The 57,671-nt window shown below is 63.3% G+C and carries 46 protein-coding genes, 1 tRNA gene and 2 pseudogenes (2 of these 49 running past the window's edge); 22 read left to right on the top strand and 27 right to left on the bottom strand.

The genetic code is table 11. The features are described from left to right. The 3 genes from NHH88_19060 to NHH88_19070 all read right to left on the bottom strand — a co-directional run. Positions 1-53 (bottom strand) — tRNA-Leu (locus NHH88_19060); it reaches 34 nt to the left of the window's first position. Positions 54-285: 232 nt separating this feature from the next. Next, a complete protein-coding gene (locus NHH88_19065; GenBank protein USX11801.1) occupies positions 286-3,387 on the bottom strand; it encodes an efflux RND transporter permease subunit in 3,102 nt (1,033 codons plus the stop codon). Continuing rightward, positions 3,384-4,541 carry an efflux RND transporter periplasmic adaptor subunit gene (locus NHH88_19070; GenBank protein ID USX11802.1) on the bottom strand — a complete coding sequence of 386 codons (1,158 nt, stop codon included), beginning with the start codon at positions 4,539-4,541 and terminating at the stop codon, positions 3,384-3,386. The genes NHH88_19065 and NHH88_19070 overlap by 4 nt, the downstream gene beginning before the upstream one ends. 156 nt (positions 4,542-4,697) lie before the next feature. Between NHH88_19070 and hpnC the strand changes: the two genes are divergently transcribed. The 5 genes from hpnC (at position 4,698) to NHH88_19095 (ending at position 7,643) form a co-directional block, all read left to right on the top strand. Beyond that, complete coding sequence (gene hpnC / locus NHH88_19075; GenBank protein ID USX11803.1) at positions 4,698-5,540, top strand: squalene synthase HpnC; 843 nt, start codon at positions 4,698-4,700, stop codon at positions 5,538-5,540. Between the two features lie 84 nt (positions 5,541-5,624). Next, on the top strand, positions 5,625-6,116 hold the full coding sequence (locus NHH88_19080) for a DUF1579 domain-containing protein (GenBank protein ID USX11804.1): 492 nt from the start codon (positions 5,625-5,627) through the stop codon (positions 6,114-6,116). A 12-nt stretch (positions 6,117-6,128) separates the two neighbouring features. Beyond that, positions 6,129-6,479 carry a DUF2200 domain-containing protein gene (locus NHH88_19085; GenBank protein ID USX11805.1) on the top strand — a complete coding sequence of 117 codons (351 nt, stop codon included), beginning with the start codon at positions 6,129-6,131 and terminating at the stop codon, positions 6,477-6,479. 98 nt (positions 6,480-6,577) lie between these two features. Further along, positions 6,578-6,910 carry a low molecular weight protein tyrosine phosphatase family protein gene (locus NHH88_19090; GenBank protein ID USX11806.1) on the top strand — a complete coding sequence of 111 codons (333 nt, stop codon included), beginning with the start codon at positions 6,578-6,580 and terminating at the stop codon, positions 6,908-6,910. Positions 6,911-7,172: 262 nt separating this feature from the next. Continuing rightward, entirely contained in the window at positions 7,173-7,643 is a 471-nt protein-coding gene (locus NHH88_19095; GenBank protein USX11807.1) for a hypothetical protein, read from the top strand. A 16-nt stretch (positions 7,644-7,659) separates the two neighbouring features. Here NHH88_19095 and NHH88_19100 read toward each other — a convergent pair whose 3' ends face one another. Next, a complete protein-coding gene (locus NHH88_19100; protein ID USX11808.1) occupies positions 7,660-7,983 on the bottom strand; it encodes a hypothetical protein in 324 nt (107 codons plus the stop codon). 207 nt (positions 7,984-8,190) lie between these two features. Between NHH88_19100 and NHH88_19105 the strand changes: the two genes are divergently transcribed. Next, the gene (locus tag NHH88_19105; GenBank protein USX11809.1) at positions 8,191-10,167 is read left to right on the top strand and encodes a glycoside hydrolase family 97 protein; all 1,977 of its coding nucleotides are present in this window, start codon (positions 8,191-8,193) and stop codon (positions 10,165-10,167) included. Between the two features lie 11 nt (positions 10,168-10,178). Here NHH88_19105 and NHH88_19110 read toward each other — a convergent pair whose 3' ends face one another. Beyond that, positions 10,179-11,279: an ATP-binding protein gene (locus NHH88_19110; GenBank protein ID USX11810.1), complete on the bottom strand. Its 1,101-nt coding sequence runs from the start codon at positions 11,277-11,279 to the stop codon at positions 10,179-10,181. A 3-nt stretch (positions 11,280-11,282) separates the two neighbouring features. Beyond that, entirely contained in the window at positions 11,283-12,413 is a 1,131-nt protein-coding gene (locus NHH88_19115) for an FIST C-terminal domain-containing protein (protein ID USX11811.1), read from the bottom strand. A gap of 257 nt (positions 12,414-12,670) precedes the next feature. Between NHH88_19115 and NHH88_19120 the strand changes: the two genes are divergently transcribed. Next, on the top strand, positions 12,671-12,898 hold the full coding sequence (locus NHH88_19120) for a hypothetical protein (protein USX11812.1): 228 nt from the start codon (positions 12,671-12,673) through the stop codon (positions 12,896-12,898). Here NHH88_19120 and NHH88_19125 read toward each other — a convergent pair. Beyond that, on the bottom strand, positions 12,873-13,283 hold the full coding sequence (locus NHH88_19125) for a VOC family protein (GenBank protein ID USX11813.1): 411 nt from the start codon (positions 13,281-13,283) through the stop codon (positions 12,873-12,875). The two genes, NHH88_19120 and NHH88_19125, sit on opposite strands and share 26 nt — an antisense overlap. Before the next feature lie 108 nt (positions 13,284-13,391). On the opposite strand from NHH88_19125, the gene hpnD reads away from it, so the two are divergent. The 4 genes from hpnD (at position 13,392) to NHH88_19145 (ending at position 17,400) form a co-directional block, all read left to right on the top strand. Next, positions 13,392-14,225, top strand: a complete 834-nt coding sequence (gene hpnD, locus NHH88_19130; protein USX11814.1) for a presqualene diphosphate synthase HpnD — start codon at positions 13,392-13,394, stop codon at positions 14,223-14,225. Between the two features lie 64 nt (positions 14,226-14,289). Continuing rightward, entirely contained in the window at positions 14,290-15,642 is a 1,353-nt protein-coding gene (hpnE, locus tag NHH88_19135) for a hydroxysqualene dehydroxylase HpnE (GenBank protein ID USX17379.1), read from the top strand. A 131-nt stretch (positions 15,643-15,773) separates the two neighbouring features. Continuing rightward, positions 15,774-16,583, top strand: coding sequence for a DUF1700 domain-containing protein (locus NHH88_19140; GenBank protein USX11815.1), 810 nt, complete (start codon positions 15,774-15,776; stop codon positions 16,581-16,583). Between the two features lie 10 nt (positions 16,584-16,593). Further along, positions 16,594-17,400 (top strand): DUF2807 domain-containing protein, encoded by an 807-nt coding sequence (locus NHH88_19145; protein ID USX11816.1) that lies wholly within the window; start codon positions 16,594-16,596, stop codon positions 17,398-17,400. An 89-nt stretch (positions 17,401-17,489) separates the two neighbouring features. On the opposite strand, the gene NHH88_19150 is transcribed toward NHH88_19145, so the two are convergent. Continuing rightward, on the bottom strand, positions 17,490-18,749 hold the full coding sequence (locus NHH88_19150; protein ID USX11817.1) for a TIGR03862 family flavoprotein: 1,260 nt from the start codon (positions 18,747-18,749) through the stop codon (positions 17,490-17,492). 50 nt (positions 18,750-18,799) lie between these two features. On the opposite strand from NHH88_19150, the gene NHH88_19155 reads away from it, so the two are divergent. Next, a complete protein-coding gene (locus NHH88_19155) occupies positions 18,800-19,018 on the top strand; it encodes a hypothetical protein (protein USX11818.1) in 219 nt (72 codons plus the stop codon). Positions 19,019-19,088: 70 nt separating this feature from the next. Here the strand turns inward: NHH88_19155 and moaD are convergent, their stop codons facing one another. From moaD to thrC, 3 genes are read right to left on the bottom strand one after another with little or no spacing between them, the layout of a single operon-like run. Next, positions 19,089-19,343: a molybdopterin converting factor subunit 1 gene (gene moaD / locus NHH88_19160; GenBank protein USX11819.1), complete on the bottom strand. Its 255-nt coding sequence runs from the start codon at positions 19,341-19,343 to the stop codon at positions 19,089-19,091. Beyond that, complete coding sequence (locus NHH88_19165) at positions 19,343-20,581, bottom strand: molybdopterin molybdotransferase MoeA (protein ID USX11820.1); 1,239 nt, start codon at positions 20,579-20,581, stop codon at positions 19,343-19,345. Before NHH88_19165 ends, moaD begins: the two co-directional genes overlap by 1 nt. A 2-nt stretch (positions 20,582-20,583) precedes the next feature. After that, the gene (thrC, locus tag NHH88_19170) at positions 20,584-22,062 is read right to left on the bottom strand and encodes a threonine synthase (protein USX11821.1); all 1,479 of its coding nucleotides are present in this window, start codon (positions 22,060-22,062) and stop codon (positions 20,584-20,586) included. A 242-nt stretch (positions 22,063-22,304) separates the two neighbouring features. Here thrC and NHH88_19175 point away from each other — a divergent pair, with 242 nt between their 5' ends. Next, positions 22,305-25,445 carry an EAL domain-containing protein gene (locus NHH88_19175; protein USX11822.1) on the top strand — a complete coding sequence of 1,047 codons (3,141 nt, stop codon included), beginning with the start codon at positions 22,305-22,307 and terminating at the stop codon, positions 25,443-25,445. A gap of 9 nt (positions 25,446-25,454) precedes the next feature. On the opposite strand, the gene NHH88_19180 is transcribed toward NHH88_19175, so the two are convergent. Genes NHH88_19180 through kbl form a run of 3 tightly spaced genes read right to left on the bottom strand, consistent with a single transcriptional unit; the run spans position 25,455 to position 29,087 of the window. Further along, a complete protein-coding gene (locus NHH88_19180; protein USX11823.1) occupies positions 25,455-26,852 on the bottom strand; it encodes an L-serine ammonia-lyase in 1,398 nt (465 codons plus the stop codon). Between the two features lie 43 nt (positions 26,853-26,895). Then, complete coding sequence (locus NHH88_19185; GenBank protein USX11824.1) at positions 26,896-27,864, bottom strand: NAD-dependent epimerase/dehydratase family protein; 969 nt, start codon at positions 27,862-27,864, stop codon at positions 26,896-26,898. A 17-nt stretch (positions 27,865-27,881) separates the two neighbouring features. Further along, positions 27,882-29,087 (bottom strand): glycine C-acetyltransferase, encoded by a 1,206-nt coding sequence (gene kbl / locus NHH88_19190; GenBank protein ID USX11825.1) that lies wholly within the window; start codon positions 29,085-29,087, stop codon positions 27,882-27,884. 191 nt (positions 29,088-29,278) lie between these two features. On the opposite strand from kbl, the gene NHH88_19195 reads away from it, so the two are divergent. Continuing rightward, positions 29,279-29,854, top strand: a complete 576-nt coding sequence (locus NHH88_19195) for an XRE family transcriptional regulator (protein ID USX11826.1) — start codon at positions 29,279-29,281, stop codon at positions 29,852-29,854. A gap of 97 nt (positions 29,855-29,951) precedes the next feature. Here the strand turns inward: NHH88_19195 and NHH88_19200 are convergent, their stop codons facing one another. From NHH88_19200 to NHH88_19225, 6 genes are all read right to left on the bottom strand, one after another. Further along, a complete protein-coding gene (locus NHH88_19200) occupies positions 29,952-31,154 on the bottom strand; it encodes an ammonium transporter (protein USX11827.1) in 1,203 nt (400 codons plus the stop codon). Positions 31,155-31,348: 194 nt separating this feature from the next. Next, positions 31,349-33,835: a zinc-dependent metalloprotease gene (locus NHH88_19205; GenBank protein ID USX11828.1), complete on the bottom strand. Its 2,487-nt coding sequence runs from the start codon at positions 33,833-33,835 to the stop codon at positions 31,349-31,351. Then, the gene (locus NHH88_19210; GenBank protein ID USX11829.1) at positions 33,832-36,051 is read right to left on the bottom strand and encodes a prolyl oligopeptidase family serine peptidase; all 2,220 of its coding nucleotides are present in this window, start codon (positions 36,049-36,051) and stop codon (positions 33,832-33,834) included. Before NHH88_19210 ends, NHH88_19205 begins: the two co-directional genes overlap by 4 nt. A gap of 46 nt (positions 36,052-36,097) precedes the next feature. Further along, positions 36,098-36,544 (bottom strand): DUF5694 domain-containing protein, encoded by a 447-nt coding sequence (locus NHH88_19215; protein USX11830.1) that lies wholly within the window; start codon positions 36,542-36,544, stop codon positions 36,098-36,100. 36 nt (positions 36,545-36,580) lie between these two features. Continuing rightward, positions 36,581-38,986 (bottom strand): EAL domain-containing protein, encoded by a 2,406-nt coding sequence (locus NHH88_19220; protein ID USX11831.1) that lies wholly within the window; start codon positions 38,984-38,986, stop codon positions 36,581-36,583. 15 nt (positions 38,987-39,001) lie between these two features. Beyond that, a complete protein-coding gene (locus tag NHH88_19225; protein ID USX11832.1) occupies positions 39,002-39,649 on the bottom strand; it encodes a methylamine utilization protein in 648 nt (215 codons plus the stop codon). Between the two features lie 244 nt (positions 39,650-39,893). Between NHH88_19225 and NHH88_19230 the strand changes: the two genes are divergently transcribed. Beyond that, positions 39,894-41,651, top strand: coding sequence for a GGDEF domain-containing protein (locus NHH88_19230; protein USX17380.1), 1,758 nt, complete (start codon positions 39,894-39,896; stop codon positions 41,649-41,651). Between the two features lie 194 nt (positions 41,652-41,845). Here NHH88_19230 and NHH88_19235 read toward each other — a convergent pair. The 4 genes and pseudogenes from NHH88_19235 to NHH88_19250 form a co-directional block, all read right to left on the bottom strand. Further along, positions 41,846-42,250: pseudogene (locus NHH88_19235) on the bottom strand (sel1 repeat family protein). Between the two features lie 30 nt (positions 42,251-42,280). After that, positions 42,281-42,961: pseudogene (locus NHH88_19240) on the bottom strand (sel1 repeat family protein). Between the two features lie 215 nt (positions 42,962-43,176). After that, complete coding sequence (locus tag NHH88_19245) at positions 43,177-43,797, bottom strand: 3'-5' exonuclease (GenBank protein USX11833.1); 621 nt, start codon at positions 43,795-43,797, stop codon at positions 43,177-43,179. 44 nt (positions 43,798-43,841) lie between these two features. Beyond that, positions 43,842-45,092, bottom strand: coding sequence for an Hsp70 family protein (locus tag NHH88_19250; GenBank protein ID USX11834.1), 1,251 nt, complete (start codon positions 45,090-45,092; stop codon positions 43,842-43,844). Positions 45,093-45,303: 211 nt separating this feature from the next. On the opposite strand from NHH88_19250, the gene NHH88_19255 reads away from it, so the two are divergent. From NHH88_19255 to NHH88_19270, 4 genes are all read left to right on the top strand, one after another. Then, positions 45,304-46,440, top strand: a complete 1,137-nt coding sequence (locus tag NHH88_19255; protein USX11835.1) for a LacI family DNA-binding transcriptional regulator — start codon at positions 45,304-45,306, stop codon at positions 46,438-46,440. A 3-nt stretch (positions 46,441-46,443) separates the two neighbouring features. Beyond that, positions 46,444-48,615, top strand: a complete 2,172-nt coding sequence (locus NHH88_19260) for an ATP-dependent helicase (protein USX11836.1) — start codon at positions 46,444-46,446, stop codon at positions 48,613-48,615. A 113-nt stretch (positions 48,616-48,728) separates the two neighbouring features. Further along, positions 48,729-49,259 (top strand): peptidoglycan-associated lipoprotein Pal, encoded by a 531-nt coding sequence (pal, locus tag NHH88_19265; GenBank protein USX11837.1) that lies wholly within the window; start codon positions 48,729-48,731, stop codon positions 49,257-49,259. A gap of 149 nt (positions 49,260-49,408) precedes the next feature. Next, entirely contained in the window at positions 49,409-50,848 is a 1,440-nt protein-coding gene (locus NHH88_19270) for a catalase (GenBank protein ID USX11838.1), read from the top strand. A 112-nt stretch (positions 50,849-50,960) separates the two neighbouring features. On the opposite strand, the gene NHH88_19275 is transcribed toward NHH88_19270, so the two are convergent. Beyond that, positions 50,961-52,409, bottom strand: a complete 1,449-nt coding sequence (locus tag NHH88_19275) for a SulP family inorganic anion transporter (protein ID USX11839.1) — start codon at positions 52,407-52,409, stop codon at positions 50,961-50,963. A 205-nt stretch (positions 52,410-52,614) separates the two neighbouring features. Here NHH88_19275 and NHH88_19280 point away from each other — a divergent pair, with 205 nt between their 5' ends. Continuing rightward, positions 52,615-52,842 carry a hypothetical protein gene (locus NHH88_19280; protein USX11840.1) on the top strand — a complete coding sequence of 76 codons (228 nt, stop codon included), beginning with the start codon at positions 52,615-52,617 and terminating at the stop codon, positions 52,840-52,842. 10 nt (positions 52,843-52,852) lie between these two features. Here NHH88_19280 and NHH88_19285 read toward each other — a convergent pair whose 3' ends face one another. Continuing rightward, entirely contained in the window at positions 52,853-53,626 is a 774-nt protein-coding gene (locus NHH88_19285) for a Crp/Fnr family transcriptional regulator (GenBank protein USX11841.1), read from the bottom strand. 417 nt (positions 53,627-54,043) lie between these two features. On the opposite strand from NHH88_19285, the gene NHH88_19290 reads away from it, so the two are divergent. Continuing rightward, the gene (locus NHH88_19290; GenBank protein USX11842.1) at positions 54,044-54,898 is read left to right on the top strand and encodes a transposase; all 855 of its coding nucleotides are present in this window, start codon (positions 54,044-54,046) and stop codon (positions 54,896-54,898) included. Positions 54,899-54,942: 44 nt separating this feature from the next. Here the strand turns inward: NHH88_19290 and NHH88_19295 are convergent, their stop codons facing one another. Then, the gene (locus NHH88_19295; GenBank protein USX17381.1) at positions 54,943-56,988 is read right to left on the bottom strand and encodes a TonB-dependent siderophore receptor; all 2,046 of its coding nucleotides are present in this window, start codon (positions 56,986-56,988) and stop codon (positions 54,943-54,945) included. 203 nt (positions 56,989-57,191) lie between these two features. On the opposite strand from NHH88_19295, the gene hmpA reads away from it, so the two are divergent. Then, positions 57,192-57,671 carry the 5' portion of an NO-inducible flavohemoprotein gene (gene hmpA / locus NHH88_19300; protein USX11843.1) on the top strand. Its footprint extends 702 nt past the window's final position, so 480 of the gene's 1,182 nt are visible here — the first part of the coding sequence; it begins with the start codon at positions 57,192-57,194; its stop codon lies beyond the right edge, outside the window.

Genomic DNA, 57,671 nt, shown 5'->3' on the forward strand with positions numbered 1-57,671 from the left:
TTGCTGGCGTCAGGACCTAAACCTGGTGCGTCTACCAATTTCGCCATCCTCGCGGCATGTTTGCACAAAAGCAAAGGGCGACTCGTAAGTGAAAACGGTCGCCCTGGCCCCACTATTCTCCGTGGGAGCTTTCAACTTCAACGCGGTATTCTAACGGGTTTTTTAGCGAAATGTGGTGATTTTTAAACTAAGCAAGGTATTCGGCTGTTTTTCGTCCATTTTTGCCTATTTAACCCGCAAAGCGGCCGGTTTTGGGGTCGTACCCCTAAGGGTACGACCCCGCCGTCAATGGGTTTTAACAGCGTCGCCGGTCGGCTTCTTAACGCGGAACCACGCCGCATAAAGCGCCGGCAGGAACAATAAGGTCAGCGCGGTCGCCACGATCAGGCCGCCCATGATCGCCACCGCCATCGGCCCCCAGAATACGGAACGCGACAACGGTATCATCGCCAGCGCGGCCGCCGCCGCCGTCAGGATGATCGGACGGCAACGACGCACCGCCGATTCGACGATCGCCGTCCACGGATCGTGGCCGGCCTTGATGTCCTGCTCGATCTGATCGACCAGGATCACCGAGTTGCGAATGATCATGCCGAACAGCGCGATGATGCCCAGGTTGGCGACAAAGCCCAGCGGACGGCCCAGCAACAGCAGCGCCATCGCCGCCCCGGCCACGCCCAGCGGACCGGTCAGGAACACCAGCAACGCCCGCGAGAAACTGTGCAGCTGCAGCATCAGCAAGGTGAAGATGATGAAGATCGCCAGCGGCAGGTTGGCCGCGATCGACGCCTCGGCCGAGCCGCTGTCGGCCGCCGCGCCCTTGACGGTGATTTTGTAGCCGGCCGGCAGCGCGTCGCGCAGCGCCTTCAACTTCGGATCGATCTGTCCGGACACGGTCGGTCCCTGGATGTGGTCGCCGACGTCAGCCTGGACGGTGATCGCCCATTCGCGCCCTTCCCGCCACACCACACCCGGCTCCCACACGAAGTGCGCGCGCGCCAGCTGGCTGATCGTCACGAACTTGCCGCTCGCGGTCGGGATATTCGTATCGTTCAGGATCGAGATCGTGTTGCGCTCGTCGATGGGCTGGCGGATCTGGATGTCTACCAGCTTGATGTCCTCGCGGAACTGGCCGACGGTGGTACCGGACAGAATCGTGTTGGCCGCGCGCATGACCGTCTGGGAAGTCACGCCAACGGCACGCATCTTGTCCTGATCCAGGTCCAAACGCAGCACCTTGATCGATTCGTTCCAGTTGTCGTTGACGCCCAGCGTGTTCGGGTTGTCACGCATGATGTCCTTGACCTGGTCGGCGATGGCGCGCACTTTCGCCACTTCCGTGCCCGTCACGCGGAACTGCACCGGATACGGCACCGGCGGACCATTCGGCAACAGCTTGACCCTGCCGCGCACCTCGGGGAAATCGACCTTGAAGACATCGACGATCTTCTGGCGCAATTCGGCGCGGGCCTTCAAATCCTTGGGCAACACGACGATCTGCGAGACGTTGGTTTGCGGGAAAATCTGGTCCAGCGGCAGATAGAAGCGCGGGCTGCCGGTGCCGACATAGCTGGTCACGCTGACCACGCCGGGCTGTTTGCGGATGAACGCCTCGAACTTCTTGACCTGCGCCTCGTTGGCCGCGAAGGTCGTCCCCTCCGGCGTCCACATCTCGACCATCAGTTCGGGACGGCTGGAATCCGGGAAGAACTGCTTCTCGATGAAATTAAAGCCGTACACGCCCAGCGCGAACACCGCCAGCGACAGCACAATCGTCGTTTTGCGGAACTCGACGCACCAGTTGACCACCGCGCGGAAGCGGCGGAAGCCGGGCGTGTCGAACAGGTCGTGCTCGCTCGCGCCATCGGCGTGCGGCTTGACCTTCAGCAAGATATAGCCGAGGTAAGGCGTGAACGTCACGGCCACCACCCACGAAATGATCAGCGCCAGCGCGTTGACCGAGAACAGCGAGAACGTGTACTCGCCGGCGGCCGACTTGGCCAGGCCGATCGGCAGGAAGCCGGCCACGGTGATCAGGGTGCCGGTCAGCATCGGGATCGCGGTCGAGGTGTAGGCGAAGGTGGCCGCGTCGAAGCGCGACATGCCCTCCTCCATCTTGCGCACCATCATTTCGACCGCGATGATGGCGTCGTCCACCAGCAGGCCCAGCGCGATGATCAGCGCGCCCAGCGAGATCTTGTGCAGGTCGATGTCGAGCATGCGCATGAACAGGAAGGTCACGGCCAGCACCAGCGGAATGCTCAGCGCCACCACCAGGCCCGGACGGATGTCCAGGCGGAATGGCTTGGTGTGCAGGCCGAGCGCGACGAAACTGACGGCCAGCACGATCAGCACCGCTTCGATCAGTGTATGGACGAACTCGCCCACGGACGCCTTGACCGCCTCGGGCTGGTCGGAAACGCGCTCGAGCTCGATACCGACGGGCAGCTTGGCCTTCATCTCGGCCACGGTTTTCTCCATGTGCTTGCCGAGTTCGATGATATTGCCGCCCTTCTCCATCGACACGCCCAGGCCGATCACTTCCTTGCCGTTAAAGCGCATCTTGTCGCCCGGCGGGTCCTGGTACTGGCGCTTGATGGTGGCGAAGTCGCCCAGGCGGAACGTGGTGCCGTTGGCGCGCAGTTCCAGCTCTTCCAGGTCCTTGACGGTTTTCAGCGCGCCGGTGACGCGCACCTGCAGGTTGTCGGTCGGCGTGACCAGCACGCCGGTCGACTCGACGCTGTTCTGCGTGGCGATCTGGTTGGCGATGGTCTCGATCGGGATGCCCAGCTGGGAAAACTTCTTGTGCGAGAACTCGATGTTGATCTTCTCGTCCTGCACGCCGAACAGCTCGACCTTGGACACCATTTTCACGCCCAGCAACTGCTGGCGCACGAAATCGGCGTAGTCCTTCATCTCGGCATAGGTGAAACCGTCGCCCGACAGCGCGAAGATCGACCCGTAGGTATCGCCGAACTCGTCGTTGAAGAACGGCCCCTGCACACCCGGCGGCAAGGTGCCGCGCATGTCGCCGATCTTCTTGCGCACCTGGTACCAGGACTGCGCGACCTCTTTCGGCGGCGTCGATTCGAGCAGCTTGAGGATGATCAGGGTCTCGCCCGGCTTCGAATAGCTGCTGATCTCATCGATGCCTGGTGTTTCCTGCAACTTCTTTTCCAGCTTGTCGGTGACCTGCTCGGCCACCTGCAGCGCGGTCGCGCCCGGCCAGTTGGCGCGCACCACCATCGCCCGGAAGGTGAACGGCGGGTCCTCGTCCTGGCCCAGGTTGCTATAACTGAGGGCGCCGCCGATGAGCAGCACCGCGATCAGATAGCGGGTCAGCGGGATATGTTCGAGCGCCCAGCGTGAGAGGTTGAAGCCATTCATTTGGCGACCCCGGCCGCAGGCGCCGCAGGAGTGGCCGGCGCTGCCTGCGCCGGTGCCGCCAGTGGCACGTCGTTACCGAGGATCTTAACTTTCTGGCCCGGCTTGAGCAGATGCACGCCCGCCGTGACGATGGTCTGGCCGGGCTTGACGCCGCTCCCGAGGATCAAGTCGTTGCCGGCCGCGCCGGTGACCGTGACCGGCACCAGCTTGGCGACACCGCCCTCCACCACCCAGACCGAGGTCACCGATTTCTCGTTGAACAAGGCCGTCAGCGGCACCTTGATCTGTGGCGTCTCCGTCTTCGACGCGAACCGCACCACCGCCGTCATGCCCAGCTTGGCTTCGGCCAGACTGTCGGGAATCGTCACCTTGGCGGTGTAGGTGCGGGTGGCGGGATCGGCCACCGGCGAAATCTCGCGGATCTTGCCGATCACCGTTTTGCTCGGATCGGCCCACAGCCGCACATGCACGTCCGAAATCTTGCGCAGGATATCGACCTTATCCTCCGGCAAGCCGATGACGATCTCCTTCTCGCCGGACTTGGCCACGCGCACCACCTCGGTGCCGGGTTGGACCACCTGGCCCGCCTCGGCCGACACCGCCGTCACGACGCCGTCGACATCGGACACCAGCGCCGCATAGCCGGCCTGGTTCGATTGTCCGCGATAGGCCGCCTGGGACGCCTCGACATTGGACTGCGCGGACTTGAAGGTGGACTCCTTCTCGTCGAGCACCGCCTGGCTGACGAAATTCTTGGCGCGCAGCTCCTGGTAGCGTTTCAGCTCGGCCTTGGCCAGGTCGCGGCTGGTTTCAGCGGAACGCAGCGCGGCCAGCGACTGGGCCTGCGATAATTTCAAATCCTGCGGATCGAGCTGCATCAGCACCTGGCCCTTCTTGACCAAGGTGCCGACATCGACCTTGCGGCTGACGATCTTGCCGGCGACGCGGAAGCCCAGGCGCGACTCGACGCGGGCGCGCACCTCGCCGGAGAACTCGGCGTTGACATCGACGTCGCTGCTGCTCAGGACGATGGCGCGCACGGGACGGATATCTTCGGTTTTCTCGACGGGCTTGGAGCAGGCGGCCAGGGTGGCGGCCATCAGCAACGCAATTAATAATGGGGAAATCTGACGCGGAATTTTGGGGGCGACCACAGTACTTTCCTTTTCCTTGCTCTGGAGGGTAGTTGGCACTACTATTACGGGTTGGAAATAAATGACTTTCCGTTAATTAATTATAAGCCGAGCAAATCCGTTTGCAAATGACTTTTGCGTCATTAATCTAAAAATATTGCTTTAGGCTGGGTGTGTATGTCAGTTGATCACTACGAGAATTTCCCCGTTGCTTCCATTTTGTTACCAAGTCGTCTACGTCCAGCGGTCGAAGCCATCTATGCCTTCGCCCGCAGCGCCGACGATATCGCCGACGAGGGCGACGCCACGCCGGAGGAACGGCTGGCCGCCCTGAGCGCCTACGAAGCCGCGCTCGACCGCATCGCCGCCGGCGACAGCGGCCACGCGCCGATGTTCGAGCGGCTGGCGCAAGTGGTGCGCGAGTACGGGCTGCCGCTCAAGCCGATGTACGAGTTGCTGTCGGCCTTCAAGCAGGATGTGGTGGTCAGCCGCTACCAGACTTATGAGGCGGTGCTGGACTATTGCTCGCGGTCGGCCAATCCGGTCGGCCACCTGATGCTGCATTTATATGGCGCCGCCGACGAGCAGAACCTGCGCGACTCGGACGCGATCTGCAGCGCCCTACAGCTGATCAATTTTTTGCAGGACGTGGCGATCGACCTGCACAAGGAGCGCATTTATATTCCGCTGGAGGACCTGAACCGCTACGCCATCCTGCCGGGAGCGTTGGACCAGGCCAGCGCCCGCCCCCGCTGGCGCTCGATGATGAAGTTCGAGGTCGATCGCGCGCGCGCCCTGATGCTGAGCGGCGCGCCGCTGGCACTGCGGTTGAAGGGACGGATCGGCTTCGAGCTGCGGATGATGGTGCAAGGCGGCCTGCGTATCCTCGACGCCATCGAAGAGGCGGAATACGATGTCTTCCTGCATCGTCCGAAGCTGACGAAACGGGATTGGCTGAGCGTGTTCTGGGCGTCGGTGCGCATGAAACGGCAACTGAAACGGGTGCTGAGCGCGGCATAAACGCTGCGGGCCGCCCGTGCTTGCCAGAAGGATAACAGTGCTTCTATACTGCGTTTTGACCTCAAGTTGAGAAAGCCAGCACAGATGCCTCTACCACCAGACCCCGCCGCGCCGGCCGATTTCGATTTCATCATCGGCGATTGGCGCGTCGAACACCATCGCCTCAATGCGCGCATGTGCGGTTGCGCCGAATGGACGGATTTCGAAGGGCTATCCTCGACGAGCAAGATACTTGGCGGCTTCGGGAATCTGGAAGACAACATCCTGCACTTCCCCGAAGGCTCGGTACGCGCGGTGGCGATGCGTTCGTATTGCCGCGAAACCGGGGAGTGGTCGATCTGGTGGCTGGACGGCCGCAATCCCACGCAACTCGATACGCCCGTGGTGGGCAAGTTCGACGACCACATCGGCTTATTCTTCGCCGACGATATGCTGGACGGGAAAGCGATCAAGGTCCGCTTTACCTGGACCGCGACGCCGGGCGAAAATCCGCGCTGGGAACAAGCATTTTCGAACGACGCCGGGCGCACCTGGGAAACCAATTGGAAGATGGAGTTCTTCAGGATAGGCTCGTAGAGGAGAACAGCCATGTCCACACATCGAATTTTCACAATGCCGTTCTCGAAGGTTTACCCGATGTACGTCCAAAAGGCGGAGCGGAAAAACCGGACCAAGGACGAAGTCGACCAGATTATTTGCTGGCTGACGGGTTATGAAAAGCCGGAACTGGATCGGCAGCTAGAACAGGAAAGCGATTTCCAGACATTCTTTGCCAACGCCCCGGCACTGCACCCGAACGTCTCGCTCATCAAAGGAGTGGTCTGCGGCGTCCGGGTGGAGGACGTCGAGGACCCGCTGATGCAAAAGATCCGCTATCTGGACAAGCTGGTCGACGAGCTGGCCAAAGGAAAGCCGATGACAAAAATACTGCGGGAATAAACAAAACTCGCTGCGGGGTCAAGTCTGTCATTCGGACATGAGCTCGACTATCGCTGGACATGCTCCTGATTCGCGGCACGTAGAACAAGAACGGAAAAATGAAAAAAGCGCTATTTATATGCAGCCAGAATCGATTGCGCAGCCCTACCGCTGAACAGATATTCGCTGGCTGGCCGGATGTAGAAACAGACTCAGCTGGCTTAGGTGGCGATGCCACTGTACCGCTCTCGCCGGAGCAGATTGCTTGGTCAAACATCATTTTTGTCATGGAGAAGGCGCATCGAAACCGTCTCTCCGCCAAATTTGGCAAATATCTGAATGGCAAGCGCGTCATCTGCCTGGACATTCCCGACGACTACGAATACATGCAGCCTGAGCTCATCAAGTTGTTGGAGGCAAAAGCCGGAAAATTCTTGCGTGCTTCTTCGTAGCAGGGGCGGCCAGTAGTAGGCTCCCCCCGGCAAGCCTACCTCTCAATTTCGAGAACAATATGAAAAAATTTTTGATTACCTTATTCAGCAGCACCTTGGGTTCCATCTTCGGCAGCTATTTGTACACCTTGATTCAGGGACCGGCCACCGGCTACCGATGGGGTCCGACAATACTATTCGGCCTGGCCTTCGGGACGATCTCATATTTTTTCAGCAGAAGAAATCAAACGAGTCGTCAACAAATATCGCCCGACGCGACGAAATGACGAGGCTGGCGGCAATCTACGATGCCATTCTGTGGCTGAGGTCGGAAAAAACGGGCAAGAAATTCCCTGTCGTTCAATTCTCTGCCGACACGGACATGGCAACGAATGGTTGGGTATCGCTGACAAGCGGCGTCAATCACGATCTGGTTGTGACGACCCTGACCGACGATGAATTCAACAAGACGTTGGAGGATTCAAGCGGGTACCTTCTGCTGGAAGAGCGCGTGAACAAAATCCTGAACAGGACCGACCTGCTCGCCTCTTGGGTTGCGGTGATCGTGGAGCCTAGCTATGACGTCGATATCACCACGTTGTCCTTTCAGGAATTTCGCAAGATAGCCAAGCAGCCACAGTTGCTCTACCGGGATATTTACAGCCCTGACGGATTGGCGGCCATTGAGACCGAAGTCTCCCGTCGAGATTTTGAACGAAAAGGCGGGAAGCTTCTGGTTTTAACGGGCCGCTGATCGTCGGAGGCCGCCGTTAAGGTGCTTGCAAAGCGATAATCCTGCTCTTGGTCTCGTCGCTGAAGCCCGCAAATTCCTCCTCGGTAAACACGCCATTTTGTCGTAAAAATAAAATCTTGAAAATGGCGTTTGAGCGTTTTAAATCGTTAAACATGTCACCCAATTCGCGGTCGCGACCATGCACTAATTTGTACAATGCAAGATAGCGCGGGTGCGCAGGATCCTCGTGCTTGGAGGCTATCTTTTCGAATTCTGACAGTATCCGCCTGCAATAACGATCCAGCAGAACCGGCTTCAGATCCCGCACATGTCTCCAATCAGATTCTTTGATGTCTGGCATGACTTCATCTAGTAAGGTTAAAGCAGAATTTTATCGAATTCCGTCGACCACGCGTCGCAGCAATGATCGCCAGAACAGCAAGCCACGTCCGATATTTGCGGATTTCCATGCATCGCTTGGTGAAATTCGCAATTGCCGTAGTGGCAAGTTTCTCGCAAAATGAGGGGCAATTAGACCATCCACCATAAAAATCGGAGACCCACCAACATGACAGATCACGTCCGCGCGGCCACACTCATCGCGATGACCACCGTTGTTGCCGCCATGGCGAGCGCCACCGCCGAAACCATCACCGTCAAATCGCCCGGCGGCAGCAATGTGGTGACCATCGACAGCGATAAACTGACCTATTCGGTCAGCCGCAACGGCAAGGTCATCATCGAGCCGTCGCCGCTCGGACTCAATCTGGACATCGGCACGATCGGCCCCGGCGCCAAGCTGACCGGCCGCACCGGCGGCAACGTCAACGACACCTACGACATCGTCGTCGGCAAGGCGCGCAGCGCGCCCGACCGCTATACCCACGCCGACCTGGCGTTCACCGCCGCCGGCAAGCCGTTCAACTTCCACCTGCTGGTGCGGGCCTACGACGACGGCGTCGCCTTCCGCTACACCCTGCCGGAACAGGCCGGCCTGAGCACTGTTAAGGTCAAGAGCGAGAACACGCAGTTCAACTTCGCCAAAGACTACGATTGCTGGGGCGCCAACATGGGCCGCTTCGACACCAGTTTCGAGGCCGAGTACGACCAGACCAAGGCGTCGAAGCTGCGCAACTTCCACCACTACATCTCGCCACTGGTGTGCAAGACCGGCGCCGGCCAGACCACCTTCGCCATCGCCGAGTCCGACGTCAAGGACTATCCCGGCTTCTTCCTGTCCGGACGCGGCGACGCCGGACTGGGCGTGGCCGTCACCTTGCCGCCGCGCTTCGACAACGACCGCAACTTCCGCTCCCGCAAAACCATCTCCGCCAGCGTGCAGTTGAAGGGACAAGGGTTCCAGACGCCGTGGCGCGTGGTGATGCTGGCCGACGCGCCGGGCGACCTGGCCGCCTCGTCGCTGATTCCAACCCTGGCCGCGCCGTCGCAAATCAAGGACACCAGCTGGATCAAGCCGACCAAGACGTCGTGGGACTGGTGGAACGATTGGGCCGTCGACGTGCCCAACGCCGGCGTCAACACCGCCACCTACAAGGCCTTCATCGACTTTTCCAAGAAGATGAAGCTGGAGGATATCCTGATCGACGAGGGCTGGTCCGTCGGCAGCGATATCGAGCCGAACAAGGACGCCGACGTCACGCGCGGCAAGCCGGAAATGGACATGCCCGCCCTGCTCCAATACGCCAAGTCGCAAGGCGTGGGCGTGTGGCTGTGGTTGCAGTGGCAACAGCTCGACAACCAGATGGACGCGGCCTTCAAGCAGTACGAGGCCTGGGGCATCAAGGGCGTCAAGGTGGACTTCATGAACCGCAACGACCAGGAAATGGTCGATTGGTACCACAAGGTGCTGGAGAAGGCGGCCAAGCACCACCTGATGGTCAACCTGCACGGCGCCTATCCTCCGACCGGTCTGAACCGCACCTGGCCGAACTACATCACGCAAGAAGGCGTGCTGGGCGCCGAGAACAACAAGTGGAGCGCGCGCATCACGGCCGGCCACAACGTCACCTTGCCGTTCACCCGCATGATCCTGGGGCCGATGGATTACACGCCGGGCGGCTTCCGCAACACCACGCCGGCCAAGTTCCAGCACCGCAACCACGAGCCGATGGTGATGACCACGCGCGGCCAGGCCGTCGCCATGTACGTGGTCTATGACAGCCCGTTCCAGATGGTGTCGGACGCGCCGGCCGCCTACGTCAACGCCGACGGCGCCGAGTTCGTGCAGACGGTGCCAACGTCGTGGGACGAGACCCGCATCCTGTCGGGCGATATCGGCCAGTACATCGTCTCGGCGCGGCGCAAGGGCGACACCTGGTACATCGGCGCGATGACCAACGAGGCGGGCCGCACGTTGAAGGTGCCGCTGTCGTTCCTCGGCAAAGGCGCGTTCAACGCGCACGTACTGCAGGACGGCGCCGATCCGACCCGCCTGAAGGCGAGCGACAGCAAGGTCTCGGCGACGGCAACGCTGACGTTGAAGCTGGCGCCATCCGGCGGCGCGGTGGCGGTGATCAAACCGTAATTGCGGGGGCGTTAATGGTCCGCGGCGACGGCTTCGCCGCCGGCGTCGCGGTGCACGATCGGCAGCACCACACGGAACGTGCTGCCCCGCCCCACTTCGCTGTCGACCTCGATGCGCCCGCTGTGCTTTTGCACGATGCCGTAGGTCACCGATAGTCCCAGCCCCGTGCCCTTGCCGATCGGCTTGGTGGTGAAGAACGGGTCGAAGATGCGCTTCAGGTTGTCCGGATCGATGCCGCTGCCGGTGTCGGTGACCGAGAACCAGACGTGCTCGCCGTCAATGCCGGTGCGCAAGGTGATCTTGCCGTGCCCCGGCCGGATCGCGTGCGCGGCGTTGACCACCAGGTTCATGACCACCTGGTTGATTTGCGACGACAGGCATTCGATCTCCGGAATGTCGCCGTACTCCTTGACGACCTCGGCGTTGTACTTGATTTCGTTGGCGACGATGTTCAGCGTCGAGTCGATACCGTGGTGCAGATTGAACAGCTGCCACTCCTTCTGCGCGTCGGCGTGCGAAAAATCCTTCAAGTCCTGGACGATGCGCCGCACCCGTTCCAGCCCTTCGGTCGATTCGGCCATCAGCTCCGGAATATCGCTGCGCAAATAGCCCAGGTCCATTTCCGCGCGCATCGTCTTCAGCCGCGACACCACCTCGGCCGACGCGATGGCGGACTCGGCCTCCTCATACGCGCTGAGCATGTCGCACAGGCTGCCGACGTAGCGCTGCAAGGTGGAAAAATTAGAGTTGATGTAGCCGATGGGGTTGTTGATCTCGTGCGCGACGCCGGCCGCCAGCTGGCCGATCGACGCCATCTTGTCCGATTGCAGCAGCTGGTGGCGGGTCGTCTCCAGCTTATTGTTCAGCTCGCGCAGTTCGACGTTGCTGATGCTGAGTTGATCCATCATCTGCTGCTTGTCCGACAGCTGCTCGGCCAGTTGGCGGTTGCGCTTGCCCAACTCCTGCGACATCACCTCCAGCGAATTTTCGATCAGCAAGCGATCATGCTCGAAGCTGGCATAGGCGTCGTCGACCGCCTTGCTCAAGCCTTCCAGGTCGATCTGGCCGTCGCGGCAATACTTCTTGAGCTGGCGCGCCAGCAATGGATGCATGGCCTATTCCTCGCTGAAGGTGGTGACGGTCATGGTTTGATTGTGCAGCTCGCAACGGGTCAGCGCGCTGTGGGGCGCGATTTCGCCGTAGGAATAGAAGCCGGTCAAGGTCGTGCGCGGCCCCAGCACCTCTGCGACGCCCTCGGTCTCCTCCTCGATGCGCTGCTGCAGCACCAGTTTGCGGCCGATGCAGCTGATCAGGATGGCCAGCTCCGGCGCGTGGCCGTCGAGCTGGGTCAGCGTGTCCTCGGCGGCGCCGATGGCGCCGTCGACCAGCCGGTTGAAATTGGCCTTCATCAACTGCGCGCGGGCGCCGACCGGCATGTCGCCAGCGAAGGTCATGCTTTGCGCCCCCTCGTCGATGCCCAGGATGGTGCGCACGACGTAGGTGTCCGCGTCCGGCAGATGCAGCGCCAGCGGGAACAGCAAGCCCGACGATGGCAAGTCCTCGGCCTGCTTGCCGAGGTAGATTTTATACAGGCTCAGCGCCGACTCGCCGTCCAGTTCGAAGAGCGTGTTGCCCTCGGCGCGGGTGATCAGCCGTTCCGGCCCGAAGGCATCCCAACCGCCCAGCGAGCCGTAGCCGACGCGCAAGCGCTCGCCGTAGAAACCGATGGCGGCGATGCGGTGCGAGGCGGCCGGCGCGTCCGCGATGACGACCGTGGCGCCGAAGTCCGGCCCGTCGCCGGCCAGGCCACCGGTGACGTTGACGCCGGCCGGGAGCGAAGTGCGCAGACCCTGCACCAGTTCGCTGCCGTTGACGGCCAGCCCGTCCGACAGCACCAGCACATGGCGCAGTTGCTCGCCCAGCAGTTGCGCCGACAGCGTGGCGCCGGCCTGGCGGCTGTCGGCGGCCAGCTCCAGGGTGGCGGAGACCAGCGCGACGCGGGTCGCGGCGAAACTGACGGCGGTGACCACCAGGCTGTCGTCGTGCACTTCGGTGCCGCATATCTCGCCGGCGGTGCTGCAGCCGGCGATCACGGCGTCCGGACAGGCCTGGCGCAGCGCCGGGAACAAGGATGTCGATTGCAACAGCGCGCGGGCGCCGAACACCAGCAGCAGGTCGGCATCGGCCGGCAACGCGAGGCCGCCCACCGCCGCGAGGTCGGAAGTGTGGAATTGAGCCATGCGCATGGGTATTCTCCTCGTAGGGACGTGCAAGAGCGACGGTGTGGACCTGAGAAAGATTGTAGTGAAATCGCTTCCCGCTGTCGCTTAATTTCCCCTGAGGCAAGCTCGTTTAAGGCTCCTATGCAACATTTTCGCGCAGTCGGTGCCTGAGCAACCGGTCTAGCTCAGCAGTAATCTGCAAGCCTCGCACGATTTAATCGTTTCCACTGCACAATATCGGCTTCTCGTGGTATGTTCGGGAAAAATTACGAGGTGTCATCATGTTGTCACATAACCCCTATTTCGGCCTGGCCATGGGCCAATCGCAGCGCCCGGATACCGAAACGTCCAAAATCGTGGAGTTGGGTGTGCGCCTGCAGCAAAGCCACGGCAAGGCGTTCGCGTCGGAATTCCTGGTGCGCCGCGCGATCCCGGTTAACGTCATCGTCCGCGTGCTGTCCGATCCGCCGGGCCGCCGCCGCGCTAACCGGATGCCGGCGGGCCTTTAAGCTCGACCACGTTACCCTCGGGGTCGGTCAGATAGATCGACGGCCCCTCGCCCTCGGCGCCGTAGCGCGACTCCACCGGCCCCGCCGCCACCCCGTGCACGGCCAGATGCGCACGTATCGCCTCCGCGTCGAACGGTTCCACCCGCAGACAAAAGTGATCCAGATTGCGGCCCTCGGCGCCCGGCGCGGCGCCACCCATGCTGCCCAGCTTGCCGTCCACCGGCACCAGATCGATCATCGACGCGCCCGCGCGCAGCTGCACCAGGCCGATGGCGTCCTGCCGCTTCTCCACCGGGCAACCGAGCACGGTGCCGTAGAAATGCAGCATCGGCTCCAGTTCGATCACTCGCAAAACGATATGGTCTATTTCCCGGATCCGTATCATCGCGCCGCTCCCGCCCAATAAGAAAATGGTGACTATAACCCAGCCCCCATCCGCGCGCTTAACACTATAGAATAGCGGCTTCGATAGCCCTTCCTTGCTTTTTTATTCATGTCCCCCGACGACTACTGCCAGCAAAAGACCGCCCAGAGCGGCTCCAGTTTTTACTATAGTTTTCTGTTCCTGCCGCCGGAGCGTCGCCGAGCCATCACCGCCCTGTATGCCTTTTGCCGCGAGGTCGACGACACCGTCGACGAATGCACCGACGAATCGGTGGCACGCATCAAGCTGGCGTGGTGGCGCAAGGAAATCGCCAACATGTACGAAGGCAAGCAAAGCCATCCCGTCACGCAGGCGCTGCAACCCCACCTGGCCATCTACAACCTCGAGCAGCAGCACCTGCAAGCCATCATCGACGGCATGGAGATGGACCTGTACCAGACACGCTACCTCGACTATCCGGCCCTGACCACGTATTGCTGGCACGTGGCCTCGGTGGTTGGCATCCTGTCGGCCAGCATTTTTGGCGCGACCCGGCCCGAGACCTTGAAGTACGCGGAAAAACTGGGCCACGCCTTCCAGCTGACCAACATCATCCGCGACGTCGGCGAGGACGCGCGCAAGGGCCGCATCTATCTGCCGATCAACGAGCTGCAGCAGTTCAACGTGACCGCCGCCGACCTGCTCAACGCCCGCCACAGCGAGAACTTCGAAAAGCTGATGGCCTTCCAGGTGGCCCGCGCCCAGCAGGCGTACGACGACGCCTTCGCGCTGCTGCCCAAGGAAGACCGGCGCGCCCAGCGGCCCGGCCTGATGATGGCCGCCATCTACCGCACCCTGCTGACGGAAGTGCAGGACGACGGCTACCACGTGCTCTCCCAGCGCATTTCGCTCACGCCCATCCGCAAGCTGTGGCTCGCCTGGAAGACCTATATTCGTGGTTAACGACGACGCCGTGACCGGGTCGCCGGAAGAAAAACGCTCGGCCGCGAAGGCCGAACCGTCCAATGTGCGCTCGATTGCCGTCATCGGCAGCGGCTGGGCCGGTTGCGCCGCCGCCGTCGAGCTGGCGCGGGCCGGCTTCAAGGTCACGCTGTTCGAGGCGGCACGCACGCTCGGCGGCCGCGCGCGCCGTGTCGAGACCGACAAAAAGCTGCTCGACAACGGCCAGCATATCCTGCTCGGCGCCTACAGCGAAACCTTGCGCCTGATGAAACTGGTCGGCGTCGACCGCGACCAGACCCTGCTGACCTTGCCGCTGCAAATGCGCTATCCGCCCGGCAGCGGCGGCATGGACTTCGTCGCGCCGCGCCTGCCGGCCCCGCTGCACCTGGCGATCGCGCTGCTGCGCAGCAAAGGCCTCGATCGCGCGGACAAGATGAGCCTGGCCCGTTTCTCGAGCGCGGCGCGCTGGATGGGCTGGAAGCTCAACACCGATTGCAGCGTCAACGAACTGCTGGCGCGCTTCGAGCAGACGCCGCGCCTGATCCAGCTGATGTGGCGCCCGCTGTGCCTGGCCGCGTTGAACACGCCGCCGGAGCGCGCCTCGGCCCAGATCTTCCTCAACGTGCTGCGCGACAGCCTGGGCGCAAAAAAACGCAGCGCGTCGGACATGCTGCTGCCGCGCGCCGACCTGTCGGCGCTGTTCCCGGATGCGGCCTCGGCGTTCCTGCGGGCGCACGGCGGCGCGGTGCGCACCGGCGCCAAGGTGCAGGCGCTGCGCTCGATCGAAGGCCGCCTGTGGCAGGTCGACGTCAGCGGCGCGGCCGTCGGCGGCACCTGGAGCACCTATTTCAACGGCGTGGTGCTGGCCACCGGCGCCGCCCAGGCCGCCGCGCTGCTGCACGCCGTGCCCGATTGCGACACCACGGACGTGTGCGCCCAGTTGACGGCCTTCGAATCCGAGGCCATCACCACCATCTATTTGCAATACGACGCCGGGACCCGGCTGGCCTTGCCGTTCTTCGCGCTGCTGGAAGACCCGGACAATTACCAATGGGGCCAGTTCGTGTTCGACCGCGGCCAGCTCGATGCCGGCCAGGCGGGGCTGCTGGCGGTGGTTATTAGTGCCTCGGCCGGGGTGGCTGCGCAGGAACAGGATTTGCTGGCTGAAGCGGTCGCCGTCCAGCTGGCGGCGGCCTTCCAGCGGCCGGAACTGGGCCGGCCAAGCTGGTTCAAGGTGATCACCGAAAAGCGCGCCACCTACGCCAGTTCGCCTGATTTGGTGCGTCCGCGCAATGCCAGCGGGCTGCCGGGGCTGGCGCTGGCGGGCGATTACACGGCCGGCGACTACCCCGCCACCCTGGAATCGGCGGTGCGCAGCGGCGTGGCGGCGGCCGCCCATTTGAAGGGCGTCACGTAACGCCCCGCCCGTCCGGTATCCGGTTTCCGTCGCCTGCCCCGCGATTTGTGCAGCCTGTCACATGGCGTTGGCATGCGGATGCCGATCTGCGTACAGTTGCACCATCGACAAAGACGTAATTGGAACACATCATGAGTAAGCAGCAATACCTCGATGCGCTCAAGCAGGCGATGCAGGGCTTGCCACCGGAAACGGTGGCCAAGACCCTGGCCTACTACGAGCAGCGCTTTATCGACGGCCTGGTGGCCGGCAAAAGCGAAGCCGAGGTCTACAAGGAGCTCGACGAACCGCGCAAGATCGCGATGACCCTGCGCGCCTCGGCCCACTTAAGTTCTTTTGAGCAAAAGAAAACGCCGACCAACCTGGTCCGCGTGATGGTGTCGTTTGTCGGCCTGGCGATTTTCAACCTGTTCATGGTCATTCCGGCAATGGTGTACGCGTCGATGCTGCTGGCCATCTATGTGTCGGCCTTCGCCTTCTACATCGGCGGCGTAGCGGTGACGGCCAGCGGCCTGTCGGGCCAGAACGAGCTCTCGCTCGAAGGTCCGCTACACCACATCATGGCGCTGACCGATTCCCGTTTCGACACCAAGGAAGAGGAAGCCGAGGCCAAGCGCTGGCGCATCGCCATCAACGACATGGGCATCCAGGTCAGCAAAACGCCCGGCAGCACGGACGAGGCGGATGCCGACGCCGGCGGCGTACAGGGAACCAGCCGCGCCAGCCGCCTGTTCGACCGCGCCGAGGCGGTGGCCACGGGCGACGTCCACATCACCACCGATTTCGACAGCGGCGCCCGCACCACCCAGACCTTCATCGGCTTCGGCTTGATTTTGGCCGGCATCGGCCTGTGCCTGATCAGCATCGTGCTGACGCGCTACACCGTGATCGGCTTGAGACGCTACGCGGCGATGAACATGTCGCTGCTGCGCGGACGCTAAGGAGCTACGAATGCGTGCATTACTCAAAATCGGAATCGGCCTGCTGCTGCTGTCGTTCTTGCTGATCGGCGTGACGTACAGCATGCTCAAGGCTTACGGCACCACCAGCCCGACCAGCGTGGCCGGGCGCACCCTGAGCGGCGAGACCCGCAAGGTCGACGCGATGGCGGTGACCGTGGTGCTGGAAGGACCGATCGACCTGATCCTGACCCAGGGGCCGACGGCGTCGATGAAGGTGCGCGGCGAACAGCGTTCGCTGGCCAATATCGAAACCATCCAGGATGGGCGCGATCTGCACATCGGCACCAAGGGCATGCTGCTCAATCCGAAACACCGTTTGCAGGTCGAGCTGGTGCTGCCGATGCTGGAGGAGCTGACGGTACGCAGCAGCGGCGACACCAAGGTGTCCGGCTTCAGCGGCGACAAGCTGGAACTGCGGCTGCACGGCTCGGGCAATGTGAATTTCTCCGGGCGCTATCGTAATCTGATCGCCGGCGCGCATGGCAGCGGCAACCTGCATCTGAACGCGGGCAGCAGCGAGCATGTGGAACTGGAGCTGGTCGGTTCGGGCGAAATCAAATCCTCGGGCAGCTGCAAGACGCTGGACGCGCAGTTGACCGGCTCGGGCGACCTTGATGCGCGCCATCTGGCGGCGGATAAGGTGACGGTGGACTTGAAGGGATCGGGCACCAGCCATGTCTTCGCCAAGCAATCGGCGGATCTCACGTTGCGCGGCAGCGGCGACATCCGGGTGCTGGGCAATCCTGATCAGCGCAATGTGAACCGCAGCGGTTCGGGTGACGTAAGCTGGGAGTGACACTGGAGACACGTAGGGCGGATTAGGCGGAACGCCGTAATCGGCCATGCATGCGTAATCGCGGCGCATACATGGCCGATTACGCTTCGCTAATCCGCCCTACGTGTCTCCTCGTTATTTCTACCGATCCAGGCCAAGGTGTCGCGTCCCGCCGCGAGGCCGCTCGCCAGACACGCCGTCAACAGATACCCACCCGTCGGCGCCTCCCAGTCGATCATCTCGCCGGCCACGAACACTCCCGGCGCGGCCTTCAGCATCGTGGCTTCCAGCGCATCCCAGCGCACGCCGCCGGCGCTGCTGATCGCCTCGTCGATAGGACGCGGCCGCAACAACCGCACCGGCAGCATCTTGATGGCCTGCGCCAGCCGATCCGGATTGCCATACTCCTCTTTACCCAGACACTCCCGCAGCAGCCCCGCCTTCACACCCTTGATCCCCAACCGGCTTTGCAAATGACTGGCCAGCGACCTCGCGCCGCGCGGCCGCGTGACTTCATCCGCCACCCGCTCCGCCGACAAATCCGGCAGCAGATCCAGATAAATCGTCGCGCTGCCATCTGCCGCGATCTGGTCGCGCAACGCCGCAGACAACGCATAAATCAAACTACCCTCAACGCCACCCGCAGTGACCACGAACTGCCCCTGCTTGCGGAATTGCTTGCCATCCGCGCCGGTCGAGATGATGGCGACGGTGGTCAGCGGCTCCCCCGCGTACCTGCCGCTGAAATGCTCGCTCCAGTCGACGTCGAAGCCGCAATTGGCCGGCGCCAGCGGCGCCACAGCGACCCCGCGCGCCGCCAGCAGCGGCACCCAGGCGCCGTCCGAACCCAGTCGCGCCCAGCTGCCGCCACCCAACGCCAGCACCACCGCGTCGGCGCTCACCGTCAACTCGCCGTCGGGCGTTTGCAGCAGCAAGGCGCCGTCGCGCCAGCCCAGCCAGCGATGCCGCATATGAAAGCGCACGCCGTCCTCCCGCAGCCGGTGCAGCCACGCGCGCAACAACGGCGCCGCCTTCATATCGGTCGGAAAAACGCGGCCGGAGGTGCCTACAAAAGTCTCCACGCCCAGGCCATGCACCCAATCGCGCACATCCTGCGGGCCGAAGGAGTCCAGCATCGGCCGCAACGCAGCGGCGGCGCCGGCATAGCGCGGCACGAAGTCCGCATACGGCTCCGCGTGCGTGATGTTCATTCCTCCCCGCCCGGCCAGCAGGAACTTGCGGCCGACCGACGCCATCGCGTCATACACGTCCACCTGGGCCCCGCCCTGCGCCAGCGTTTGCGCGGCCATCAGGCCGGCGGGCCCGCCGCCGATGACGGCGACGCGAAAAGGTGTCAAACTAGACTGCATGCGTTCGGTCCGATACGATCGAGATGTAGAACAATATTAATGGAGACATGATGGGCACTGCTTTTTGGATTAAACGCTATTTGCTGGCCGCCGTGCCGTTGTTTGCGATACTGGCCGCCGTCGAGTGGTTTAAGGGCTCGACCTCGCGCAACGACTATCTGAGCGCCGCCGCCTGGGCGTTGCTGGCGGCCGCGGTGTTCACGTGGAGCGCGTGGCGCCGCTATCGCGAAGCCGAACGCGCCGCGGCCGCGCAAACCCGCAAACCCTAAGCGGATGGGGTCGGACCCCAAGGGGTCCGACCCCGGTTGGCGGTGCGGGTTTCGCTGGCCGCCAGTTGATTCAGCCGCCGGTCACCGGCGGGAAGAACGCCACTTCGGCGCCGTCGACGACGGCGCTGTCCGCGCCGCACATGATCTGGTTGCAGGCCATGCGCAAGGCCGGACTGCCCAACGCCTGTTGCCACGTGTCGCCACGCGCGGCCAGATGGGCGCGCAGCTCGCCGACCGTTGTCACGGATGCCGGCAGGTCCAACGTTTCCGACGAGGCGCCAACGGCCTCGCGCACGCTGGCGAAAAATTTTACGGTAACAGCCATCAGTACATTAACTCGCTAAACGGAATAAACCGCACCATATCTCCGGCGGAGATGGTGGTGCCGGGCGGGTTGTCGATCACGCCATCGCCCCAGACGGTCGATGTCAGCACGCCGGAGCTTTGGTTGCTGAACAACTCAAGACCGCCGGCGGCGTTGATGCGCGCGCGCAGGAACTCGTTGCGCTTGTCGGCCTTGGGCAGGTCGAAATCGGCGCGCATCGTGAAGGCGCGCGGCGCGATCTCGCCGGACGCTCCCTGCAGGCGCAGGATGAACGGGCGAACAAACATCAGGAAGGTGATGAAGCTGGCCACCGGATTGCCCGGCAGGCCGAGGAAGAAGGCGTCCTTGACCTCGCCGAACGCCAGCGGCTTGCCCGGCTTGACGGCGATCAGCCACATATTGAGCTTGCCCTCCGCCTCGACCGCCGGCTTGATATGGTCTTCCTCGCCAACGGACACGCCGCCGGAGGTGATGATCAAATCATGCGCCCGGGCGCTTTCGCGCAGCACCGAACGCGTGGCCTCGAGCGAATCGGGCACGATGCCGAAATCGGTGATCTCGCAGCCCAGGTTCTCCAGCAGCGCGCGCAAGGTGAAGCGGTTGGAATTGTAGATCGCGCCGGGCGCCAGCGGCTCGCCCGGCATGGTCAGCTCGTCGCCGGTGAAAAACACGGCCACGCGCAGCTTGCGCTTGACCGCCAATTGCGCCAGGCCGACCGACGCCGCCAGACCCAACTCCTGGCTGCGCAGGCGCGCGCCGGCCGGCAGGATCACGCTGCCGTTGGTGATGTCCTCGCCGGCCCGGCGTATCCACTCGCCGGGCTTGGGCGCGTGCTTGATGGTGACCAGGTTGCCCACCAACTCGCACTGCTCCTGCATGACGACGGCGTCCGCGCCCTCGGGTATGTGGGCGCCGGTGAAGATGCGCGCGGCGGTCCCCGGCAGCAAAGGCTGGCCGACATGGCCGGCCGGTATCCGCTGCGACACCGTCAACACCGCGCTGCCGCTGGCGCAATCGGCGGCGCGCACCGCGTAACCGTCCATCTGCGTGTTGTCCATGCCCGGCACGTTCATGCCCGACACCTGCGCGTGGGCCAGGATGCGGCCGTTGGCGTTCAGCGTCGGCACCGTTTCGGTGTCGGCCACGGGCCGCGCGGCCGCCAGCATCAAGGCCCGCGCCTCGGCGACGGCCAGCATCGGCCTCGGTGGCGGTTTGGATGGAGACTGCGGCGCGCTCATGATCACAGGCCGGTGTTGGCGGCGATGTAAGCCTTCATCTTCTCGACGTCGGGCTTCATGACCACGAATTTCTGCGGCAGGTCCTCGATGTTCTCGAAGCCTTCAGGACGTTCCGCGTCCTCGCCCAGCGCGTCGAGGATGGTTTCGTTGAACTTGGCCGCCAGCGCGGTCTCCAGCACGATCATCGTCACGCCGGGTTCCAGGTTTTCGCGCGCGACCTTGATGCCGTCGGCGGTGTGGGTGTCGATGACGATGCCGTAGTCGTCGGCGACGTCGCGGATGGTGTTCAGGCGGTCGTCATGGGTCGACTTGCCGGACTTGAAACCGTACTTGGACACCAGCTTGAATTCATCGCCGTCGCTGCCAGGCTTGCCCGACAGGTCGAAGCCGCCCTGCGTTTCCACCTTGTGGAACAGCGCGCGGGTGCGCTCGCCGTCGCGGCCGACCAGGTCGTAGATGAAGCGCTCGAAGTTGGACGCCTTGGAGATGTCCATCGACGGGCTGCTGGTGTGGTAGGTCTCGGCTGACTTGCGCACGCGGTACACGCCGGTGCGGAAGAATTCGTCGAGCACGTCGTTTTCGTTGGTGGCGGCGATCAGTTTGTCGATCGGCAGGCCCATCATGCGGGCGATGTGGCCGGCGCAGATGTTACCGAAGTTACCCGACGGGACGGTGAACGAGACCTTCTGATCGTTCGACGTGGTGGCCGACAGGTAGCCACGGAAGTAGTACACCACCTGCGCCACGACGCGCGCCCAGTTGATCGAATTGACGGTGCCGATTTTTTGTTTGGTCTTGAACGGCAGGTCGTTGGACACTGCCTTGACCATGTCCTGGGCGTCGTCGAACACGCCTTCGATGGCGATGTTGAAGATGTTCGGGTCCTGGAGGCTGAACATCTGCGCGGTCTGGAAGGCGCTCATCTTCTGGTGCGGCGACAGCATGAAGACACGGATGCCCTTCTTGCCGCGCATCGCGTATTCGGCGGCGCTGCCGGTGTCGCCGGAGGTGGCGCCGAAGATGTTCAGTTCCGCATTCTGCTTGGCCAGGGTGTACTCGAACAGATTGCCCAGCAACTGCATCGCCATATCCTTGAAGGCCAGGGTCGGGCCGTTCGACAGCGCCTGCAGCACCAGTTTGGTGCCGTTGTCGCCTTCTTCCAGCACGCGCAACGGCGTGATCTGGCTGGCCTTTTCGCCGGCGCGGGCGTTGCGATAGACTTCCTTGGTGTAGGTCTTGGCGGTCAGCGCGCGCAGGTCCGCTTCCGGGATGTCGGTGGCGAACTTCTTCAGGATCTCGAACGCCAAGTCGGCGTAGGACAGCTGGCGCCACGCGTCCAGCTCCGCGCCGCTGACCTGCGGGTAGGCCGACGGCAGGAACAGGCCGCCGTCGACGGCCAGGCCGCCGAGCAGAATGTCCGAAAATTGTTGGGGAGACGACGAAGCGGCCGATGCGGCGGCGCGGGTAGACACGTATTGCATAGATTAGAAAGTCCGGTTGGGCTGACAAGGTTGGCTGGCAGCTATTGGCAGAACGTTACAAAGCGAGCGGATATTATAGTGCGCCTCGCCGTTTCCGGTGCGATTGCCGTTGTTTTATGGTTATGGGCGAGCCCGGACTGGCATGTTCGGTTGCCCCGCACTGGTTTGTCTGTCGTTCCGGCAATATACTGAACAGGCCACCCTAACTGCAGTTTCCATTTTCGCAGCCGCCGCAATCGATGATGATGAAGTCCCCCGCCATTCGCAAAACCGCCCCTTTCGCCAGCATGCTGTGGGCCTGCTTCAGCGCCCTGTTCATCGTCACCATCGCCTTCCTGCTCTACGTGTGGACCGAAAAACGCATCGACCAGGCCAACGAGCTGCGTTATGTGTCGCGCAGCCTGGTGCAGGAACTGCGCCAATCGTCCGACGACCTGACGCGCATGGCGCGCACCTACGTGGCCACCGGCGATCCCCAGTACCGGAAAAATTATCAGGAAATCATCGATATCCGCGACGGGCGGCAGGCGCGCCCGCAGAACTACGACAACGTCTACTGGGACCTGGTGGTCGAACCGCAGCAGCGGCCCCGGGGCGACGGCAAACACGTGGCGCTGATGGAGCTGATCCAAAACACCCCGTTCACGCCGGCCGAACTGTCGCTGCTCACCCGCGCCAAGGACGAATCGGACCGCCTGACGGCGATCGAAAACAAGGCGCTGGCGATGCGCGACTTCGGCGGCGACGATCCGCTGGCCGTCGCCGCCGCCCTGGCCCTGCTCTATGACGACACCTATCACCGCGCCAAGGCGGCCATCATGGAGCCGATCGCGCAGGTGAACGACAGCGTCGAGCGGCGCAGCCTGGAGGCGGTCCGCTCGACGTCGAGCGAGGCCAATCTGGCCAGGGCCGGCTTCCTGCTGGTGGCGCTGATGTTGCTGGCGCTGCTGTGGCGCGCGAAGCGCAACCTGGATTCGGCGCTCGGCTGCTCCGTCGAGCAGCTGCAGACCGCCATCGGGCGGCTGGGACGGGGCGACGTCAGCGAACCGCTGGCGGTGCCGGACGGCGCCAGGGAGAGCGTCTGGACCTGGCTGGCCGGCATGCAGCAAAACCTGGCCAGGCTGGATGGCGAACGGGAACTGGCGCTGGCGCGCTCGCAGCGCGTCGGCCGCCTGTACGCGGCGCTGAGCCAGTGCAACCAAGCCATCGTGCGCAGCACCAGCGAGCAGGAACTGTTCGACGATATCTGCGGCGCGGTGGTCACCTATGGCGGCATGTCCATGGCCTGGGTGGGCATGATCGGAACCGCCGACGGCCAGGCGGATACGGTGTCGCCGGCCGCCAGCGCCGGCGACGGCACCGAATACCTGAACAATCTGACCATCTCGCTGGACGAACAACTGCCGGAGGGACGCGGGCCGATCGGCGTCTGCTACCGCAGCGGGGAGCCGTACTGGTGCCAGGACTTCCTGCAGGCGCCCGAAACGGCGCCCTGGCATGCGCGCGCTGCGCGCTATGGCTGGGCGGCGTCGGCATCGCTGCCGTTGCGGCGCAAAGGCAAGATCGTCGGCTTCTTTTCCGCCTATTCCACCACCACCGGCGTGTTCGACGCCGAGGTGCGCGACCTGTTCGTCGAGATGGCGCTCGACATCGAGTTCGCGCTGAAAAATTTCGACCACGACCGCAAACGCGAGCTGACCGAGGCCTCGCTGCGCAAAAGCGAGCAGCATCTGCGCACCATCATCGAGACCGAACCGGAATGTATCAAGGTGGTGGACGCCCAGGGCCGTTTGCTGGAGATGAACGCGGCCGGCCTGAAAATCCTCGAGGCGGAATCGCTGGAGGAGTTGCAGTCGCACGTGCTGACGGACCTGATCATGCCGGAGTACCGCGATGCCTTCATCGCGCTGCACCAGCGCGTCATCAACGGCGAGAACGGCCATCTGGAATTCCGGGTCCAGGGCCTGAAGGGTGGCCAGCGCTGGCTGGAGACCCACGCCGCGCCGATGAACGGCGCCAACGGCGAGCAGCGCATGCTGCTCGGGATCACGCGCGACATCACCGATCGCAAGCTGGCCGACGAACGGATTCAATATCTGGCCCATTTCGATCCCCTGACCGGCCTGCCGAACCGCGCGCAACTGCAAGAACACACGCTGCACTCGCTGGCGCTGGCGCGCCGCAACCGCGAGTCGATGGCGCTGATGATGCTCGATCTGGACCACTTCAAGGACATCAACGATTCGCTTGGCCACAGCGTCGGCGACGGCCTGCTGTGCGAACTGGCCAAGCGCTTGCGCCAGGGCCTGCGCGAGGAGGACATCGTGGCGCGCCTGGGCGGCGACGAATTCATCTTCGTCCTGCAAAAAGCGGAGACGCAAGACGCCGCCGAAGTGGCCCGCAAGCTAATGGAACTGATCGCCCAGCCCTTCCGGGTAGGCACGCACGACCTGAAAGTGACGGCGTCGATCGGCATCGCCCTGTACCCGGCCGACGGCGCAGACATGGAAACACTGCTGCAACGCGCCGACGCCGCCATGTACCAAGTGAAGCAGGCCGGAAGGCAGGACTTCCGCTTCTTCACGGCGGCCATGCAGCAGCGCGCGGCGCGCCATCTGCAATTGGTCAATGCGCTGCGCTACGCGCTGGAACGGGACCAGATGCAAGTGGTGTATCAGCCGCAGGTGTCGCTGCCGGACCAGCGCATCATAGGCGCTGAGGCGCTGCTGCGCTGGTCGACGCCGGAACTTGGCGTGGTGTCGCCGGCCGAATTCATTCCCGCCGCCGAAGAAAGCGGGCTGATACTGCCAATCGGCGCGTGGGTGCTGCGCCAGGCGGTGCGGCAGGCGCGCGCGTGGCTGGACGAGGGCCTGCCGCCGCTGGTCATGGCGGTCAACCTGTCGGCGACGCAGTTCCGCAATACGGATCTGCCGGAGCTGATCACGCAAATTCTACAAGAGGAAGGCTTGCCCCCGGAGTATCTGGAGCTGGAGCTGACCGAGGGCGTGGCGCTGAACGACCCGCAAGGCGCGATCGCCATGATGAACAATCTGCACGAGCGCGGGATACGGATGTCGATCGACGATTTCGGCACCGGCTATTCGTCGCTCAGTCATTTGAAGAAGTTCAAGGTCTACAAGCTGAAGATCGACAAGTCGTTCGTGCGCGACATCAGCACCGACGCCGAGGACAAGGCGATCGTCAGCGCCATCATCAACATGGCGCGCAGCCTGGGGTTGAAGACGATCGCGGAAGGCGTGGAGACGGCCGAACAGCTGGAATTCCTCCAGCAGCAGCATTGCAACGAGATGCAGGGGTATTATTTCAGCAAACCGGTGCCGGAACAGGCGTTCCGGCAGCTGATGCTGGAGGTGGTTGCGTAGTTTCCCGCTTTAACACGCGGCGTGGTTGACGGTGATGACGTGGATCGCCAAGCCTCCAAGCGAGGTTTCCTTGTACTTGGCCTGCATGTCGGCGCCGGTCTGGCGCATCGTCTCGATCACTTCATCGAGGCTGACGAAATGCGTGCCGTCGCCCTTCAACGCCAATGAAGCCGCCGTAATCGCCTTGACCGCGCCCATGCCGTTACGCTCGATGCAGGGAATCTGCACCAGCCCCCCGATCGGATCGCAGGTCATGCCGAGATGATGCTCGATGCCGATTTCGGCCGCGTTCTCAATCTGGTTGTTGGAGCCGCCCAGCGCCGCCACCAGGCCCGCCGCCGCCATCGCGCAGGCCACGCCGACCTCGCCCTGGCAACCGATTTCCGCCCCCGAGATCGACGCATTGCGCTTGCAAAGCATGCCGATGGCGGCAGCCGTCAGCATGAAGTCGCGGATACCGGTGACCGGGTTGCTCGGCTTGCAGTCCTCCGCGTAGTAGCGCAGCACCGCCGGGATGATGCCGGCCGCGCCGTTGGTCGGCGCCGTGACCACGCGCCCGCCGGCCGCGTTCTCCTCGTTGACGGCCATCGCGTACAGGCTGACCTGGTGCAGCGCGTCGTGCGGCAGCTGGTTGGCCTGGCTGGCGCTCGATTGCGACTGCGTCCACAAGTCGGCGGCGCGGCGCTTGACGTTCAAGCCACCCGGCAGCCGGCCGGCCGTATCGAGGCCATGGGCGATGCAGTCGCGCATGACGTGCCAGATCTTGTCGATGCCGGCGTTCAGTTCATCCTCGCTGCGTTTGAGGCGTTCGTTCGCGCGCAGCATTTGCGGGATCGTCAGGCCGCTCGTTTCGCCGTGGGCCAGCAGCTGGTCCATCGTGTCGAACGGGTACGGAATCGCCGGGGCGGAAGCGGCGCCGTCGCCGCTTGAGGGCATCTGCGGCGCCTCGCCCTCCTCCTTGATAAAGCCACCGCCAACCGAGTAATAGACTTTGCTGACGGTGGCGCCATCGGCGCGGGTCAGCGTGAAGCGCATGCCGTTCGGGTGTTCGGCCCGCGACTCCGCCATGTGGAAGATCAGGTTCTTGCCGCGTTTGAACGGCACCGCGTGGATTCCCAGCAGCTTCAGTTCACCTGCCGCTTCGGCTTCGGCCAACTGTGTGTCGACCCGGGTCGGCACCACGTCCTGCGGCGTCTCGCCCATCAGGCCCAGAATCACCGCCTTGTCGGTCGCGTGGCCGATGCCGGTGAGCGCCAGAGAGCCATACAGCTCGGCGCTCACCTCGGTGACATCGTCCAGCGGAGCGCAGTCGAGCAGAAAACGGCGGGCCGCCACCATCGGTCCCACCGTGTGGGAACTCGACGGCCCGATGCCGATCTTGAATAAATCGAAAACGCTCATGTCCATCAGATGTCTCTCTTTTTTATAGTGTGGGTACTACGCCGCCGCTTTACGCCGCTTTGCTCAGGCGGACGTCGACGTTGGCCAGCATGTCGGCCACCATCTCCTCGATACCGATTCGTGCCTTCCAGCCCCAGTCGGCCGTCGCGGTGGCGTCGTCCAGGCTTTGCGGCCACGTGTCGGCGATGGCTTGGCGGCTGTCCGGCTTGTAGGCGATTTTGAAGTCCGGCACGGCGCGGGTGATGGCGGCGGCCAGTTGCTCCGGATTGAACGACACGCCGGCGACGTTGTAGGCCGAACGCACCTTGACCTGTTCGGCCGGCGCTTCCATCAATTCGATGGTGGCGCGGATCGCATCGGGCATGTAGATCATCGGCAGCGTGGTCTGCGGGCCGAGGAAGCATTCATACCGCTCGCCGCGCAGCGCCGAATGGAAGATCGCGATCGCATAATCGGTGGTGCCGCCGCCCGGTGGCGATTTGAAGCTGATGATGCCAGGGTAGCGGATGCTGCGCACATCGACGCCGTACTTGATGAAGTAGTACTCGCACAGACGCTCGCCGGCCAGTTTGCTGATGCCGTAGATTGTGGTCGGGTCCATCACCGTCGTTTGCGGGGTGTTCACGGCCGGCGTGTTCGGGCCGAAGGCGGCGATCGACGACGGCCAGAAGACCTTCAGCGGCTTGCCGATGATGCCGCGCTCGCGCGCCACTTCGAGGATATTGAGCAAGCCGTCCATGTTCAACGTCCACGCCTTCAGCGGCGCGGCCTCGCCGGTGGCCGACAGCATCGCCGCCAGTTGGTACACCTGGGTGATGCCCTCCTCCGTCACCAAGGTGGACAGCGCCTGCTTGTCCAGCACATTGAGCGGCGTGTAGCGCGCCGCGTTGTACAAATTGGTCGGGCTGATGTCGCTGGCGATGACGTTTTGCGCGCCGTGTTTGGCGGCCAGCGCCTCCACCAGTTCACTGCCGATTTGGCCGTTGGCGCCGATGACGAGGATGCGTTGTTGTTCCATTTTGATTCCTGACTATTTTATTTTTTAAGCAGGCCAAGCTCTGTGCCCGCCTGTTCGAATGCTTTAAGCACGGTGTCGAGCTGTTCGCGCGTATGCGCGGCAGACAGTTGGACACGCACGCGCGCTTGGCCCATCGGGACCACCGGGTAGAAGAAGCCGCTGAGCAGAACGCCCAGCTCATACATTCGTGCCGCGAATTTCTGCGCGACGGGCGCATCGAACAACATGACAGGAACCACCGGGTGGGTACCCGGCTTGATGGTGAAGCCGATACGCTCGATCTCCTTGCGGAAGTAGGCGGTGTTCTCGTGCAGGCGGTCGCGCAGTTCGGTCGACTGCGACAGGCGCTCCAGCACCGCCAGCGAGGCGCCGGCGATCGACGGCGCCAAGGTGTTCGAGAACAGGTAGGGACGCGATTTCTGGCGCAGCATGTCGATCACTTCCTTGCGGGCGGAGGTGAAGCCGCCCATCGCGCCGCCCAGGGCCTTGCCCAGGGTGCCGGTGATGATGTCGACGCGGCCCATGACGTTGTGGTGCTCGTGGGTGCCACGGCCGGTCGCGCCCATGAAGCCGGAAGCGTGGCATTCGTCGATCATCACCAGCGCGCCGTATTTGTCGGCCAGGTCGCAGATTTTGTCCAGCTGGGCGATGGTGCCGTCCATCGAGAACACGCCGTCGGTGACGATGACTTTATGGCGCTTGCCGGCCGCCGCTTGCAGCTGCGCTTCCAGGTCGGCCATGTCGTTGTGGGCGTAGCGGAAGCGCGCGGCCTTGCACAGGCGGATGCCGTCGATGATGGAGGCGTGGTTCAACGCGTCGGAGATGATGGCGTCGTTCTCGTCGAACAGCGGCTCGAACACGCCGCCGTTGGCGTCGAAGGCGGCCGCGTACAGGATCGTGTCCTCGGTGCCGAGGAATTTGGAGATCGCCTGTTCCAGTTGTTTGTGGACGGTCTGGGTGCCGCAGATGAAACGCACCGACGACAGGCCGTAACCGTATTTTTCGGTCGCCTCGATCGATGCCCTGGCCACCCACTCCTCGCCGGACAGGCCGAGGTAGTTGTTGGCGCACATATTGATCAGCGTACTGCCATCCTGGGCGACCACTTCGGAACCCTGGCGCGAAGCGAGCACGCGCTCCGGCTTGTACAGGCCCTGATCGCGCAATTGATCCAGGTTTTGCTGCAGGCCGCTGAAGAAGGTGCTTTTTGCTTGGTCGCTCATGATGGTCCTTGTCTGTGGTACGATTTCAGCAGATTTTCACTGCGTTATGAGAAATCCGTTATGTCGAACTCAAATTCAATATATCGAATCTTACAGAGAACCGGTGAACTGCGCAAGACGGAAGCATGCGGTTCTGGCCGCGTTTTTCCGACAGATTTACTTAGAATTTAGCCTATCCGCCGAATAAAACAATGAAAACACCTGTTTCGACGAACGCACCACCCGAGGTCGGCGCCGCCTTGCAACGTTTGCGCCTGGCGCGCGGCCTCACCCTGGAAGACCTGTCGCGCATCGCCGGGGTCTCCAAATCGATGCTGTCGCAGATCGAGCGCGAAAAGGCCAATCCGACCATCGCCATCACCTGGCGGCTATCGAACGCGCTGGGCGTGCAGATCGGCGAACTGCTGTCGACGGCGGAAAAGGAATCCGAGACCATCCGCGTGCTGGACGCCCACGAGACCCCCACCCTTCCCGGCAACCACGCCGGCTACGTGCTGCGCATCCTCGGGCCGATGGAGCTGGCAGGTAAGTATGAATGGTATGAGCTGACCTTGTCGCCCGGTGGGGAGCTGGCGTCGCAAGGGCACGATCCGGGGGCGCAGGAGCATGTCACGCTGCTGCATGGATCGGTGGAGGTGGAGGTGGGGAATACCAAGAAGAAGGTCAAGCTGGGCGGCACGGCGCGCTACCCGGGCGACCAGCAGCACACCATACGCAACGTCGGCAAGACCGAGGCGAAGGCCTTATTGGTTGTTATACACCGGTAAACCCGTACCCCCGGGCGGGGTCTGACCCCATGGGGTCAGACCCCTAAGCGGTAACGCCCGCGTATCGCTAAAGGGTGGCGGGTTTGACCTGGCGCCACTACCAGTTGGATTCGCGCTCCGGCGTGGAGCTGATGCGGTGGATGGCAAGGTCGGCGCCCTGGAACTCATCCTCCGGATCGAGGCGCAGGCCCATCGTGGCTTTCAACACGCCATAGATGGCGAAACCGCCAACCAGCGCGATCACCACGCCCAACACGGTCCCCGCCAACTGCGCCGCGAACGACACGCCACCCATTCCGCCCAGCGCCTTTAACCCGAAGATACCCGCCGCGATCCCGCCCCAGGCGCCGCACAGGCCATGCAACGGCCACACGCCCAGCACATCGTCGATCTTCCATTTGTTCTGCGCCAGCGTGAACATCCAGACGAAGATGGCGCCCGCGATACCACCGGTGACCAGCGCGCCCATCGGATGCATCAGATCCGATCCCGCGCACACCGCCACCAGCCCCGCCAACGGCCCGTTATAAGCGAAACCGGGATCGTTCTTCCCCATCAGCAGCGCGACCAGCGTGCCGCCGACCATCGCCATCAGCGAGTTGACCGCCACCAGGCCGTTCATCTTGTCGAGCGACTGGGCGCTCATGACGTTGAAGCCGAACCAGCCCACCGTCAGAATCCACGCGCCCAGCGCCAGGAACGGAATCGACGACGGCGGATGCGCGGCGATCGCGCCGTTCTTCATATAGCGCCCGCGCCGCGCGCCAAGTAAAAGCACCGCCGGCAGCGCGATCCAGCCGCCCACCGCGTGCACCACCACCGAACCGGCAAAGTCGTGGAACTCGGCGCCGAAGGCCTGCAGCAGCCACTCCTGGATGCCAAAGCGGCGGTTCCAGACGATTCCCTCGAAGAACGGATACACGAAGCCGACCAGCAGCGCGGTGGCGATCAACTGCGGATGGAAGCGCGCCCGCTCGGCGATGCCGCCCGAGATGATGGCAGGGATGGCCGCCGCGAACGTCAGCAGGAAGAAGAACTTGACCAGCTCATAGCCGTTTTTGGCCGCCAGCACGTCGGCCGAGGAGAAGAAATTGACGCCATAGGCGATGCTGTAACCGACGAAGAAGTAAGCGATGGTCGATACCGCGAAATCCACCAGAATCTTCACCAGCGCGTTGACCTGGTTCTTCTTGCGCACGGTGCCCAACTCCAGGAACGCGAAGCCGGCGTGCATTGCCAAAATCATGATGGCACCTAGCAAAATGAACAATGCGTCGGCGCCGTCTTTGTGTAAACCCATCAAAATCACTCCCCAAAATAATGCATGATCTGAAAACCAATACGCTTATAAGCAATATTTGTTCCAGATTGGTGCAAATTTTAAGTCTATGATTTAACTGTATTTTGTTTTGGTGCGAGCTGGCGCACCATCTGCGGGCGCACCGAAAGATGGCATCATTTTGGTGCGCCCGCGTTTTCGGACCGCTTCCGGTTTTAGATCGGTGCTCCCGGCGGAACCGGCGGCGCGGCGCGCAGTTTGACGCTTCGAGGGTCCTTCAGATAGGCGGTAATCAGCTCCGCCGCTTCCCTGCGGCTGGTGGCCGTCACGCCCTTGCCTGGATTTTTTTGCAGCCACTGCGCCAGCTCGCGCGCCGATTGTGTGACTTCGGCCGCCACGTTAGGATGCAGTTTGCCGCCATCGAGCAAGTTCAGTACCCCGTCGACCAGTACCCAGTTTGCCGCCAACTGCACCGCCTCGCCGGCAACGACCGACGCCGGCACCGGCTCCCGTTTCCACGTCTTTTGCAGCAGCAGCGACAGCACTTCCCCAACGCCGGGCTGCTGCGCGTCGCGCGCATGCTGCCACGCGAGGCGGTTGATGCGGCCCGCGTCCAGCAGGAAGCCGGCCGTTTGCGCGGCGCCCGCCTCCGCGATCGAGAAGGCGTCGAACACGGAGCCCATGCGGGTGGCGAAGTACTCGCGGCCACGATCGTGCCCCGCAGCCGGAGGCGTCAGAACATCGAGCACGTTGGCTGGCAGAGCAAGATACTCCGCCCGCAGGCTGTCTGCCAAGCAATTCAAGGCTTGGCGCTGTACGGTCGCCGGAGTAATTCTGACGCCGGCCTTGCCGATGCCGGCTTTGACGTCGCCGCTGGTGGTGTAATCGAAATCGCCGCCGCCGATCAGGCGTGCCACCGCCTCGCCCTGGTAGCGTTGCAGCAGATAGAGCGGCACCAGGCGCGCTTCGAGCTCGCCGATCTGGCGTGCGTCGGGCAGCACATCGACCGAGAAGGTTTGCAGCGCGCGCTGGCGCACGGCGCCCAGTTGATCCCAGGTCTTGATCGTGTCCGGGCCGAAGTCCCACAGCAGGCCGTCCGGGTGGCTGGCGCCGGGTGTGCGGTCATCCTGGTCGCTGGAATACAGCAGCCCTGCGGCCTTGGCGTCGGCGCGCAGCTTGGCCAGCGCGGCCTGCTCGTGCGCGCCGCCGCCGAAATCGCCGTAGACGTATTTGACGATGTAGTCGTCCCACGGCCCCACACCGACGCCATACGCGTCCGCCAGATCGACGTCGCCCTGGGCGTTGAGCTTCAGGATAGGATGAGGATAATCCATCACCGAGCCGTTGCCGTTGCCGAAGCGGCTGGCGGCGAAGTTATGCGCGAAACCCAAAGTGTGGCCGACTTCATGCGCCGACAATTGGCGCAGGCGCGCCAATGCCATCTCCTCGGCCAGTTTATGTTTGTCCGCCGGCGCGTTTTTACCGTAAGGCGCGAGCAGGCTCTCGGCGATGAGGATGTCCTGCCGCACCCGCTGCGATCCAAGCGTAACGGCGCCACGAATGATCTCGCCGGTGCGTGGATCGGCCAGCGCGTTCCCGTACGACCAGCCGCGCGTGGCGCGGTGCACCCAGTGGATCACGTTGTAGCGGATGTCCATGGCGTCGACGCCTTCGGGCAGCAGCTCGACCCGGTAGGCATCTTTGAAGCCGGCCTTCTCGAAGGCGCTGGCCCACCACGAAGCGCCCTGCAGCAGCGCGCTGCGCACCGGCTCCGGCGCGCCCCGGTCGACGTAGTACACGATCGGTTTCTTGACGGTGCTGACGGCCGCCGACGGATCGGTCTTTTCGAGCCGGTGCCGCACCTGCCAGTGCACGTCGATACTGCTGGCGAGCGGCGTGGCGAAGTCGAAGTAATTGACATCGAAGCCGCCGGAAAACGGATGATAGCTGCGCGGCCGCCAGCCGGCCTGGCCGTCGATCTTCGGCAGGCGCACCATGCTGATGCGCTGGCGCATCGACAGGCTGGCCGGGTCGGCGGCGACTTGACGCACATATTCGGCCTGGCCCGGTCCTGCGAAGGTCAGCAGCGATTCGAGTTCCACATTGTCGGGGAAGGCTTTGGCCTGTTCGGCCAGCACCGCGCTGCGCGCCGGATCGACCTGATAGGCGCCTTGCTTGGTGGCCGCCAGCCGGGCGGCGCTGCCGTGGCGGTCGGCCAGCAGGAAGCTGGAGAAGTCAACCAGGTGCGCGCCACCGTCGCTGGCCAGGATGTCGCCCGACCACAGCACGGCGTTGGCGAACGATTCCTTGACGGCGGCCCGTTCATCCTTGTCCGCCGACGCGGCGATGTAGGCGGTATTGTCCTGCGCCAGAAACAGCTTGGCGCCATGTTTTTCGAAATGGACCATGCGCATGTCGCCGGCCTGGCCGCGATCGAGGCCGACGTCGTTCGAGCCCAGTGCGTACGGCAGGGAACTCAGTAGCAGGAAGGGCTGCTCCAGCGACGCCACCGACAGCAGCACCCTGCCCTTGGCCGCGTCGCGCCAGACGTCGATGAAGCCCGGCTGCGATTGCAGGCCGCGCGTGACGTCCGCCACCGATTTGGCGGGAGTGTTCGATTGCGCCAGCGCCGGTGCCCCCGGCGCCGCGCCCATCATCAGAAGAGCGAGCAGCAGCGGCCCGGCGGCTGGCGCGGTCCTCATTGCGGGCCCGCCGCCTTGACAGCCGCGGTCGCCGGCGCAGGAGCGGTTTGCGCCCCAGTGGTTTGCACCGCCGGCGTCGCGCCGTCCATTTGCAGCGCGCGGCTCAGGAAGCCCCAGCGGTCCGCCACCTCCTCGATCTGCTTGGTGGTCGGCTTGCCGGCGCCGTGGCCGGCCTTGGTGTCGATGCGAATCAGGATCGGCGCGGCGCCGGCCTGGTCGGCCTGCGCGGCGGCGGCGAACTTGAAGCTGTGCGCCGGCACGACGCGGTCGTCATGGTCGGCGGTGGTGATCATCGTCGCCGGATAGCAGGTCCCCTTTTTCAGGTTGTGCAGCGGCGAGTACTTGACCAGCGCCTTGAACTCCTCCGGGTTGTCGGACGAACCGTAGTCCGACGTCCACGCCCAGCCGATGGTGAATTTATGGAAGCGCAGCATATCGAGCACGCCCACCTGCGGGATCGCGGCGGCGAACAATTCCGGACGCTGCGTCATCGCCGCACCGACCAGCAGGCCGCCATTGCTGCCGCCGCCGATGGCCAGTTTGGCCGGCGACGTGACCTTGTGCGCGATCAGCCATTCGGCCGCGCCGATAAAGTCGTCGAACACGTTCTGCTTTTGCAGCTTGGTGCCCGCCTCGTGCCACGATTCGCCGTACTCGCCGCCTCCGCGCAGATTGGCCATGACGTAGACGCCGCCCATCTCCAGCCACGCCAGATTGGCGACCGAGAACGACGGCGTCAGCGACACATTGAAGCCGCCGTAGCCATACAGGTAGGTCGGATTGGCGCCGTCCAGCTTCAAGCCCTTCTTGGCGACGATGAACATCGGCACCTTGGTGCCGTCACGGCTGGTGAAGAACTCCTGGCGCGTCTCGAAGCCGGCCGGATCGAAATCCACCTTCGGCTGGCGGTACACGCTGCTCTTGTTGGCCTTCAGGTCGTAGCGGTAGATCGTCGTCGGCGTGGTGAAGCTGGTGTACGAGTAGAAGGTCTCGGTGTCGGCGCGTTTGCCGCTAAAGCCGCCGGCCGTGCCGAGGCCCGGCAGTTCGATATCGTGCAGCGGCTTGCCTTTGAGGTCGAACACCTTGACCAGGCTATGCGCGTCGCTCAGGTAGTCCACCAGCAGTTGGTGGTTGACGATGGACGCCGACACCAGCGTGTTGGAGCTTTCCGGCACGATCTGCTTCCAGTTCAGCACCGCCGGCTTGCGCGTGTCGATGCTGACGATGCGGCCGCGCGGCGCGTTGCGCTCCGTGTGGAACCAGAACACCGGACCTTCGTTGCCGACGAAGTTATAGACGGCGTCGAAGTCCTCCAGCAGGCCGACGACCTTGGAATCCTTGCGGCTCAAGTCCTTGTAGAACACGCGGTTCTTGTTCTCGGTGCCTTGCGAGGCGGTGATGATCAGATAGCGGCCGTCCTGGGTGACGTCGGCGCTGAAGCCCCAGTCCTTGTGGTCCGGACGGTCGTAGACCAGCGTATCGGCGTTTTGCGGCGTGCCCAGTTTATGGAAGTACAGCTTCTGGAAGTAGTTGACGTCTGCCAGCTTGGTCGCTTCCTTCGGCTCGTCGTAGCGGCTGTAGAAGAAACCGGAACCGTCGTGCAGCCACGCGGTGTTGGAGAACTTGACCCACTTGATATGGTCTTCGACGTCCTTGCCGCTCTCGATGTCACGCACCCTGATCTCGTTCCAGTCCGAGCCCGAGGCGGCGGTGCTGTAGGCGAGATATTTGCCGTTCGGGCTCACGGCCAGTCCGGCCAGGGCGACGGTGCCGTCGGCGGCCAGCTTGTTCGGATCGAGCAGCATGCGCGGCACGTCGGCCAGCGTCTTCATCGTATAGAGCACGGACTGGTTCTGCAGGCCGTCGTTACGGCTGTAGAAATAGCGTCCGCCTTCCTTGAACGGCACGCTGAAGCGCTCGAAGTTCCACAGCTTGGTCAGGCGCGTTTTGATCGCGTCGCGGCCGGGGATCTCCGACAGGTAGCCTTGCGTGAGTTTGTTCTGGGCGTCGACCCAGTCCTTGGTGTCGGCGCTGTTGGCGTCCTCCAGCCAGCGGTACGGATCGGCCACTTTGACGCCGTGGTAATCGTCGGTCTGGTCGACCGTGCGGGTGGTTGGATAGGTCAGCGAGGTGCCGGTGGTGGCGCAGGTCTGCGCCATGGCGCCTTGCGCCAGCAGGACGGCGGCCGCCAGCGCGGCGCGTTTCAATTGCTTCATGCGTGGTTCCGTGGGTCGTAGGATGATATATCGATGATAGCTTGCCTTATGACAAATAAGCAACGTTAGGCAGCCGATCCCGTCGTGTTTTATTCGGCGCGCAGTACCCGATCGGTGGGGACGATACGGACGTCGTGCATTTGATCGAGGTAGGCTTCCAGATACGTTTGTGGGAGGCGCCGACCACCACGAGCACGCGCATGCCGGGCCGCACGGTCATCGCGTCGCGAATGTTGGATGCCATGCGCAGATTGCGCGTCTCCCAATAAGCGACGTAGCCGCGCCCATAGCGGCACGGCGATGGCTCCTCCAACGCCGCGCCGAGGTCGCTGCGGAAGGCCTGCTCCGGGCACCGGAACGTGGCAGGCTGCAGCGATGAAAACAGTCGTGAATAGACGGTGCATACATGCTCCTGAAATGGGGTTTCAGCAGTGTATGCGACAAGCGGCGCCGAAATGGATGAGCTTGCGACGTACGGCAAAAAAGCTTGCATGAAATGCAAATAGCGGCGATGGGCCGAAGCCGCGAGTCAGATGAATACGTGATTCCCCGTCGTCTCGACGGACGGCGCCTGCCACTTCTCCAGCCAGGCGATCATCTGGTCGCCGGGGATCGGCCGGCTCATGAAGTAGCCCTGCCCCTGGTCGCATCCCAGGCTGGCCAGCAGGCGCCATACGGCTTCGCTCTCGATGCCCTCGGCCACCACGCGCAGGCCCATGTTGTGCCCCAGGTCGATGGTCGAGCGCACGATCTTGGTGTCGCCTTCGTCGTGCTCCATATTGAGCACGAAGGACTTGTCGATCTTGAGCTCATTGACCGGCAGCCGTTTCAGATACGCCAGCGACGAATAGCCGGTGCCGAAATCGTCGATCGACAAATCGAAGCCCATGGCGCTGAGGCGCTCCAGCGTGGTTTGCGCCCGCACCGGATCGTCCATGATGGCGCTCTCGGTGATCTCCAGGCAGAACGAGCCGGCCGAGAGATTGTGGCGTACCAGCAGGTCGGCGAACTTCGTTGGCAGGTCCTGGTCCAGCAGGTCGCGCGTGGACAGATTGACCGACACCTTCAGATGATGCCCCCTGGCCGCCAGCTCCTGGCACAGCTCCGCCGAACGCTCCATCACCCAGCGCGTGAGCACGCGGATAAAGCCGGTCTGCTCAGCGAACGGAATGAATTCGTCCGGGAACACGTTGCCGCGCTCCGGATGCACCCAGCGCACCAGCGCCTCCATGCCGACCACCTTGCCGGTATCGAGCATGATCTTGGGCTGCACGTGCAGGCGGAACTCGTTGCGCTCAATGGCGCTGCGCAGTTCCGTCAGCAGCGACAGGCTCTTTTCGCTGGACTTGTCCATCGCCGCGTCGTAGACCACGGCGCCGTCGTTGCGCTGCTTGGCCGCGTACATCGCCACCTCGGCCATGCTGAGCAAGGCTTCGCCGTCGCTGCCGTGGAGGGGATAACCGGCGATCCCCAGGCCGGCGCCGATGTCGACCATCTGCTCCTCCAGCGACAGCGGCGTCTCCAGCGCCTGCAGGATTTCGGCCGCCATGCGCCGGGCCGCCTCGACGTCCGACGCCGGCAGCAGCACCGCGAATTCGTCGCCGCCCAGCCGCGCCACCTGCGCCGACGACTGCCGCCGGTTCGCCAGCAGCAGTTGCAGGCGGCCGGCCACCTGGCGCAGCAGCGCGTCGCCAAAGCTGTGGCCCATCACATCGTTGACGTGCTTGAAGCGGTCCAGGTCCATCATCAGCACGAACACGGCCTCCTCGCGTTTGCGGGCGTCCTCCATCGCGTCGTTCAGCAGCAGCAGGAACTGGGCGCGGTTGGGCAAATTGGTCAAGGTGTCCCAATACGCCAGGCGGCGGATTTCCTGTTCACGCTTGGCGATCCCCTCGCGCATCGAATCGAAGGCATGGGCCAGCGCGCCGATTTCGTCTTCGCGGCTGGTGTCGATCTGGCCTTTGTAGTCGCCCTGCTCCAGGCGTTTGGCGGTGTCGGCCAGCTCGCTGATCGGCTGGGCGATGCGCTTGGCGGTGAAGATGATGGCCAGCGCCGAGATGGCGATGCCGCCGGCGGTGAGGAAGATCAGCCAGCGCTCCAGGCGCGCGTATTCGGCGGTGGCCTCGTCGATCGAGCGCGCCAGCAGCACGCTGGCGGTCTGGCCGTTGTCCTGGCCGATCGACATCAAACGCGCGCTATAACGGCCGGTTTCCACCTCGATGTCGAACGGTCCGGTGGGCGCGGCCGGCAAGGCCTGCAACTGCTCGACCACCGATTGCGCCGAGGCGCCCACATACGTGGAGCCGGCCGACATCCATTTGCCCTGCGGGTCGCGCGTCAGCACGGTGGTGTGCAGCGAACTGACGTCGCGCATTTCGTTGGCCAGCTGGCGGTCGATCGGGAAGGTCATCACGATCCAGCCGATGGTGATCGGCGCCTTGACCGGCATGACGACGATCTGGTACGGGCGGCGCTCGATGATGGCGATGCCGTTGGCGCCATCGGCCGCTTCGGCCGCGTCGAGCATGCTGACGGCCATTTTCTCCAGGCCCGCTGCCTGGGTAGTGTTGGTCGATACGCTGATCTTGCGCTCGGCGCTGATCAGCATCGTCAGCGACGCCTTGATGCGGCGCCCGCTGTTGGCCAGCGCCGATTCGATGGTGGCGCGATCGCCTTCGTCGTTGTTACCGATGGCGGCCAGGAACGCCGTGTCGCGCGCCAGCAGACGGGCGCCGAAGCGCAGGTTCTGGGCGTTTTGATCGAGCAGGCGACGAAATACCTTGGTGCCGTTATTGAGTTCACCGCCGATGGCCAGGCGCGCGTTGTTATCGATGCCGCGCTGGATCACCACCAGGCCGACCAGCTGCACGGCGACGATCAGGACCAGGAAAAGCCCCACGATCCGGCTTTCCAGGCTGCGAAAACGCATACGCATGCTCGGGGCGATCCTTTAATAGGCCGACGAAGTGGCGTCGGCCGCCGCTGGCTTCATCGGCAGTTTGAAGGTGGCCGTCGACAGTGTGTCGCCCGCCTTCACCGTCAACACCTGCTCGGGGGTGGCGCCGCCGACGGTGTTGTAGTGCCAGGCCTTGACCACGTACTTGCCGCCGACCGGCAGCGCGATGCGCGCGGCGCCGGCGCCGTCGGTCTTGGCGAAGTAAGGCGTGTCGACGATCTTGACGTAGGCAAGCATCTTGTCATGGATGTTACAGCCCAGGACCACGGTGCCGGCCTTGTCGAATACCTGCGGCGCGGCCGACTCGCCCGAATACAGCTTCTGGTCGAATTTATGGGCGGCCGAGAACGAGTAGATGTGATGACGGACTTTGTCGTTATTCGGGAAGAACACCTTGCTGCCGGTCTGTACCACGGTGACCAGCGGCAGGAACTTCAAGCCCTTCTGCTCGATCTGCCCATTGGCCTGCGCGTTGCCGGCGGCCGGGGCGGTTTCTGCTTCGATGTAGACCACCGTGTCGGCTAGCGGATTGCCAGCCGCGTCCTGCACTTGCACCTGCACAGTGGCACCGATGGCGCCCGCCGAAGCGGCGCTCAAACACATCAGGCTGAAAACGAGGCGGCAGCTGCTAAAACTATACATGGTGGGCCCGGGGAGCACGTGGTCTGGCTATTGTAGCGCGACAACAATGTGAAGCGGAAATACTTATTGCGACAAAGGACTAAATTCATGATGGCGTCACAAACGCGTCATAGAATCGTACAGTTAAACCCACATTTCGCAAGCGATAATCGTGAAAACTGCCAGCAAACCGCTGCACCGTAGCAACGCCCCACCCGCCGCGGTGACATACATCAGGCCCGAACTCGAGGACGAGGAGGCAGTGTTGCGCGACCATTTGTACGACATCCTTGCGCGCCGCCAGCTCAGCGCGCTGTTCCAGCCCATCGTCAACATGCAGAACGGCGACATCATCGCCTACGAAGGGTTGATACGCGGACCGTCCGACAGTCCGCTGCATTCGCCGATGAACCTGTTCAAGGTGGCGCGCGCCAGCGGGCTGACGGTGCAGGTCGAGCACCTGTGCCGCCAGGTGATACTGGAACGCTTCGCCGAGCTGGCGCTGCCCGGCAAGCTGTTTCTCAACGTCAGCCCCGACTGCCTGCTGCAGCGCGACGCGCGCCATGGCGAAACGCTGGAATTCATCCACCACGTCGGCATCAACCCGGACCGGGTGATTATCGAGCTGACCGAGAACCAGCCGACCTATGACTACGAGCTGATGCGTGAGGCGGTGCGGCACTACCGCGACATGGGCTTCCAGATCGCCATCGACGATCTGGGCGAAGGTTTCTCCAGCCTGCGCCTGTGGTCGGAGTTGCGGCCGGAGTATGTCAAGATCGACATGCATTTCATCCAGGGCATCAACAACGACCCGGTGAAGCTGCAATTCGTCCGCTCGATCCAGGAGATCGCCGAGAAATCGAACACGCTGGTCATCGCCGAGGGCATCGAGACACAGGCCGAGCTGCTGGTGATACGCGACATCGGCGTCGCCAACGGCCAGGGCTACCATCTGGGCCGGCCGCACCCGCAGCCGGCGCGCTCGGCGTCGGCCGAGGTGGTCAAGGCGCTGGCGCGCACCGGCGTCGCCGTGTACCCGCAGCGCGGCGCCGAAAAGAACGCCGCCACCATCGTCAAACTGCTCAACGAGGTGCAGACCGTTCCGTCGAACATGACCAACAACGAGGTCTACGAGATCTTCTTGAAGGAACCCAAACTGCTGATCATCCCGGTGGTCGACGGCGACCAGCCGCTGGGTCTGATCAGCCGCTTCGAGATGATCGACCACTTCGCCCGGCCCTACCAGCGCGAGTTGTACGGCAAGAAATCGTGCCGGCAGTTCATGGACGCCAAGCCGCTGATCGCCGAGCAGGACACCACCTTGCAAGAGCTGAGCTTTCGCATGGTGCAGGCCGACGCCCACCACCTGTTCAACGGCTTCATCATCACCGACCAGGGCCGCTATCTGGGCCTGGGCACCGGCCACGACCTGATGCGCGAGATCACGCAGCTGCAGATCAACGCGGCGCGCTACGCCAATCCGCTCACCCAGTTGCCCGGCAATGTCCCCATCAACGAGCACATCGACCGGCTGCTGGAGAGCGGCGCGCGTTTCTGGGCCTGCTATGTCGACCTCGACCATTTCAAGCCGTTCAACGACGTCTACGGCTACCGCCGGGGCGACGACGTCATCCAGTTGACCGGCAACATGCTCAGCGAGCGCTGCGACGCCAACCGCGATTTCGTCGGCCACATCGGCGGCGACGATTTCATGGTGTTGTTCCAGAGCGAGGATTGGGAGACCCGCTGCGCAGGCATCCTGGCCGACTTCGAGCGGAACGTGCAGGCGTTCTACAGCATCGAGGACCGCGAGCGCGGCGGCTACCTGAGCGAGGACCGCCAGGGGAAGAAGGTGTTTTACTCGTTGATGAGTCTGTCAATCGGCGTGATCCGCGTCGATCCGCACCAGTATTACTCGCACCACCAGATCGCCACGGCCGCCGCCGAATCCAAGCGGCAAGCCAAGAAAATCCACGGCAACAGCCTGTTTCTCGACCGCCGCCAGCAGCCGCAGAGCTAGCGGTAATCACATCATCGCGGTCGCGCGCGCAGCGGCACCATCCTGCGGTGCTGGGCACGCCAGCGGCGCACCAGTTCCTGCGCCTCGGCGATCGCTTCCGGGGTCATGTCCAGCGCTACCTTCTTGCGGTTGCTGGCGGCCGCGACATCGCCGCCGTCGGCCGCCAACGTCAGCCACATGAAGGAGCGCAACTCGTCGCGCTTGACGCCGCGCCCGCTGCCATACATGCCGCCCAGATTGAACTGGGCCAGGGCGTGGCCCTGCTCGGCCGCCTTGCCGTACCATTTGACCGCCTGCACATCGTCCTGCGCCACGCCCAGGCCGTTGGCGTACATCACGCCGAGGTTGTTCTGCGCGCTGGCGTCGCCCTGGTCGGCGGCGCTGCGATACCAGGCCACGGCGCGCGCCTCGTCCTTGGCCACGCCGTGGCCGTTGGCGTACATCACGCCGACGTTGAACTGCGCGTTCGGCGCGCCCTGCTCGGCCGCCATCCGGTACCACTCCAGCGCGCGCTGCTCGTCGCGGCCGACGCCGCGCCCGCGCGCATACATGCCGCCCAGGTTGTACTGCGCCAGCACGTGGCCGGACTCGGCCGCGCGCCGATACCAGGAAAAGGCCAGCTCGTCGTCGCGGTCGACGCCCTTGCCGTTGGCCAGCATGATGCCGAGATTGAACTGGGCGTCGGCGTCCTCCTGCTCGGCCGCGCGCGACAGCCAAGCATAAGCGCGCAACTGGTCGGCCGGCACGCCCAGGCCTTCCGAGTACGCCACGCCGACCAGGCGCTGGGCCACCGCATCACCCTGCGCGGCGGCCTGCCGGAACCACGCCAGCGCCTGTGTATCGCTGCGCGTGACGCCGTGGCCATGCTTGTACATCAGTCCGAGATTGAGCTGGGCGTTGGCGTCGTTTTGCAGCGCGGCCTTGCGGAACCACGCCAGCGCCAACGGATAGTTGCGGCGCACGCCGGTGCCGTGCACATAGGCTTCGCCGAGCAAGGTCTGCGCGCTGGCGATGCCCTGCTCGGAGGCGCGGTAGAACCATGACAACGCTATCTCGTCGCTGCGCGCGACGCCGCGTCCCTTTTTATACATTTGGCCGAGATTTTGCTGGGCCGAGGCGTCGCCCTGCTGCGCGGCGGCGCGAAACCAGCGCACGGCCTCCTTGTCGTTGTTGGCGACTCCCCGGCCGTTGTAGTACATCGCGCCGAGATGGTTCTGGGCGAACGCCAACCCCTGCTCCGCAGCCTTGTGCATCCAATGAAAGGCCCGATTGTCGTCCCGCGCCACGCCCTGGCCTTTTTTATAGGCCATGGCAAGGTTGAATTGCGCGTAGGGATTACCCCGCTCGGCCGCCTCCTTGTACCACACATAACTGTCGTAGCCATCTCTGGCGGAGCTCTGGTTTTTCATCACGCACCCCTTGCCAACACTGCAACTATGTTGACTAAAGTGTAAGCCTCGTAGTGACTTCAGATTTGAGCGTCGTCAAACGAGTGATGATGAAATGCTATCGTTTAAGCCTAAACTTACTGAGGGGACTGTTTTTGAAGGAATTGGTGCACTTTGGCGGCCGCCAGCTTGTTGACGGAGACGAGCAGGGCGGGATCGACACCGGCGATGCCATAGGTCGAGCCGATGTGTTTACCGATGTGTATCAGCACTTCGGCCGCCACTTCGGCGTCGGACTCGGCCCGGTGGGCCGCGCTTTTAAACCGGATGCCCAACTGCCCCGACAGATTGCCGAGCTTGTAGCTGGCCAGGTTCGGAAACACCCGGCGCGACAGCTTGAGCGAGCACACCAGCGCTTGATGGCCCGGCGTCAGGCTGAGCCGTGCCGCCTCGGCGCGCAGGAACTTTTCATCGAAGCTGGCGTTGTGGGCCGACAGCGCGTCGCCGCCGATGAAATCGAGCAGGTCCGGCACCACGCGCGAAACCGGCGGCGCGTTGTCGACCATGGCCTGGGTGATGCCGGTCAGGCCGGTGATAAACGATGGGATGCGCACATTGCAGTTGATCAGGGAGACATAACGCTCGACGATGCGCCCGCCGACGATGCGCAACGCCGCCACCTCGGTGATGCGGTCGCCCATGTCGGGCGACAGGCCGGTGGTCTCGAAGTCGAGCATGACGATGGATTTCTCAAGCATTGCGTGCGTACCTTATTAATTAGACTGCCAATGAGATTGCCAAATTAGCCGAATTTGCGCACCGCGTCGAGCGCCAGGCCGGCGCCGATGCTGCCGAACAGGTCGCCTTCGACCTTGCGCGCGGCCGGCGCCAGCGCACCGATGCGCTCGCGCAGCATGCGCACGCCGCTCGAACCGCCGGTGAAAAATACCGTATCGACATCGGCCGGCGCCACACCGGCGTCGCGCAGCAGGCTCAGCACCGTATTCTCAACCGAGCCGACCAGATGGTCGATCGAAGCGTCGAACTGCGCGCGGTCCAGTTCCAGGCTCACCGCCGGCGCCAGCCGGTCCAGCTCCAGCTTCACCTTGACGTCGTCGGACAAGGCGATCTTGCCCTCCTCCACCTTCATCGCCAGCCAGTGGCCGGCGCGCTCGTCGATCAGGCGCTGCAGGCGGCCCAGCTTTTCTTGCTCGGCGGAATCGCGCAGCAGGTCGGACAGCTGGGTCCACATCTTCTTGGTGTACGCCTGGTTGATCGTGTGCCAGGTCGCCAGATTGAAGAAGTAGCTGGACGGCACCTCGCTGTTGTTGCGCAGGCGGCTGCCGTAGCCCAGCAAAGGCATCACCGAGGACAGGCTGAGGTATTTATCGAAGTCGGTACCGCCGATGTGCACGCCGCCGTTGGCCAGGATGTCGTCGCGCCGCTCGGTCTTCTTGGCGCGCTCGGGCGACAGGCGCACCAGCGAAAAGTCCGACGTACCGCCGCCGATGTCGGCGATCAACACCAGTTCCTCGCGGTCGATCTGCGACTCGTAGTCGAACGCGGCGGCGATCGGCTCGAACTGGAAGGCAATATCCTTGAAACCGACCGAACGGGCGACCTCGGCGAGCGTATCCTCGGCCAACTGGTCGTTTTCCTTGCTGTCGTCGATGAAATGCACCGGCCGCCCGAACACGGCGGACGTGAATTCACGCCCGGCCGACTGCTCGGCGCGGTGCTTGACCTCGCCGATGAACTGGGCCAGCAACATACGGAACGGCAGCGCGCGGCCGCCCACCTCGGTCTGACCGTCGATCAGACTGGTCCCGAGCAAACTCTTCAACGAGCGCATCAAGCGCCCCTCGTAGCCGGCCAGATATTCGGCCAGCGCCGCACGTCCAAAGGTGACCTGCTCGTCTTCCGCGTTGAAGAAGACGACCGACGGCAAGGTGGTCTTGCCGTCCTCAAGCCCCAACATCACGGCCTGGCCGGGACGCACCCAACCAACCGTGGAATTTGACGTGCCGAAATCGACGCCGCAAGCATTGGCCATGTCGACCCTTCACACGTAATAAAGGGGCGTTATGCTATCAGAAAAACGCCCTCATCAGGGAAAATTGCTGTGCCACCACACCGCATAAGTAATTTCCACAAGGAAACACGATAATTGTTGTCCTAGAGTAAGTTTTTGATTATCCTCGACGTGACCGCCATGGGAGCAGCGCAGCCAGCCATACCCGGGTCCCCAAGACGATAACGAGACAATGACGAAATCCAAGCCGACAGTTGAGATCAGCGCCACGGAACACATAGCCACCATCGCCCGCGAAGCCCGCCGCGTCACCTCGTACGACGTCGCGCTGGTCGCCGGGGTCTCGCAGTCCGCCGTCTCGCGCTGCTTCAAGCCGGGCGCCAGCGTCTCCAAGGAAACCCACGCTCGGGTGATGAAGGCGGCCTCGCTGCTCGACTACATCCCCAACGCCGCCGCCCGCAGCCTGATCACCCGCCGCTCCAACATGGTCGCGGTGATCATCACCAACCAGGCCAACCTGCACTACCCGGAGCTGCTCGCCGAGTTGAGCCACCAGATCACCGCGCGCGGCAAGCGCGTGCTGCTTTTCACGCTGGCGCGCGAGACCGATGTCGACCGCGTGCTGGCCGACGTCTGGCAGTACCAGGTCGACGGCGTGATCGCCGCCGCCCGACTCAGCGACGAGCACATCGCCGAATTCGAGCGGCGCCACATGCCGCTGGTGCTGTTCAACCGCACCTTGCGCGACCGCGTCGTCAACACCGTCACCTGCGATCACCTGGAGGCGGGCCGCATGCTGGTCTCGCGCCTGGCGGCCGCCGGCCACCGCCGCTTCGGCATCATCGCCGGCACCGAGGACTCCTCGGTCGCCAACGAACGCCGCCGCGGCGCCTGCGAACGCCTGGCCGAACTGGGCCTGCCGCCGCCGGTGGTGGTGCCCGGCCAATCGGACTACCGCAGCGGCGGGGCCGGCCTGAAAGCCATCATCGCGCAAATGGGCGAGGTGCCCGACGCGATCATCTGCGGCAGCGACGTGATGGCCATCGGCTGCCTCGATTGCGCCCGCCATGAACTGGGCATCGACGTGCCGGGACAACTGTCGGTGGCCGGCTTCGACGCCGTTGAACCGTCCAATTGGTTGAGCTACAACCTCACCACGCTGCGCCAGCCGATGCCGAAAATGGCCACGGCGGCGGCCGACCTGCTGTGCGCCGTCATCGACGGCCACGAGCCCAGTCGCGATTCGCCACCCGAACGGCGCGTCTTCAGCGCCCAGTTCATCGAGGGCGCGACGGCTAGATTGACGCCGGCGGCGGCGCTGGCCGGCACGTTGGGGACCGGCAGGCGGACGCTGGTCGCTATAATGTAGCGGATGAACGCAGCCCAACCTCCCAATCCCATCCGATTTACGCCGCATGGCCTGATCCCGACGCCGGAACAAACGGCCATCCAGCTCTCCCAGAACAAGGTGGTGCTGGTCGACGCCAACGCCGGCGCGGCCAAGACCACCACCCTGGCGATCCGCATCGGCGAGGCGCTGGCCCGCAAGCTTCCCCCTGAACAGATCCTCGCGCTGACCTTCACGCCGGAGGCGCGCGACGTCATGCGCCAGCGCCTGATCGATGTCGGCGTGCCGCAGGCGCTGGTGGCGCGCCTGGCCGTGATGACGTTCGAGGACTTCGCCGCCTGGCAGCTCGACACGATCGACGGCGACAACCTGCGCCGCTGCGCCGAGGCGCGCCAACTGAAGGAATACGCGCTGGCCGCCGTCGACCGGGTCGGCGCGCGCTACGCCGGCCGGCTCGAAGCACTTGAGCTGAACACCCACAGCATCGCGCTCAGCCAGTTCCTCGATGCCCAGTTAGGGTTGAAAGCTACCATGGGGCTGGCCGCCGACGTCGACTTCATGGGCCTGGAAGAGATCGCCGAGCTGCTCGGCGTGCCGCTGGCCGACTACCTGACCACGGTGGAATACGAAACCTTGCGCCTGGACGGCGGCGCCGGCGCGGTGTTCCGCGGCCCGTTCGACGCCACCTACGACCTGGCCTGCAACCTGGAGGCCGGCGCGCGCCTGGCCGAGCACTTTCCCGACTACCGGCTGGTGCTGTGCGACGAACTGCACGATCTGAACGAAGCGGCCTTCCGCATCCTCGACGCCTTGATCGGCCGCCCGCAATGCTTTTTCGTTGGCGCCGGCGACAAGGACCAGGTCATCCACGCCAAGCTGGGCGCCAGCGAGGAATACCTGAACCGCCGCTTTGCCGAACGCCATCCCAAGCTGGTACGCTATCCGCTGACCTACAGCTACCGCCACGGCCCCCACCTGGCCTATGCGATGGCCGAATTCAAACACAAGGCGGTCGAATCGAGCCTGCCGGTGCACACGCAGATCCGCCAGGCGCACTACGCCTCGCCCGACGAATGCGCGCAACAGGCGATCGCCGCGATCCGCCAGTGGAAGGCCGACGGCCACGCCTTCGATGGTTGCGCGATCCTGATCCGCGACCGCCACCAGTCGATGGCGATCGAGAACGCGCTGATCGAGGCGGACATCGACTACCGCACCCCGGCCATGGCCGGCTACCTGCAGCGCGACGAGATCCTGTTCTTGCGCGGCATGCTGGCCATCGCCCTCAAGGACTTCGCCGCCGTCAAATCGGACCAGGTGCGCGCCGCCATCGTCGACGCCATGACCGCTTTTAGCGAAATGAAGTTCTCGGCCCGGCGCATGGACAACTTCAAGGCGCAGATCATCAAGGAACCGGCGCTGCTGGGCGAATTGTTCATGATCGAGGACGACCGCCGCGACGGCGAGCAAATTAGCTACCGCGACGTCGCCAGCCAAGCCACCAAGAAGGCCGTCATCGACGCCATCGCCTGGCTGTCGGCACTCGATCCGGCCACGCCGGCGGCCGCCGTGCTGACGGAGCTGTGCGAGCGGGTCAAGCTGGTGGCGACCGCGCGCCGCATCTTCGTGCGGCCGTACGAAGCGGGCGTGGTCAATAAATCGGTGGCCGGCCTGCTGGCATCGGCCGCCGCCTCCGGCCAGAGCCTGCGTGAATTCTGGACAGCGATGAACGCGCGCGAAGCCTTCATCCGCCGCAAGCGCGAACGCAAGGCGGTGCTGATCGAATGCGTGGCCAACGCCAAGGGCAAGGAATTCGAGCACGTGATCCTGCCGTTTTTGCAGGCCGACGAGTTCCCGCACCCGATGCAGCCCAAGCGCGACGAGGAAAACCTGTTCTACGTCGGCGTCACCCGCGCCCGCGCCCGCCTGACCCTGCTGTCGCCGGCCGACCCGGCGCTGCGCAGCGGCTTCATCGCCAATATGCGTTTGCAGCAATCGGCGGCCGCCGCCGACGCGGCCATCGCCCGCAACCAGGCCCAGCCCGCAGCCGCGCCGGGCCGCCACTATCTGAGCGCAAGCTTCCACGAAAAGGACGAAGTCAAGGCGCTGGGCGCGCAATTCGACATCGCGCGACGCGCCTGGTACGTGGAATCGGGCCGGGATATGTCACCTTTCTCACGCTGGCTGAAAAAATAATGCATTGCGCCAATTTCTAGTAGAGAAATGCTTATATAATGTCGCTCGCGGCTGGCTGAACAGCCTCACTACACCAATGTGTCAATAACAAAATACAATTCGGGAGTATTTCCATGAAAAAAATCAACACCCTGCTGGCAGCCTGCACCGTAGCCCTGCTGAGCGCCTGCTCGACCCCTGCCCCAGCCCCAGCACCGGCACCAGCCCCTGCTCCAGCCCCGGCACCGGCACCAGCTCCTGCCGCAGCACCAGTGGCCGCTCCTGCAGCAGCCACCCTGCCAGCGTACCTGGACCCAAACAGCTCGATCTACAAAAACCGTAGCGTCTACTTCGACTTCGACAAGTACACCGTCAAGCCGGAGTTCGACGCCGTTGTCGCCGACCACGGTAAATTCCTGGCCGCGAACCCGAACGTGTCGATCAAAGTCGAAGGCAACACCGATGACCAAGGCAGCGCCGAGTACAACCTGGCCCTGGGCCAGAAGCGCGCCCAAGCCGTCATCACCGCCCTGAAAACCCAAGGCGTGAAAGACAGCCAGATGGAAGCCGTCAGCTTCGGTAAAGAGAAGCCAAAAGCATCGGGCACCGACGCGGACTCGCGCGCCCAGAACCGTCGCGCCGATTTGGCCTACCCAAGCAAGTAATTTGCTTGCGGTACCTGTAGTGCAATGAAAAGCCCGGCTGAAAAGCCGGGCTTTTTTGCTTTGGGCTCTCCCCAAAGAGAGCTGCGCGCAGGCAACGTGTTGGTTATGCTGGAAGTTTCCATTCAACTTCAAATCACTGAAGGACTTCCATGAAAAACCTCACCACGGCCGCCGGCGCGCCGGTCGTCGACAACCAGAACACCCAGACCGCCGGCCCGCACGGCCCGGTGCTGCTGCAGGATGTCTGGCACCTTGAAAAGCTGGCCCACTTCGCGCGCGAGGTCATCCCCGAGCGGCGCATGCACGCCAAGGGTTCGGGCGCCTTCGGCACCTTCACCGTCACCCACGACATCAGCAAGTACACGCGCGCGGCGCTGTTCTCCGAGATCGGCAAGAAGACCGACATATTCATGCGCTTTTCCACCGTCGCCGGCGAGCGCGGCGCGGCCGACGCCGAACGCGATATTCGCGGCTTCGCCGTCAAGTTCTACACCGAGCAAGGCAACTGGGACGTGGTCGGCAACAACACGCCCGTGTTCTTCTTCCGCGACCCGCTCAAGTTCCCGGACCTGAACCACGTCGTCAAGCGCGACCCCAAGACCAACTTGCGCAGCGCCGAGAACAACTGGGATTTCTGGACCCTGCTGCCGGAGGCGCTGCACCAGATCACCATCGTCATGAGCGATCGCGGCATCCCCAAGGGCTACCGCCACATGCACGGTTTCGGCAGCCACACCTTCAGCTTCATCAGCCCGACCAATGAGCGCTACTGGGTCAAGTTCCACTTCGTCTGCCAGCAGGGCATCGCCAATTTCAGCGACGCCGAGGCGGCGGCCGTCGTCGCCAACGACCGTGAAAGCTCGCAGCGGGACCTGTTCGACGCCATCGAAAACGGCGACTTCCCGCGCTGGAAGCTGGCGGTGCAGATCATGCCGGAGGCAGAGGCGTCCAAGGTGCCATACAACCCGTTCGACCTGACCAAGATCTGGCCGCACAAGGACTATCCGCTGATCGACGTCGGCATCCTGGAATTGAACCGCAACGCCGAGAACTACTTCGCGGACGTCGAGCAATCGGCCTTCTCGCCGGCCAACGTGGTCCCCGGCGTCAGCTTCTCGCCGGACAAGATGCTGCAATCGCGCCTGTTCTCGTATGGCGACGCGGCCCGCTACCGCCTGGGCGTCAACCACCACGCGATTCCCGTCAACGCGCCGAAATGCCCGTTCCACAGCTACCACCGCGACGGCGCCATGCGCACCGACGGCAACCACGGCGCCGGCACCTCGTATGAACCGAACAGCCGTGGCGAATGGCTGCAGCAGCCGCAGTTCGCCGAACCGCCGCTGTCGCTCGAAGGCGCCGCCGCGCACTGGGACCACCGGGTCGATACCGACTACTACTCGCAGCCCGGCAACCTGTTCCGGTTGCTGACGGACGAGAAGAAAAGGCTGCTGTTCGAGAACACGGCGCGCGCGATCCACGGCGTATCGAAGCCGGTGCAGGAACGCCACATCTTCAACTGCACCCAAGCCGATCCGGCCTACGGCGCGGGCGTGATGGCGGCGATCAACGCGCTGGAAGCGAAGTAAAAGATAAGTGGGAGGCGGAGCGCAAAGCAACCCAACATGCTATTAGCGATACGCATTCCGTACCACTTAGGGGTCGGACCCGGTGGGGTCCGTCCCCGGTTGGCCGTGCGGGTCAAGCGGTGACCGTCACCCCTGCCCGCAGCAGCAACTGTTCGCAACGTTTGGACAGATGTTGAACCTGCAGCGTCTTACCGGCTTTGGCATAGCGCTCGCTGAGGGTAGACACCGCGACCACCGCCGAGTGGTCGGCTAGTCGCAGATAGCGGCAATCGAGCACCACCTGTTGCGGATCGCCCTGCGGCTCGAACAAATCGTTGAAATGCGCGATGGACGCGAAAAACAGCGTGCCGTGCGGCGTGTAGTGTTTGACGCCGTCGGCGCCCTCCACCACGTCGGCGTGGATTTCGCGGGCATGGCGCCAGGCGAAGCTGAGCGCCGCGATCACGATCCCGCACAGCACCGCCACCGCCAGGTCTGTCGCCACGGTGATGCAGGTGACGACGACGATCAGCAGCGCGTCATGCCTGGGCACCTTGCCCAGCACCCGCAGCGAACCCCACGCGAAGGTCTGCTGCGCCACCACGAACATCACACCGACCAATGCCGCCAGCGGAATGCGCTCGATCAGCGGCGACAAAAACAGTATAAACAATAAAATCATGATGCCGGCGACGGCGCCGGAGACGCGCGTGCGGCCGCCGGAACTCAGGTTGATCATGGTCTGGCCGATCATCGCGCAGCCGCCCATGCCGCCGAACAGGCCGGAGGTCACGTTGGCCGCGCCCAGCGCCACGCACTCGCGGTTCGGCAAGCCGCGCGTTTCGGTGATTTCGTCGGTCAGGTTAAAGGTCAGCAGCGTCTCCAGCAGGCCCACAACCGCCATCAGCAACGCGTACGGCAGCACGATGCCTAAGGTCTCCATCGTCATCGGCAATTCGGGAATGTGGAACACCGGCAGGCCGCCGGCGATTTGCGCCATGTCGCCCAGGGTGCGGGCCGGCAGATGCAAACCCTCGGCCAACAGGCCGACGCCGACGATCGCCACCAGCGCCGGCGGCACGGCCTTGGTCAAGCGGGGAAGTAAGTAAACGATCAACATCGTCAGCGTCACCAGCGCGCACATCCACACTAGCGAAGCGCCCTGCAGCCATTGGCCATCGGCCTTGAAGTGCTGCAGCTGCGACCAGGCGATGACGATGGCCAGGCCGTTGACGAAGCCGAGCATCACCGGATGGGGCACCATGCTGACTAGTTTGCCCATCCGGAGGACCCCGAACAATAGCATGATGAGGCCGCTAAGTACCACCGTCGCCAGGAAATACTGCAAGCCATGCTGGGCCACAAGGGCGACAATCACCACCGCCATCGAGCCGGCGGCCCCCGAAATCATGCCGGGACGGCCGCCGAAAATGGCCGTCAGCGTACAAATAAAGAAGGCGCCGTACAGGCCGGTCAGCGGATTGAGGTGCGCAACCAGCGCGAAAGCGATGCACTCGGGAACTAAAGCAAAGGACGTGGTCAGACCGGCTAAGGCGTTTTTAGAAAAATTGGATGACCACATAGAGGAGAGAAAAGGGGTAAGGACGCGCCGACGCGGGCCGACAAATCAGCCGCGAGCGACGTAAAAACGCAACAATCCGCGTATTTTACACGGCCGCGTTCGTTTTCTCATCGGTATGGGTGAACTGGCGCACATTCAAAAAGCGGCGAGCGCGGCAAAATAACCTTGCGAACTTCTCAACCACTTGCCTGCACGACATATCGCCATGACTACTCTGACCTCTGCCACCCGCGCCTTGAACCGCCAGAAAATCGCCGTGGAGCGGACGCTGTATGCGCGTTCGGCCGAGGAATCGCAACTGGCCGCCCGTTGGGCCAGCGCCTGGCATAAGTTGGTGCAGCGCAAGTTGGATAACATGGCTGCCCGTCCTGCTTCGCGGGTGGATTTCAGCGGCTTCATCGTGACACCGCCGGCCTCCCGCGTCCTGCACTAATTCCCTCTTTTTACGCCGCGCGCTGCTCGACCATCGCCGCCTTGTTGCGGCTGGCTTGGTAGCAGCTGCCCGCGCGCAGTTCCATTCCAGCACGATCCAGCACCGTCACGCAACCACGGCGGTACATGATCAAACCTTCTTCAGCCAGCTTGCCGGCCGCGCCCGTGACGCTCTCGCGGCGCACGCCCAGCATGTTGGCGATCATTTCCTGCGTTACCTTCAGTTCGCTGGTCATCGAACGGTCCAAACGCTCCAGCAACCAGCGGCACAGCTTCTGCTCGATACTGGTGTGACGGCTACCAGCCACGCTCTGCGCCAGTTGGGCGAACATCGCGCTGGTATAACGCATCAATTGCTGGGCAAGTGGGCCGCCGGCGTAGAACGCCTCACGCAGCACTTCAGTGCGCAGACGATAACCGTAGCCGTCGGCTTCGACAACTGCCGAGTAGCTGGCGCGCTCGGTTGGGTAGAGGGCAACACCGACCACGCCTTCGCGGCCAACGACGGCGATCTCGGTGGTCGCGCCGTCTTCCATCACGTACTGCAGCGAAACGATCGCGTTAGTCGGGAAGTAGGTGTACTCGACCTTGTCGCCGTAGTCGAACAGGTGCTTACCCGCCGGCAACGCCACCAATTCCAGATCGCTGAACAAGGCCAGCAGATCCTCACGCGACAAGGCGCGCAGCAAATCGTTCTGTTGCGCACCAATCAAGCTGATCGGTTGTGCAGCGGCGCCGACGTTGATGGAGCGGGTTGCGGAGGTGGTGGTGTCAAATGCGTTCATGGTCTGTACCCCTGGAAATCGTGTTGATCCTTCGAATAATGTCGTGTGGATCGCGGCGGGCTATTTGTGTCTCACCGTTGATGACACTATATCCAGGGGGGTAACTCTGCGGTATAGGACCACCTTGTAGTCCTATGTAGGCTGTGAACATTGCAAAATGTCATCTTTGTCCTACGCAAAGCGGGTCACCGCACATCCGGGTCAAAAAACAGGATGTGGAATCGCCGGAATTGCTTTACGCAGTTTCATCAATACGTCGCGCGCAATCGAATGTAGCCCGGGTTCAACCCCGGGGTCAGGTCCTCCATTGCTACACGGCCCCATCGGTGCAGCGGGTTTACGCGGTCTGCAAACAGAAATCGCCCCGGAACTGATCGGTCGCAAAGGTAATGCGCGGTGACTGGCTATCGTCACAGAATGACCCGCCCCCTGAGAATCGAATACGCTGGCGCGCTTTACCACATCACCTCCCGAGGTGACCGTAAAGTGGACATCTATCTGGACGACACTGATCGCGCGGTATGGCTCCAAACCTTGGGCGACGTGTGCGCGCAATCGAACTATGTGGTGCACGCTTTCTGCCAAATGACGAATCACTATCACTTGCTGCTAGAAACCGTAGACGGAAATCTGTCGGCCGGCATGCGTGAGCTGAATGGCACTTACTCGCAGTATTTCAACCGCCGCCACGACTTGGTCGGACATGTTTTTCAAGGACGATATAAGGCGATTTTGGTACAAAAGGAGAACTATCTGCTCGAGTTGGCGCGATATATCGTTCTAAATCCCGTGCGCGCCAAACTGGTTACCGATCCAGCAGACTGGCCATGGACAAGCTACATGTTCACCCAAGAAATCCTGCCCCCACCTGCCTGGCTGGACACGAACTTTATCTTGAAAAAATTCGGCGACAAACGGACAGATGCCATCAAGGCATATAAGCAATTCGTCCGCGAAGGCATTGGGTCAACGAATCCTTTATTTGGCGTAAAGAATCAGCTGCTACTTGGCGACGACGCGTTTATCGAACGGTTCCAAACGGCCTCCCCACAGCAGGAAATGGGCGGCATCTCGCGCGTCCAACGCGGAACGATGGCGCTATCACTGCAAGCATATGAAAATCAATATGCCGACCGCGACACGGCCATCGCGTTCGCCTACGCCACCAATGCCTACTCCATGAGCGAGATAGCGCGCCACTTCAAGGTGTCACGAACAACCGCGAGCCGCGCAGTGAAAATCTGGCGCTCCCGGCCGCCGGACACCCGGTAAAGCCGAGTTCGTGTAGCAATGGAGGACCTGACCCCGGAGTTGCTTTAATACGTTGCGCGCAGCTGGAGGTAGGCGGTGCGCGGGGCGCCGACCATGCGTCCGGCGTTGCCGTCGACGTTGCGCGTGTAGTAGCGCTTGTCCGACAGGTTGTTGATGCCGGCCATCACCTCGTAACCCGGCTTGCCCGGTAGCTTCCAGCCCAGCTGCGCGTTCCACAGGCGGAAGCCGGGGATCTGCCCTACTCCGCCATTGGCGGACTCGGCCACTGTGTTGGCGGCGTCCGAGTATTGCTTGCCTTGATGTGTGCTGGACAAATTTGCCGTGAAGGCGCCGATGCGGTAGCGCGCGCCTACCGTGTCGGTGTTGCGCGAGTAGAACGGCACGTCCATGCCCGACGTCGCGCCCGATTCCTGGATCGCCTTGGTGTACGTGTAGTTGGCGTAGACGTTCAGCCCCGCCAGCGCGCTGTCGTCGCTGAAGCTGTAGTCGGCGGCCGTTTCGATGCCCTCGTGGTCGGTCGCGCCGATGTTCTGGAACGTCGCCGGCGTGATGCCCGGAACCTGGATGATCTGGTTGTCGAACTTGAGCTTGAACGCCGTCAGTTCGGCGCTGACGGCGCCGGTTTTCCAGCGCGCGCCCACTTCGGCGGTCTTCGCCAGCTCGGGCTTGAGCGGATTGGACGGCGTCTGCGAGTTCAGCTGCGTGTTCTGCACCGGTCCGAACGAGGTCGTGTAGTTGGCGAACACCGTCAGCGCCTTGTTCACCAAATAGGCGACGTTGAGCGATGGCAGCGCCTTGTTGTTGTTCGATTCAAAGGTGTTGCGGCCGACGATGTCATCGCGCTCCGAACGGATGCGCTCGTAGCGCACGCCCGGCGTGATGCGCCACGCCCCCAGCGCGATGCGGTCGTCGATATACACGGCGTGCGCGTCGGTGCTGTTGACGAAGGTCGCGGTCGCGCCATTGACGCCGGTGGCGACGTTCTGGACATAGTTATTGTCGTCGCCCCGCTCGCGCAGGAAACGGTAGCCGACCGTGACGTCGTGCGTCATGCCGGACACGGCGAAGCGCTGCGTATAGCGCGGCTCGACGCCCAACACCTGGTAGTTGCGCGGCTGGTAGGTCAGCTGCGTGCGGGCGGCGTTGATCAGCGCGCTCTGGCGGAAGCTTTCGTTGTAGTAGGCCTTAATCTCGACCTCCTGCGTGGCCGACAACGTATTCAGGTAGCCGACGTCCGCACCCTTGCGGTCGCCGTTCCAGAAGTCCGTCGGACGGGTGTTCTGGAACGGGTTGGCGTTGTATTGCGCCACCGTCAGGCCGCCTGGCGTGCGCGAGTTGACGTCGAAGTACGTCAGCTTGCCGTACACCTCGCTCTGCGGATCGATTTTGTAGCGGAACTTGAGCGCGACGTCGTTGACCTTTTCGTCGCTGCCCACGCGCCAGCCCGAGCCGTCCATGCCCGAGTACATCAGCGCCAGGCCGAGGCCGTTGTCGAGCGTGCTGCCGACGAAGGCGCTGTGCTGACGGCTGTGGCCGGTTTCGCTGAAGTCGTTGTAGCGCACCGAGACGTCGCCGCTGATGCCAGGACCCTCCGGAATCGCGCGGCTGCGGAAGTTGATGATGCCGCCGACGTTCTGCGGGCCGTAGCGCACCGCCCCACCGCCGCGCACGACGTCGATCGATTCGATGTTGTTCAGGCTCACCGGCGCGAACGACAGCTGCGGCTGGCCGTACGGCGCCACCGCCAGCGGGATGCCGTCGAGCAGGATGGTCGAACGCGGCGAGTAGCGTCCGGTCAGCCCGCGCACGCCGATATTGAGCGAAATGGCGCTGCCGGCCGTGCCGGAATTGTCGGTCGCCTGCACACCCGGAATGCGGCGCAGCACGTCGCCGATGTCCAGGGCGCCGGAATTCTCGATCTCCTCCTTGCCGACGACGGTGCGCGCGCCGGGGAAGTTCTTCACGCTGTTCTGCAAGCCCGAGCCCAGCCAGCTGCCCGTCACCTGGATCGATTCGATAGTCGCGGCGGACCCGCTCTCCTGGGCGTGCAGCGCGGATGGCGCCACCAGCAGGGAGATGGCGGCGGCCATCGCGGTCAGGGGAAAATGCGCAAGGCGCGGTGCGGACAAGGCGAAATCGGACATGGAGGTGGGTGGTTTGCGTTAAAGCGCAAGATGATAACACTTCTCATTCTCATCGACTAGCGACCTCTTGGACAAAATGACTCAACCATTTTAAAGATGCATACGTTATACTTCTTTATGTCACCACTTCCAAACAACGAGAGACCATCATGCTGAGCGCAGAACAAAAAGCCATCATCACCGCGACCGTACCCATCCTGGAACAAGGCGGCGAAGCGTTGACGCGCCATTTCTACCTGACGCTGTTCCGCGACTTCCCGCAGGTGAAGCCGTTTTTCAACCAGGCCAACCAGCAGGACGGCAACCAGCAGCGCGCGCTGGCCAACGCGGTGCTGATGTATGCGCGCAATATCGATCGTCTGGAACAACTCGGACCGCTGGTCTCGACCATCGTCAACAAGCACGTCTCGCTGCAGATCCAGCGCGAACACTATCCGCTGGTGGGCGCCTCGCTGCTCAAGGCGATTCGGGAAGTGCTCGGCGCCGAAACCGCGACCGACGCCGTGATCGACGCCTGGGCCGCCGCCTACGGCCAACTGGCCGACATCCTGGCCGGCGCCGAACAAAACGTCTACGATGAAAACGCCCGCGCGCCGGGCGGCTGGAGCGGCGCCCGCGCATTCAAGGTC

Source organism: Oxalobacteraceae bacterium OTU3CAMAD1 (genome assembly GCA_024123915.1).
Classification (GTDB): Bacteria; Pseudomonadota; Gammaproteobacteria; order Burkholderiales; family Burkholderiaceae_D; genus Rugamonas.

What these genes read in the sequence shown, in the direction of transcription:
- moaD (USX11819.1), bottom strand. Translation starts at nt 19,343, where the DNA reads ATGGCTGTTACCGTAAAATTTTTCGCCAGCGTGCGCGAGGCCGTTGGC.
- NHH88_19260 (USX11836.1), top strand. Translation starts at nt 46,444, where the DNA reads ATGAACGCAGCCCAACCTCCCAATCCCATCCGATTTACGCCGCATGGC.
- NHH88_19250 (USX11834.1), bottom strand. Translation starts at nt 45,092, where the DNA reads ATGGCCAATGCTTGCGGCGTCGATTTCGGCACGTCAAATTCCACGGTT.
- NHH88_19095 (USX11807.1), top strand. Translation starts at nt 7,173, where the DNA reads ATGACGAGGCTGGCGGCAATCTACGATGCCATTCTGTGGCTGAGGTCG.
- NHH88_19090 (USX11806.1), top strand. Translation starts at nt 6,578, where the DNA reads ATGAAAAAAGCGCTATTTATATGCAGCCAGAATCGATTGCGCAGCCCT.
- NHH88_19080 (USX11804.1), top strand. Translation starts at nt 5,625, where the DNA reads ATGCCTCTACCACCAGACCCCGCCGCGCCGGCCGATTTCGATTTCATC.
- NHH88_19210 (USX11829.1), bottom strand. Translation starts at nt 36,051, where the DNA reads ATGAAGCAATTGAAACGCGCCGCGCTGGCGGCCGCCGTCCTGCTGGCG.
- NHH88_19100 (USX11808.1), bottom strand. Translation starts at nt 7,983, where the DNA reads ATGCCAGACATCAAAGAATCTGATTGGAGACATGTGCGGGATCTGAAG.
- NHH88_19065 (USX11801.1), bottom strand. Translation starts at nt 3,387, where the DNA reads ATGAATGGCTTCAACCTCTCACGCTGGGCGCTCGAACATATCCCGCTG.
- NHH88_19255 (USX11835.1), top strand. Translation starts at nt 45,304, where the DNA reads ATGACGAAATCCAAGCCGACAGTTGAGATCAGCGCCACGGAACACATA.
- NHH88_19110 (USX11810.1), bottom strand. Translation starts at nt 11,279, where the DNA reads ATGCATCCATTGCTGGCGCGCCAGCTCAAGAAGTATTGCCGCGACGGC.
- NHH88_19220 (USX11831.1), bottom strand. Translation starts at nt 38,986, where the DNA reads ATGCGTATGCGTTTTCGCAGCCTGGAAAGCCGGATCGTGGGGCTTTTC.
- NHH88_19205 (USX11828.1), bottom strand. Translation starts at nt 33,835, where the DNA reads ATGAGGACCGCGCCAGCCGCCGGGCCGCTGCTGCTCGCTCTTCTGATG.
- NHH88_19175 (USX11822.1), top strand. Translation starts at nt 22,305, where the DNA reads ATGATGAAGTCCCCCGCCATTCGCAAAACCGCCCCTTTCGCCAGCATG.
- NHH88_19115 (USX11811.1), bottom strand. Translation starts at nt 12,413, where the DNA reads ATGCGCATGGCTCAATTCCACACTTCCGACCTCGCGGCGGTGGGCGGC.
- NHH88_19125 (USX11813.1), bottom strand. Translation starts at nt 13,283, where the DNA reads ATGATACGGATCCGGGAAATAGACCATATCGTTTTGCGAGTGATCGAA.
- NHH88_19165 (USX11820.1), bottom strand. Translation starts at nt 20,581, where the DNA reads ATGAGCGCGCCGCAGTCTCCATCCAAACCGCCACCGAGGCCGATGCTG.
- NHH88_19275 (USX11839.1), bottom strand. Translation starts at nt 52,409, where the DNA reads ATGTGGTCATCCAATTTTTCTAAAAACGCCTTAGCCGGTCTGACCACG.
- hpnD (USX11814.1), top strand. Translation starts at nt 13,392, where the DNA reads ATGTCCCCCGACGACTACTGCCAGCAAAAGACCGCCCAGAGCGGCTCC.
- NHH88_19105 (USX11809.1), top strand. Translation starts at nt 8,191, where the DNA reads ATGACAGATCACGTCCGCGCGGCCACACTCATCGCGATGACCACCGTT.
- NHH88_19180 (USX11823.1), bottom strand. Translation starts at nt 26,852, where the DNA reads ATGGACATGAGCGTTTTCGATTTATTCAAGATCGGCATCGGGCCGTCG.
- NHH88_19215 (USX11830.1), bottom strand. Translation starts at nt 36,544, where the DNA reads ATGCAAGCTTTTTTGCCGTACGTCGCAAGCTCATCCATTTCGGCGCCG.
- NHH88_19200 (USX11827.1), bottom strand. Translation starts at nt 31,154, where the DNA reads ATGGGTTTACACAAAGACGGCGCCGACGCATTGTTCATTTTGCTAGGT.
- kbl (USX11825.1), bottom strand. Translation starts at nt 29,087, where the DNA reads ATGAGCGACCAAGCAAAAAGCACCTTCTTCAGCGGCCTGCAGCAAAAC.
- NHH88_19295 (USX17381.1), bottom strand. Translation starts at nt 56,988, where the DNA reads ATGGCCGCCGCCATCTCCCTGCTGGTGGCGCCATCCGCGCTGCACGCC.
- NHH88_19195 (USX11826.1), top strand. Translation starts at nt 29,279, where the DNA reads ATGAAAACACCTGTTTCGACGAACGCACCACCCGAGGTCGGCGCCGCC.
- NHH88_19140 (USX11815.1), top strand. Translation starts at nt 15,774, where the DNA reads ATGAGTAAGCAGCAATACCTCGATGCGCTCAAGCAGGCGATGCAGGGC.
- NHH88_19155 (USX11818.1), top strand. Translation starts at nt 18,800, where the DNA reads ATGGGCACTGCTTTTTGGATTAAACGCTATTTGCTGGCCGCCGTGCCG.
- NHH88_19285 (USX11841.1), bottom strand. Translation starts at nt 53,626, where the DNA reads ATGAACGCATTTGACACCACCACCTCCGCAACCCGCTCCATCAACGTC.
- NHH88_19085 (USX11805.1), top strand. Translation starts at nt 6,129, where the DNA reads ATGTCCACACATCGAATTTTCACAATGCCGTTCTCGAAGGTTTACCCG.
- NHH88_19225 (USX11832.1), bottom strand. Translation starts at nt 39,649, where the DNA reads ATGTATAGTTTTAGCAGCTGCCGCCTCGTTTTCAGCCTGATGTGTTTG.
- NHH88_19185 (USX11824.1), bottom strand. Translation starts at nt 27,864, where the DNA reads ATGGAACAACAACGCATCCTCGTCATCGGCGCCAACGGCCAAATCGGC.
- NHH88_19145 (USX11816.1), top strand. Translation starts at nt 16,594, where the DNA reads ATGCGTGCATTACTCAAAATCGGAATCGGCCTGCTGCTGCTGTCGTTC.
- NHH88_19280 (USX11840.1), top strand. Translation starts at nt 52,615, where the DNA reads ATGACTACTCTGACCTCTGCCACCCGCGCCTTGAACCGCCAGAAAATC.
- NHH88_19290 (USX11842.1), top strand. Translation starts at nt 54,044, where the DNA reads ATGACCCGCCCCCTGAGAATCGAATACGCTGGCGCGCTTTACCACATC.
- NHH88_19270 (USX11838.1), top strand. Translation starts at nt 49,409, where the DNA reads ATGAAAAACCTCACCACGGCCGCCGGCGCGCCGGTCGTCGACAACCAG.
- thrC (USX11821.1), bottom strand. Translation starts at nt 22,062, where the DNA reads ATGCAATACGTGTCTACCCGCGCCGCCGCATCGGCCGCTTCGTCGTCT.
- NHH88_19150 (USX11817.1), bottom strand. Translation starts at nt 18,749, where the DNA reads ATGCAGTCTAGTTTGACACCTTTTCGCGTCGCCGTCATCGGCGGCGGG.
- NHH88_19245 (USX11833.1), bottom strand. Translation starts at nt 43,797, where the DNA reads ATGCTTGAGAAATCCATCGTCATGCTCGACTTCGAGACCACCGGCCTG.
- pal (USX11837.1), top strand. Translation starts at nt 48,729, where the DNA reads ATGAAAAAAATCAACACCCTGCTGGCAGCCTGCACCGTAGCCCTGCTG.
- hpnC (USX11803.1), top strand. Translation starts at nt 4,698, where the DNA reads ATGTCAGTTGATCACTACGAGAATTTCCCCGTTGCTTCCATTTTGTTA.
- NHH88_19120 (USX11812.1), top strand. Translation starts at nt 12,671, where the DNA reads ATGTTGTCACATAACCCCTATTTCGGCCTGGCCATGGGCCAATCGCAG.